At 67.4% G+C, this 57,239-nt stretch carries 53 protein-coding genes (2 of these 53 only partly in view); 26 read left to right on the forward strand and 27 right to left on the reverse strand.

Annotated elements, in window-relative coordinates; all coding sequences use genetic code 11:
- Positions 1-61 carry the 3' end of a TIM barrel protein gene (locus ABD301_RS15390; protein ID WP_163567755.1) on the forward strand. The gene continues 806 nt to the left of window position 1, outside the view, so 61 of the gene's 867 nt are visible here — the last part of the coding sequence; its start codon lies off the left edge, out of view; it ends in the stop codon at positions 59-61.
- A gap of 365 nt (positions 62-426) precedes the next feature.
- Positions 427-1,731, forward strand: a complete 1,305-nt coding sequence (locus tag ABD301_RS15395) for a hypothetical protein (protein ID WP_344310901.1) — start codon at positions 427-429, stop codon at positions 1,729-1,731.
- A gap of 2 nt (positions 1,732-1,733) precedes the next feature.
- Here ABD301_RS15395 and ABD301_RS15400 read toward each other — a convergent pair whose 3' ends face one another.
- The gene (locus ABD301_RS15400) at positions 1,734-2,756 is read right to left on the reverse strand and encodes a questin oxidase family protein (RefSeq protein ID WP_344310903.1); all 1,023 of its coding nucleotides are present in this window, start codon (positions 2,754-2,756) and stop codon (positions 1,734-1,736) included.
- Between the two features lie 57 nt (positions 2,757-2,813).
- On the opposite strand from ABD301_RS15400, the gene ABD301_RS15405 reads away from it, so the two are divergent.
- The 4 genes from ABD301_RS15405 to ABD301_RS15420 all read left to right on the forward strand — a co-directional run bounded on the left by ABD301_RS15405 (position 2,814) and on the right by ABD301_RS15420 (position 6,004).
- Positions 2,814-3,116 carry an ArsR/SmtB family transcription factor gene (locus tag ABD301_RS15405; protein ID WP_163567751.1) on the forward strand — a complete coding sequence of 101 codons (303 nt, stop codon included), beginning with the start codon at positions 2,814-2,816 and terminating at the stop codon, positions 3,114-3,116.
- An 80-nt stretch (positions 3,117-3,196) separates the two neighbouring features.
- The gene (locus ABD301_RS15410; protein WP_344310906.1) at positions 3,197-4,207 is read left to right on the forward strand and encodes a substrate-binding domain-containing protein; all 1,011 of its coding nucleotides are present in this window, start codon (positions 3,197-3,199) and stop codon (positions 4,205-4,207) included.
- 10 nt (positions 4,208-4,217) lie between these two features.
- Complete coding sequence (locus ABD301_RS15415) at positions 4,218-5,198, forward strand: ABC transporter permease (protein ID WP_163567750.1); 981 nt, start codon at positions 4,218-4,220, stop codon at positions 5,196-5,198.
- Positions 5,195-6,004, forward strand: a complete 810-nt coding sequence (locus ABD301_RS15420) for an ATP-binding cassette domain-containing protein (RefSeq protein ID WP_344310909.1) — start codon at positions 5,195-5,197, stop codon at positions 6,002-6,004. Before ABD301_RS15415 ends, ABD301_RS15420 begins: the two co-directional genes overlap by 4 nt.
- Positions 6,005-6,015: 11 nt before the next feature.
- Here ABD301_RS15420 and ABD301_RS15425 read toward each other — a convergent pair whose 3' ends face one another.
- Positions 6,016-6,465: a pyridoxamine 5'-phosphate oxidase family protein gene (locus tag ABD301_RS15425; protein WP_163567749.1), complete on the reverse strand. Its 450-nt coding sequence runs from the start codon at positions 6,463-6,465 to the stop codon at positions 6,016-6,018.
- Positions 6,466-6,575: 110 nt separating this feature from the next.
- Between ABD301_RS15425 and ABD301_RS15430 the strand changes: the two genes are divergently transcribed.
- Positions 6,576-7,505, forward strand: a complete 930-nt coding sequence (locus tag ABD301_RS15430; protein ID WP_344310911.1) for an AraC family transcriptional regulator — start codon at positions 6,576-6,578, stop codon at positions 7,503-7,505.
- A gap of 98 nt (positions 7,506-7,603) precedes the next feature.
- On the opposite strand, the gene ABD301_RS15435 is transcribed toward ABD301_RS15430, so the two are convergent.
- From ABD301_RS15435 to ABD301_RS15445, 3 genes are all read right to left on the reverse strand, one after another.
- A complete protein-coding gene (locus ABD301_RS15435; RefSeq protein WP_344310913.1) occupies positions 7,604-8,074 on the reverse strand; it encodes a DUF6319 family protein in 471 nt (156 codons plus the stop codon).
- A gap of 166 nt (positions 8,075-8,240) precedes the next feature.
- Positions 8,241-8,777 (reverse strand): orotate phosphoribosyltransferase, encoded by a 537-nt coding sequence (locus tag ABD301_RS15440; RefSeq protein WP_163567747.1) that lies wholly within the window; start codon positions 8,775-8,777, stop codon positions 8,241-8,243.
- 30 nt (positions 8,778-8,807) lie between these two features.
- A complete protein-coding gene (locus ABD301_RS15445) occupies positions 8,808-9,725 on the reverse strand; it encodes a hypothetical protein (RefSeq protein WP_344310915.1) in 918 nt (305 codons plus the stop codon).
- A 233-nt stretch (positions 9,726-9,958) separates the two neighbouring features.
- On the opposite strand from ABD301_RS15445, the gene ABD301_RS15450 reads away from it, so the two are divergent.
- The gene (locus ABD301_RS15450; RefSeq protein WP_344310917.1) at positions 9,959-11,125 is read left to right on the forward strand and encodes an acyl-CoA dehydrogenase family protein; all 1,167 of its coding nucleotides are present in this window, start codon (positions 9,959-9,961) and stop codon (positions 11,123-11,125) included.
- Between the two features lie 23 nt (positions 11,126-11,148).
- Positions 11,149-12,354 carry an acyl-CoA dehydrogenase family protein gene (locus ABD301_RS15455; RefSeq protein ID WP_344310919.1) on the forward strand — a complete coding sequence of 402 codons (1,206 nt, stop codon included), beginning with the start codon at positions 11,149-11,151 and terminating at the stop codon, positions 12,352-12,354.
- A 265-nt stretch (positions 12,355-12,619) separates the two neighbouring features.
- Here ABD301_RS15455 and ABD301_RS15460 read toward each other — a convergent pair whose 3' ends face one another.
- Positions 12,620-13,510 (reverse strand): LLM class F420-dependent oxidoreductase, encoded by an 891-nt coding sequence (locus ABD301_RS15460; protein WP_163567743.1) that lies wholly within the window; start codon positions 13,508-13,510, stop codon positions 12,620-12,622.
- A gap of 73 nt (positions 13,511-13,583) precedes the next feature.
- On the reverse strand, positions 13,584-14,363 hold the full coding sequence (locus tag ABD301_RS15465) for an SDR family NAD(P)-dependent oxidoreductase (protein WP_163567742.1): 780 nt from the start codon (positions 14,361-14,363) through the stop codon (positions 13,584-13,586).
- Positions 14,364-14,454: 91 nt separating this feature from the next.
- On the opposite strand from ABD301_RS15465, the gene ABD301_RS15470 reads away from it, so the two are divergent.
- From ABD301_RS15470 to ABD301_RS15485, 4 genes are all read left to right on the forward strand, one after another.
- Positions 14,455-14,955, forward strand: a complete 501-nt coding sequence (locus ABD301_RS15470) for a DoxX family protein (RefSeq protein ID WP_344310922.1) — start codon at positions 14,455-14,457, stop codon at positions 14,953-14,955.
- A 116-nt stretch (positions 14,956-15,071) separates the two neighbouring features.
- Positions 15,072-15,488 carry a DoxX family protein gene (locus ABD301_RS15475; protein ID WP_344310924.1) on the forward strand — a complete coding sequence of 139 codons (417 nt, stop codon included), beginning with the start codon at positions 15,072-15,074 and terminating at the stop codon, positions 15,486-15,488.
- A gap of 94 nt (positions 15,489-15,582) precedes the next feature.
- Positions 15,583-17,193, forward strand: coding sequence for a sensor histidine kinase (locus tag ABD301_RS15480; RefSeq protein WP_344310926.1), 1,611 nt, complete (start codon positions 15,583-15,585; stop codon positions 17,191-17,193).
- The gene (locus ABD301_RS15485) at positions 17,190-17,855 is read left to right on the forward strand and encodes a response regulator (RefSeq protein ID WP_344310928.1); all 666 of its coding nucleotides are present in this window, start codon (positions 17,190-17,192) and stop codon (positions 17,853-17,855) included. Before ABD301_RS15480 ends, ABD301_RS15485 begins: the two co-directional genes overlap by 4 nt.
- On the opposite strand, the gene ABD301_RS15490 is transcribed toward ABD301_RS15485, so the two are convergent.
- On the reverse strand, positions 17,758-19,194 hold the full coding sequence (locus tag ABD301_RS15490) for a nitrilase-related carbon-nitrogen hydrolase (protein ID WP_344310930.1): 1,437 nt from the start codon (positions 19,192-19,194) through the stop codon (positions 17,758-17,760). The genes ABD301_RS15485 and ABD301_RS15490 overlap by 98 nt on opposite strands.
- A gap of 132 nt (positions 19,195-19,326) precedes the next feature.
- On the opposite strand from ABD301_RS15490, the gene ABD301_RS15495 reads away from it, so the two are divergent.
- Entirely contained in the window at positions 19,327-20,202 is an 876-nt protein-coding gene (locus tag ABD301_RS15495) for a choline/ethanolamine kinase family protein (RefSeq protein WP_344310932.1), read from the forward strand.
- Between the two features lie 212 nt (positions 20,203-20,414).
- On the opposite strand, the gene ABD301_RS15500 is transcribed toward ABD301_RS15495, so the two are convergent.
- From ABD301_RS15500 to clpB, 3 genes are all read right to left on the reverse strand, one after another.
- Entirely contained in the window at positions 20,415-20,900 is a 486-nt protein-coding gene (locus tag ABD301_RS15500) for a DUF456 domain-containing protein (RefSeq protein WP_344310934.1), read from the reverse strand.
- A gap of 10 nt (positions 20,901-20,910) precedes the next feature.
- Positions 20,911-21,672 carry a GntR family transcriptional regulator gene (locus ABD301_RS15505; protein WP_344310936.1) on the reverse strand — a complete coding sequence of 254 codons (762 nt, stop codon included), beginning with the start codon at positions 21,670-21,672 and terminating at the stop codon, positions 20,911-20,913.
- Positions 21,673-21,781: 109 nt separating this feature from the next.
- The gene (gene clpB, locus ABD301_RS15510; protein ID WP_344310938.1) at positions 21,782-24,403 is read right to left on the reverse strand and encodes an ATP-dependent chaperone ClpB; all 2,622 of its coding nucleotides are present in this window, start codon (positions 24,401-24,403) and stop codon (positions 21,782-21,784) included.
- Positions 24,404-24,574: 171 nt separating this feature from the next.
- On the opposite strand from clpB, the gene ABD301_RS15515 reads away from it, so the two are divergent.
- From ABD301_RS15515 to ABD301_RS15535, 5 genes are all read left to right on the forward strand, one after another.
- On the forward strand, positions 24,575-26,152 hold the full coding sequence (locus ABD301_RS15515; RefSeq protein ID WP_344310940.1) for a histidine kinase: 1,578 nt from the start codon (positions 24,575-24,577) through the stop codon (positions 26,150-26,152).
- Positions 26,153-26,176: 24 nt separating this feature from the next.
- Positions 26,177-26,845, forward strand: a complete 669-nt coding sequence (locus ABD301_RS15520; protein ID WP_163572285.1) for a response regulator — start codon at positions 26,177-26,179, stop codon at positions 26,843-26,845.
- 545 nt (positions 26,846-27,390) lie between these two features.
- Positions 27,391-28,161: an ABC transporter ATP-binding protein gene (locus ABD301_RS15525; RefSeq protein WP_344310942.1), complete on the forward strand. Its 771-nt coding sequence runs from the start codon at positions 27,391-27,393 to the stop codon at positions 28,159-28,161.
- A 5-nt stretch (positions 28,162-28,166) separates the two neighbouring features.
- Positions 28,167-30,611: an ABC transporter permease gene (locus ABD301_RS15530; RefSeq protein ID WP_344310944.1), complete on the forward strand. Its 2,445-nt coding sequence runs from the start codon at positions 28,167-28,169 to the stop codon at positions 30,609-30,611.
- A 12-nt stretch (positions 30,612-30,623) separates the two neighbouring features.
- The gene (locus ABD301_RS15535; RefSeq protein WP_344310946.1) at positions 30,624-32,594 is read left to right on the forward strand and encodes an ABC transporter permease; all 1,971 of its coding nucleotides are present in this window, start codon (positions 30,624-30,626) and stop codon (positions 32,592-32,594) included.
- A 600-nt stretch (positions 32,595-33,194) separates the two neighbouring features.
- On the opposite strand, the gene ABD301_RS15540 is transcribed toward ABD301_RS15535, so the two are convergent.
- Entirely contained in the window at positions 33,195-35,075 is a 1,881-nt protein-coding gene (locus ABD301_RS15540; protein ID WP_344310948.1) for a propionyl-CoA synthetase, read from the reverse strand.
- A gap of 76 nt (positions 35,076-35,151) precedes the next feature.
- Complete coding sequence (locus ABD301_RS15545) at positions 35,152-35,676, reverse strand: TetR family transcriptional regulator (protein ID WP_163572287.1); 525 nt, start codon at positions 35,674-35,676, stop codon at positions 35,152-35,154.
- Between the two features lie 105 nt (positions 35,677-35,781).
- On the opposite strand from ABD301_RS15545, the gene ABD301_RS15550 reads away from it, so the two are divergent.
- On the forward strand, positions 35,782-36,912 hold the full coding sequence (locus tag ABD301_RS15550; protein ID WP_344310950.1) for an FAD-dependent oxidoreductase: 1,131 nt from the start codon (positions 35,782-35,784) through the stop codon (positions 36,910-36,912).
- On the opposite strand, the gene ABD301_RS15555 is transcribed toward ABD301_RS15550, so the two are convergent.
- The gene (locus tag ABD301_RS15555) at positions 36,889-37,773 is read right to left on the reverse strand and encodes a cytochrome c oxidase assembly protein (protein ID WP_344310952.1); all 885 of its coding nucleotides are present in this window, start codon (positions 37,771-37,773) and stop codon (positions 36,889-36,891) included. The genes ABD301_RS15550 and ABD301_RS15555 overlap by 24 nt on opposite strands.
- A 275-nt stretch (positions 37,774-38,048) precedes the next feature.
- On the opposite strand from ABD301_RS15555, the gene ABD301_RS15560 reads away from it, so the two are divergent.
- Positions 38,049-39,122 carry an NAD-dependent epimerase/dehydratase family protein gene (locus ABD301_RS15560; protein WP_344310954.1) on the forward strand — a complete coding sequence of 358 codons (1,074 nt, stop codon included), beginning with the start codon at positions 38,049-38,051 and terminating at the stop codon, positions 39,120-39,122.
- 202 nt (positions 39,123-39,324) lie between these two features.
- On the opposite strand, the gene ABD301_RS15565 is transcribed toward ABD301_RS15560, so the two are convergent.
- Genes ABD301_RS15565 through ABD301_RS15575 form a run of 3 tightly spaced genes read right to left on the reverse strand, consistent with a single transcriptional unit; the run spans position 39,325 to position 42,468 of the window.
- On the reverse strand, positions 39,325-40,350 hold the full coding sequence (locus ABD301_RS15565; protein ID WP_163572290.1) for a sensor histidine kinase: 1,026 nt from the start codon (positions 40,348-40,350) through the stop codon (positions 39,325-39,327).
- A complete protein-coding gene (locus ABD301_RS15570) occupies positions 40,347-41,048 on the reverse strand; it encodes a response regulator transcription factor (protein ID WP_344310957.1) in 702 nt (233 codons plus the stop codon). The genes ABD301_RS15565 and ABD301_RS15570 overlap by 4 nt, the downstream gene beginning before the upstream one ends.
- A gap of 4 nt (positions 41,049-41,052) precedes the next feature.
- Positions 41,053-42,468 (reverse strand): hypothetical protein, encoded by a 1,416-nt coding sequence (locus ABD301_RS15575; RefSeq protein WP_344310959.1) that lies wholly within the window; start codon positions 42,466-42,468, stop codon positions 41,053-41,055.
- 104 nt (positions 42,469-42,572) lie between these two features.
- On the opposite strand from ABD301_RS15575, the gene ABD301_RS15580 reads away from it, so the two are divergent.
- Genes ABD301_RS15580 through ABD301_RS15590 form a run of 3 tightly spaced genes read left to right on the forward strand, consistent with a single transcriptional unit; the run spans position 42,573 to position 44,562 of the window.
- On the forward strand, positions 42,573-43,226 hold the full coding sequence (locus ABD301_RS15580; RefSeq protein WP_344310961.1) for a glycosyltransferase family 2 protein: 654 nt from the start codon (positions 42,573-42,575) through the stop codon (positions 43,224-43,226).
- Positions 43,223-43,882 (forward strand): TIGR04282 family arsenosugar biosynthesis glycosyltransferase, encoded by a 660-nt coding sequence (locus ABD301_RS15585; RefSeq protein ID WP_163572292.1) that lies wholly within the window; start codon positions 43,223-43,225, stop codon positions 43,880-43,882. Before ABD301_RS15580 ends, ABD301_RS15585 begins: the two co-directional genes overlap by 4 nt.
- Positions 43,879-44,562, forward strand: a complete 684-nt coding sequence (locus ABD301_RS15590) for a class I SAM-dependent DNA methyltransferase (RefSeq protein ID WP_344310964.1) — start codon at positions 43,879-43,881, stop codon at positions 44,560-44,562. The genes ABD301_RS15585 and ABD301_RS15590 overlap by 4 nt, the downstream gene beginning before the upstream one ends.
- 78 nt (positions 44,563-44,640) lie before the next feature.
- On the opposite strand, the gene ABD301_RS15595 is transcribed toward ABD301_RS15590, so the two are convergent.
- The 10 genes from ABD301_RS15595 to ABD301_RS15640 form a co-directional block, all read right to left on the reverse strand.
- Entirely contained in the window at positions 44,641-45,261 is a 621-nt protein-coding gene (locus ABD301_RS15595) for a hypothetical protein (protein ID WP_163572293.1), read from the reverse strand.
- Between the two features lie 17 nt (positions 45,262-45,278).
- A complete protein-coding gene (locus ABD301_RS15600) occupies positions 45,279-47,333 on the reverse strand; it encodes a hypothetical protein (protein WP_344310966.1) in 2,055 nt (684 codons plus the stop codon).
- Positions 47,330-48,157, reverse strand: a complete 828-nt coding sequence (locus tag ABD301_RS15605) for a hypothetical protein (protein ID WP_344310968.1) — start codon at positions 48,155-48,157, stop codon at positions 47,330-47,332. The genes ABD301_RS15600 and ABD301_RS15605 overlap by 4 nt, the downstream gene beginning before the upstream one ends.
- Positions 48,158-48,266: 109 nt before the next feature.
- A complete protein-coding gene (locus ABD301_RS15610; RefSeq protein WP_344310970.1) occupies positions 48,267-49,037 on the reverse strand; it encodes a Crp/Fnr family transcriptional regulator in 771 nt (256 codons plus the stop codon).
- A gap of 52 nt (positions 49,038-49,089) precedes the next feature.
- Complete coding sequence (locus tag ABD301_RS15615; protein ID WP_279582354.1) at positions 49,090-49,827, reverse strand: DedA family protein; 738 nt, start codon at positions 49,825-49,827, stop codon at positions 49,090-49,092.
- Positions 49,828-50,002: 175 nt separating this feature from the next.
- A complete protein-coding gene (locus ABD301_RS15620; protein WP_163572298.1) occupies positions 50,003-51,760 on the reverse strand; it encodes a serine hydrolase domain-containing protein in 1,758 nt (585 codons plus the stop codon).
- A 31-nt stretch (positions 51,761-51,791) separates the two neighbouring features.
- Positions 51,792-53,102, reverse strand: a complete 1,311-nt coding sequence (locus tag ABD301_RS15625; protein WP_344310975.1) for an exo-beta-N-acetylmuramidase NamZ family protein — start codon at positions 53,100-53,102, stop codon at positions 51,792-51,794.
- Positions 53,103-53,402: 300 nt separating this feature from the next.
- Positions 53,403-54,074, reverse strand: a complete 672-nt coding sequence (locus ABD301_RS15630; protein WP_279582357.1) for a hypothetical protein — start codon at positions 54,072-54,074, stop codon at positions 53,403-53,405.
- Positions 54,074-54,763: a hypothetical protein gene (locus ABD301_RS15635; protein WP_344310977.1), complete on the reverse strand. Its 690-nt coding sequence runs from the start codon at positions 54,761-54,763 to the stop codon at positions 54,074-54,076. Before ABD301_RS15635 ends, ABD301_RS15630 begins: the two co-directional genes overlap by 1 nt.
- Entirely contained in the window at positions 54,760-55,341 is a 582-nt protein-coding gene (locus ABD301_RS15640; protein ID WP_163572302.1) for a hypothetical protein, read from the reverse strand. The genes ABD301_RS15635 and ABD301_RS15640 overlap by 4 nt, the downstream gene beginning before the upstream one ends.
- Positions 55,342-55,467: 126 nt before the next feature.
- On the opposite strand from ABD301_RS15640, the gene ABD301_RS15645 reads away from it, so the two are divergent.
- Complete coding sequence (locus ABD301_RS15645; protein ID WP_344310979.1) at positions 55,468-56,874, forward strand: FAD-dependent oxidoreductase; 1,407 nt, start codon at positions 55,468-55,470, stop codon at positions 56,872-56,874.
- 290 nt (positions 56,875-57,164) lie between these two features.
- On the forward strand, positions 57,165-57,239 hold the start of the coding sequence (locus tag ABD301_RS15650) for a hypothetical protein (protein ID WP_344310981.1). 549 nt of this gene lie beyond the right edge of the window; only the first 75 of its 624 coding nucleotides appear in the window; its start codon is at positions 57,165-57,167; the stop codon falls past the right edge of the window.

The raw sequence follows: 57,239 nt of genomic DNA on the forward strand, positions 1-57,239 counted from the left end.
CGGTGACGGGCCCAAGGCCGATGTGGCGGCCAGCGCCGCCTATTTGCGCTCCCTGCTCTGAGATTTTCCGGGACGGGTCCCGGCGCTGCGCTCCTATTCTGCCGGAATGACGTCCTCTGGTTGACCGGCCGGCAGTCACCGCCGGATATGTCAATGACAGCGCTAAAACACTGCCGACCGGCGGCACTCTCACGGCGGCCGCGATCGGTGGGCGGTCACGCCCTGGGCCCGATGCCCGGCACCTGTTCCGTCACGATGGAATGCGACATTCATCCGAATTTCATGGCCGCCATCACACCGCCGAACGGTGTACGCGCAACGGTCGCCACGGACATCGACTGCAGCGTGCACGATCCTGACTATCCGTGCTGACCTGTTCTTCCCATTCGGCCTCCGACGGAATTAGTTGTCCCTATCATGACCACCATGAACGACTCTGGGTGGAAACGCCCTGACGGGGAAGAGTCGACCGGCGAAGAGCCTGTCGCAGTAGTGCCAGAAAAGGCGGACGCTGCGGCGCCGCCGGATCAGGTTTCGCCGGCTGCCAGTCCCCCGGCCGACACCCCCGCGCCGGATGTGCCGTTGGCGCCAAACCCGCCTGACATCCCTTTGCCGGTGAGTGGTCCGGCCGTCGTGCCGGCGCCGATGCCGTCGTTCGCAAAGTCGGGGAGCCGCCCGCCGTACGTGCTGCTGGCGCTCACCCTGACGGCGTGGGTGGTGGTGTTGGTGCTGGCCATCGGCGCATTCCCGGCCATCTCGTTCTACCGAGCCACTCACGACGGCACGGTTCCGTTGGTGACCAGCTTCCTGGACGCGTTGCGTCGCAAGGATGTGGCCGGCGCATTGCGGATCGCCCGGCCGACCACCCAACCGGATCTGAAACGGGAACAGTTTCTGGACAAGGGCTTCCTGCGTACGGACTGGAAAGTGACCTCGGCGGTCGAGGCTGGCGATCCTTTTCCGCAGAACCAGACGGTGGAGCGGCTGGTACGAATCAAGATCACCGCCGCCGACGGCACTTCCTCCACCGGCAGCATTTATCTGGTCGCGGATCCGCATCCGCCAGTCGGACAGCCGGGTTGGCGCATTCCAGTCCCGTACGCACAGGTCACTCTGGACTCGCCGCAGGCGTTCGAATATCTCACTCTCAATGGGAAAAGGGCGACCTCGGTGCCCGGGCCGACGCTTTTCCAGGTTTTCCCGGGCAGTTATGTGCCGCAGTCGCTGGAGCCTTCGATGGTGACCTCCGCTGATCCGCCATTGATTGTGGCCACCGCAGGATATTCCGGTGCCGGAGTGGCCACCCTGCCGATGGAAGCCACCCTCACGCCGGCAGCCAGCCACCTCTACGAGCAGCAGATCCGCACTCAGCTCAATATCTGCGTACGCTCGAGCGCGCTGGCTCCGCAGCCGAACTGCCCGTTCCGACTGAATGATCCGACCACCTTCCGCGATGGCACGCTGATCGGCCACTTCAGTGCCCTGCGGTGGAAAATCAACTCTTTCCCGGCCCTGGGCGATCCGGTGCACGCGCCGGACGGCTCCTTCATCGTTGACACGACGACGCCGGGTGAGGCACAGGTAGACGGTCAAGGAGTCGGGGTCAATAACGGCGACCAATATGGGATTACCGTGCCGTGCGAGATCACGGCGCGCTATCTCGTGATGCCAGCCCCGCCGAATGCGTTGACCGTCACACTGGAACAGGAAAATCCGGCGCCTGCTTGCTGACGTCAGCCGGCCGCATACATTCCACGGCTGGCCGCGTGCAAGTAGACCGGGTCGGGCGACTTCTGGTGTTCTCGCAGGCATGCCTCGGCGAGTTTGATGGCATGCGCGTCACCGCTCGCGACCGCGGCGGCCACCGAGACAGCGGGCTGCTGGCCGGCTCCGGTGGGCGGCTCGTCCTGCGGTTTTCCCTGACCAAAGGCGGTGAAGAGGGTCGCGCCGACGTGCCAGAGCGCGTCGTGGCTGGGCCGCCAGAGAGCTGCCGGCAAAAACGGCAGGATGGATCGTACCGCCGTCGGGGCGGTCACCGCGTGCACCAGGCCAATCGGGCTGTTCCGTCCATAGTGGACGTACACGTCGGCGAAAGTCCTTGTCAGGGTGCCAAAAGCGGCATCGATCGCGGCCGGGGGGCGAAGCTCGCCGACCGCTTCTTGGAATGCCGGCGAGGTCACCACCGGCGCGACCTGCCCGGTGATCAGCTCGGCGTCGGCCACTTCGACAGCGGGCATCGCCGCCAGCGCCTGCGCCGGCGACCGCGAACCGGACCCGAGTTTTCCGCCGGGCAGCTCGAAATACCGAGCCGCCCAGTAGGCCAGGCCGGTCGCCAGTTCGGTCCGTCGGTATGGACTGGCCGCGTCGTCGGCGAGGCCGCGGATCGCTTGTGACGTACGGATAACGCCGTGTGTCGCGCCGGCGATCATGCCAGGCAGCAGTCGGGGCCACCACTGCGCCACCACGTCCCGCCACGGCGCGGAGGTGAGTTGGTCGACGAAATACGCCTGCCAGTCGCCGACCCGGCGGTAGTCGCCCAGCGCGTCCCGCCAACCCTCCTCGGTGATCCGGGCGGCCGGTCGCGGTCGCTCGTCGAGTTGGGGCAGATAGCCGTCGACCCAGTGCTCCACGTCATCGTCGCAGCCGAGCCGTACCAACGCCTCCACCACCATCGGGCCGTGGTTGCTCAGCCCGCCGCGGAACTCCGGGCCAGTTGCGGACAGCCGGTCGAGCGCTTCGTCCAGCACAACGTTCATAGCGCCTCTCCTATATTGAGAATCAGCTATATAGGGATATGGCGTTAAGCTAGCACCGTGCTCGACGAAGTGGAAGTCCTCAAGGCGCTGGCGCACCCGGTCCGGCTCGGCATCGTCCGCCGGCTGGCGCGCGAGCCGGACACCTGTGCCTGCGATTTCACCGACTATTTCGACGTCGCCCAGCCGACCATTTCGGCGCACCTGAAGGTGCTCCGGTCTGCTGGAGTGGTCACCACCCGCCGAGAGGGCACTACTATCTGTTACTCACTCGTACCCACCGCGGTCGAGTTGGTGGCGGGGATCTTCGAGGCGGTGCTGGCGGACGTACGAGCCGACAAACCGGTGCCAAACCACACCTGAGCGGCCCCAGTTGCCGGGAGTGATCCGGGCAACTAGCGTGCCCGGAGCCTGCCCGTGTCGTACGGACTCCGGAGGTCTGAATGGGACTGCGCGTCAGTCGTACGCTGGCGGTCACCGTCGTCGCGGTCTTGGCTCTGTCCGGGTGCACCACACAGCGCTACTGGGGTGGCACCAGCACCGCGGGGCACGGCGGGCCGGCCAAGATCGGGTTGGTGACCAAGACCGAGACCAACCCGTACTTTGTCGTGCTGCGCCAGGCCGCGAAGGCCGAGGCAGCCAGTAAAGGTGCTTCCTTTGTTGCCTTGGCTGGAAAGTTTGATGGCGACAACGACGGTCAGGTGACCGCGATCGAAAACCTCATCCAGCAGGGCGTCACCACCATCCTGATCACGCCGAACACCGCGAGCGGGGTGCTCGGCGCGATCGCACAGGCCCGGGCGCGCGGCATTCTGGTCATCGCGCTGGACACCGCCACCGAGCCGGCCAGCGCGGTGGATGCCACCTATGCCACCGACAACCAGGCCGCTGGCCGCCAGCAGGGTGCCTATCTCAAGGCTGCCCTGAAAGGCGCGCAACCGCACGTGCTGATGATCGACGGCACGGCCGGCGCCACCGTGGACACCCAGCGCCATAACGGATTCCTGCAGGGCATCGGCCTGACCAACAGCTCGCCGGCGATCCTGGGGCACCAGTCCGCCAATGGTGACCAGAACAAAGCCCAGCAGGCGATGGAAAACCTGCTGCAGCGCAACCCCAACGTCAACGTCGTCTATTCGATGAACGAGCCGAGCGGCCGCGGTGCGTACGCCGCGATCAAGTCGCGTGGACTGGCGTCGAATATCACCATGGGCTCGATTGACGGCGGTTGTGAAGGCGTTCGAGATGTGGCCGCCGGCCAGTTCGCCGTCACGGTCATGCAGTTCCCGCGCAAGATGGCGATCGAGGGCGTCGACGCGGGCGTCGCGTACGCCGCTACCGGTGCCAAGCCGAGCGGTTTCCACAACACCGGTTCAGCGGTCATCACGGACCGTCCATTGGCCGGTATCGAGAGCCAGAACACCACTTGGGGCCTGAAAAACTGCTGGGGATAAGGAGCGTGCAATGACGGCTGCGCTTTCCAGGCGTACCAGCCTCGGTGAGCTCTTGCGCCGAGCGCCGGCGATCGGGCCGGCCCTCGCGCTGGTCGTCGCGGTCATCGTCTTTTCGTTGACCACCAAGACCTTCTTCGACCTGGACAACATGTCCCTGGTGTTGGAGCAGTCGCTGGTGGTGGGCACTTTGGCGCTCGGCCAGACACTGATCATCCTGACCGCTGGCATCGACCTCGCGAACGGCTCGATCGCCGTGCTGGCCACGCTTTTGATGGCGAGTTGGGTAGCCGCGGGAATGCCCGCGGTCCTGGCGCTGCTGGTCGGCCTGGCCGTCGCGACCGCGCTCGGCGGGGTCACCGGCGGGCTGGTCACCAGCATCCGGCTGCCACCTTTCATCGTGACACTGGGAATGTTCAGCATCATCACCGCGCTCAGCCTGATTTATGCCGGCGGCCAGAGCATCCAGGTCCACAGTGGACTGTTGAGCTATCTGGGCACCCGGCGGTATTTGTTCGGCGGCATCGAAGTCACGTACGGGATGACGCTCGGGCTGATCATGGTCCTTTTCCTCTGGTACGTGTTGACTCGTACGGCATGGGGAAAACACGTCTACGCGATCGGCAGCGACCCGGAGGCGTCCCGGCTGTCCGGCATTCACGTTCGGCGAACCCTGCTCAGCGTCTACCTGATCGCCGGCCTGGTGTACGGGATCGCCGCCTGGCAGGCGCTCGGCCGGGTGCCCAACGCCGACCCGAATGCGTACCAGAACGCCAATCTTGAGTCGATCACCGCGGTCGTCCTCGGCGGTACGAGTCTTTTTGGTGGCCGGGGCGGAATCTGGGGCACCCTGCTGGGCGCATTGGTGGTGTCGGTGTTGCGGTCGGGGCTGACGCAGGCCGGCATCGACGACCTCTACCAGGACGTTGCCACCGGCGTACTCGTGATCGCCGCGGTGGCGTTGGACCGGCTGGCCAGGAGGCAGCAGCGATGACCGAACCCGTGCTCACCGGCCGGGGCCTGGTCAAGCGCTATGGCCATGTGGTCGCGATGGACAACACCGACTTCGACCTGAACCCGCGCGAGGTGCTCGCCGTCGTCGGCGACAACGGCGCCGGCAAGTCCACGCTGATCAAAACCCTTGCCGGCGCGGTGATCCCGGACGCGGGCGACATTCGACTGGACGGCAAGGTGGTCCGATTCCACGGCCCGTTGGACGCACGCCAGCACGGCATCGAGACCGTCTATCAAGACCTCGCCCTCGCGCCCTCGCAGGATATCGCGACGAATCTCTTTCTTGGCAGGGAAAAACGCCGCCCAGGTGTGCTGGGCAGCATTTTTCGAATGCTGGACGCAAAATCCATGCGTACCGAAGCGTCGAAGATCATGGCCGAGCTCGGCATCGGCATCACTTCGGCGCAGCAGACCGTGGAAACTCTCTCCGGTGGCCAGCGGCAGGGGGTCGCGGTGGCCCGCGCGGCCGCTTTCGGCACCCGGGTGGTGATCATGGACGAGCCGACCGCCGCGCTCGGGGTAGCCGAGTCCGCGAAAGTGCTGGAACTGATCGGAAAGATCCGCGACCGCGGCCTCGCGGTCGTACTGATCAGCCATAACATGCCGCATGTTTTCGAGATCGCGGACCGTATACATGTGCACCGCCTTGGCCGGCGGGTGGCGCTCGTGTCACCCAAGACACACGGGATGACACAGGTCGTGGGGCTGCTGACGGGCGCGTTGGAAATCGACGCCGACGGCAACGTGGTCGAGGTCAGCGAGGCGGTCACCACCGGCCTGTCGTGACCGGTGGTCACTCACGGGGTGGTGTGGAGCTCCCCGAGTTTCTCCTCGGCCATGCTCGACCAGAACTTCGGCCGCATCCGGATCAGCAGCGTGGGCCTGGCCAGGTTGCTCGTGACGAACTCCCGCGCCTCCTCCGGCCACAGGTAGCGGGCCGCCATCGCGGTCGCCACCTCGGTCGGCACCGGCTCTTCCCACCCGGTCACCGGACCCTCGGCGGTGACATAGCGGTACGGCCGATTGGTCCGCTGCACCGAGAGACTGAACCGGCCGGCGGCCTTGATCAGGCCGACCTTGACCATGCTCGGCTCAGTCCAGACCAGCACCTCACCGCCGGGTGTGTAGTCGTACCAGATCGGGATGGTCAGTGGGGCGCGTCCGGGGCGCTCGACTCCGAGAACTCCGACATACGGCTCGGCGAGAAACTGCTCGCGTTCGGTCACGGTCAGTGATGTGATGGACATGGACGGCTCGCTTTCCAACGACGGGTAACTGATTCCAGTCAACCGAGCCGATGCGAGACGAGCTATGTCTGGAAGTCTCCTTTTGATGTCTGCGCGTCTAGCATGTCAGCGTGGATGCCCTCACAGACCTGCTTAGCTCGGCGCGCGCGGAGGGCGCGTTGTTCGGCCAGACCTACCTCGCCCCGCCCTGGTCGCTGCGGTTCGCGGTCGAGGCGCCGCTGACGCTGGTGACGATGGCGCGCGGTACGGGTTGGCTGGTGCCGCCGAACGGCGAGCCGGTACGACTGGCGGCCGGCGACATCGCGATCGTGAACAGCACCGAACCATTCACCGTCGCCGACCCGCCTGGCACGCCGACGCAGGTGGTGGTCCACCCGGACGACCGCTGTACCAACCCGGACGGAACCGGCATGGACGAGCTGCTGCACCTGGGTCCGCGTACCTGCGGCCTCACCGCGGACGGCCCGTCCGTACTGGTCACTGGCACGTACCAGGTCTCGGGTGCGGTCAGCCGGCGACTGCTGGATGGACTTCCGTCGGCACTGGTCGTACCTGCCGTGGACATCCGCTGCCGAGTCGCGGAGGTGGCGCTGTTCGAGATCGGCGTCGAGGAGCCCGGCCAGCAGGTCATTCTGGACCGGCTGCTGGACGTGATGCTGGTGTCGGCGCTGCGTGCCTGGTTCACTCGCCCCGGAGCCAACGATCCTGGCTGGTATCGGGCGCTCGCCGATCCGGTCGTCGGACCGGCTTTGGGCCTGTTGCACGAAGATCCGGCATATCCGTGGACGGTCGGACTGCTGGCGGAGAAGGTCGGTAGCTCCCGGGCGGCCTTCGCGCGGCGGTTTCGTACGACCGTCGGCGAGGGACCGATGAGCTACCTCACCAGTTGGCGGATCTGTCTCGCGGCGGATCGGCTGCGGGACACCACCGACACGGTGGATGCGGTCGCCCGGCGAGTGGGTTACGCGAACGCGTTCGCGCTGAGTGTCGCCTTCAAACGCGAATGCGGCGTCAATCCGACGGCCTTTCGGCGCGGATGAACGAGATTCCGGGTGGATACGGCGCATCCACCCGGAATTCGGTCGAGCTTATCTTGGGTCGAGTTTCTTGACCCGGGGTCTGGAACGGCGGCCTTGGCCTAGGCCTGGGAGTCGCCGTCCAGGTTGGCGAGGGCCTCCTGGGCGGCGGCGAGCTCGGCCTGGAGCTGTTCCACCCGGGTGCGGTGCTGTTCGCGGGCGGTTTCCAGGATGCCGTCGATCGCCTCGGCGATGTCTGGGTGCAGGTCCTTGGCGGCCGCCACCACGGCGGCGGCGGAGACGGACAGCTGGGGCACCACCCGGGTGGTGCCGTGGACGACCTCGGCCTGCCAGTCGGCGCCGTCCTGGGACCCGGTCACGGTCAGGGTCAGGGCGACCTGCCGGGTCTTGCGTGCCGCGGTCTTGCGGGGGCGGCCGCGGGTCGGTTTCTCGGCGGCGTCGTCCTCGGCCGCCTCGGCGGGCATGTCCGCATCTCCAGCAGCGGTGACCTGCGCCGGGGCCGAAGTCTCAGCGGCCGCGGCGGCGGCCACCGGCGTGTCCTCGGAACGCTCGGTCGGGCTCTGCTCGGCCATGTTTTCCCTTCCATGACGGGTGATGTGACTCGTGTCGCCGTCCGCAACACACTCGGCGACGGGGCTGGAGTCGTCGACGTCCGATCGACTCCAGCGCGGCACAGAATACGCTGTCATTAGTACGAGTGTTCGATAAGGGTGGGTCCGGCGTGTCGCGACCGAGCGATCAGGCGAGTCCGAGGTCCTCGCGCGAGAAGGCGTACCGATAGTCCAGGCCAGCGGCTCGTACGGCGGCGCCGGCACCGCGGTCGACCACGACGGCCACGCCGCAGACGGTCGCCTCGGCTTCCTTCAGCGCCGCCACGGCGGCCAGCACGCTGGAGCCGGTGGTGGAGGTGTCCTCGACCGCCAGCACCTGCCGGCCGGCCACGTCCGGGCCCTCGATCCGGCGCTGCAGGCCGTGCGCCTTGCCTTCCTTGCGGACCACGTAGGCGTCCAGCTTCCGGCCGGCCGCCGAAGCCGCGTGCAGCATGGCGGTCGCCACCGGGTCGGCGCCGAGGGTGAGCCCGCCGACCGCGTCGTACGCCCAACCGCCGGTCACCTCGAGCATCACCCGGCCGATCAGCGGCGCGGCCGCGTGATGCAGGGTCACCCGGCGCAGGTCAACGTAGTAGTCGGCCACCGCCCCGGACGACAGGGTGACCCGGCCGTGCACCACGGCGAGGTCGCGGATCAGGGCCAGCAGCTCATCGCGATCAGACACCCTGGCAGCCTATCGGCCGGGGAGAGGGTGTTATTTCGCTGGTTTGTTGCGGAGCCAGCGACCGGTTGCTGGTAGGAGCAGCAGCACGGCGGCCGCCGCGGTCAGCAGGATGAGGATGCCGCTGAGGGCGCTGTTGAGGGTGTTGTACGCGGCCGAGCCCTGCAGTCCGCCGGTGGCCAGGAAGGCGATCTGCGCGACCAGCCACAGCCAGGCGAGGATCTCCGCGATCAGCCGGGCCTTGCGCTTGCGGCGCATCACGAACAGCGCCACGATCGCGACGACCAGCGCGTACACACTGGAGACGCCGCCGAGCACGTAGATCAGGATCTGCACGAGCTGCCCTACTCCGGAGGGCTCGAAGCCGGCGAACGTCGGCGACTTCACCGTCTCCGCGACGATGCTGTCCTGGTTGAGCAGCATCAGGCCGAAGCTCAGCAACGCGACGGCCAGCCCGGCGAGCAGGCAGATGACGGCGGTGTTCACCGTGCCCGGCCGGACGTTCGAAGGCGCGGCGGGCGGCACCGAAGCGGGCATCGCCGGCATGCCGGCGGCCGGCGATGCCGGCGCCCACGGAGCCGCCGGGACGGCAGCGGGCTGGCCGGCAGCCGGCGCGGCACCGGGCTGGCCAGGCACGTCGAAGCCGAGGTCGCCGGTGTACTGCGCGGAATACTCGGCTGGGTCGTAGTCCTCGCCATAGCCGTCGTACGGCACTCCGCCGGAGCCCTGCTCCGGATACTGCTGTGCGTAACCGGCTTGGTACGGCACATCTCCGGTGGTCTGCCCGGTGTAAGACGGCTGGCCCTGCTGGTACGGCGTCTCGCCGGTGGATTCCACCGGCGCCGGTTGGTACGGCGGTGGGGGCGGCGGGGTCCCCGGATCCACCGCGCCGTCGCCGGTCGGCGGAATTTGACGCGTCGGGCCGGCGCCCTGGTCCTTGTTGTACGACACCGAAGATTCCCTTTCACAGCGCGGCGTGTCGAGCAAGCCGGTCCGGGTCGACGCAGTGGGATGAAAGTTGCGTTTCGTTGGCCATCCGGATGATGAACGGTCGTGGCGGGACCCATCCCGGCTGGTGCGGATACTAGCCTAAGCAGCGGCTGCGTACCCTGGCGCCAAAGTTGCCCGGGCTGGCCGGGACGTTGCCCGAAAGCGCACCTGACGGCCAGATAGGGAGGAAGCGAGTGGATCTGTCCGACACCGCCGACGAGGCGGCCTTCCGGGACGATCTGCGCGGCTGGCTGGCCGCGAACCTGCCGGCCGACTGGGGGCAACGCGCGCCGCAGGCCGGACGCTGGGACGAGGACTTCTCCCGGACGTGGAGCAACAAGCTCTTCGGCGCTGGTTATGCCGGCCTGACTTGGCCGGAAGCCTTCGGCGGTGGTGGGAAGCCGCCGGCCTACCAGGCGATTTACCTGGAGGAGACGGCGCGGGTCGGGGCGCCGGACCACATTGGCGTGATCGGCCTCGGGATGGCCGGCCCGACGATCATCGCGCACGGCACCGACAAGCAGAAATCCCAGCACCTTAAGGCGATCCTGTCCGCCGAGCAGATCTTCTGCCAGGGCTTCTCGGAGCCCTCCAGCGGCTCGGACCTGGCCAGCCTGAAGACCCGCGCGGTCCGCGACGGCGACCATTTCGTGGTCAACGGTCAGAAGGTCTGGTCGTCGTACGCGCACATCGCCGACTACTGCATCCTGCTGACCCGGACCGACCCGGACGGGGAAAACCACCGGGCGTTGACGTACTTCCTGCTCGACATGCGCACCGAAGGTGTGACCGTACGACCGTTGCGGCAGCTCACCGGCGACCCGGAGTTCAACGAGATCTTCCTGGAAGACGTGCGGATTCCGGCGGAGTGCGTGGTCGGCCAGGTCGGCGCCGGCTGGCGGGTGGCCATGACGACCCTGCTGCACGAGCGCGGCACGCTCGGGTTCGCGCTGACGGCCCGGCTGGACGTGTCGCTGCAGAACCTGATGGCCACCGCGCGGCGGACCGGTGCGGACGCCGACCCGCTCACTCGGGACCGGATCGCCAGCCTGTGGATCGAGATGCAGGGGCTGCGCTACACGGCTTATCGCTCGCTGGCGGCGCTGGCCCGTACGGGAGTGCCCGGCCCGGAGGCGTCGATTACCAAGCTCCGCTGGTCGGAGACCAACCAGCGACTGACCAAGCTGGCGCTGGAGTTGCTCGGCCCGGACGCCCAGATCGACGGCGAGGACGGTTTTTGGTCCGGCTACTGGCAGTATCAGCAGCTGCGCAGCCGGGGGAACACCATCGAGGCCGGCACGTCGGAGGTGCTGCGTAGCATCGTCGCCGAACGCGTGCTCGGGCTGCCCCGGTCACGCTGAGCCAGGCCAAAGGAGCGTCCACAGTGGATTTCGCCTTCTCCGACGAACAGGAGACGTTGCGTACCACCGCGCACGACTGGCTGGCCAAGCGCTGGCCGGTCGAGCGGGTGATCGCCTGGACCGGTGAGAAGGCTGCCGCCGAACCAGCGCAAAAGCCGACGGAACCAGCGGAAAAGCCGGTTGAGAAGGCAGTGCAGAAGCCGGTTGAGAAGGCCGCGCGGAAACCGGCGGAGAAGGTGGTGGAGAAGCCGGCTGCGAAGGTTGAGGAGAAAGCGCCCAAGGCGGCCGCTCCTGACACGCCGGACAAAGCCTGGGATGAGCTGAGCCAACTGGGCTGGCTGGACGACGAGCTGACCGTTTTGGATCTCGCGGTGATCGCTGAGGAGGCCGGCTATGGCCTGTTGCCGGTGCCGTGGCTGATGCACGTGTCGATGGCCGCTCCGGTGCTCGGCGGCCGCGGCGGCAAGACCTCGACGATGGCCTGGGCCGATCATGGCGCGTTGACGCTGGCCGCCGCGGCGACCGCGGTGGACTGCCGCGCCGAGGAGGCCGGCGACGGTTGGCGGCTGTCCGGCGTCAAGACCCGGGTGCCGGCCGCGTCGACCGCGCATTACGTCGTGGTGGTCGCCCAGGCCGAGGCTGGCGTCGGACTTTTCGTCACCCGCCCGGATCCGCGCCGGCTCCGCCAGCTCTCCACAGTGGACACCACCAGGCCATATTCGGAGCTGACCCTGGACGGCACCCCAGCGGAGGTGGTCGTTGCGCCCGGCCGGGCCCGCCCGGTTCTGACGGCCGTACGCCAACAGACCGCGGCGTTGCTGGCCTGCGAAGGCGTCGGCGTGATGCAGCGCGCCCTGGACACGGCCGTCGCGTACGCGAAGCAGCGGGAGCAGTTCGGCAAGCCGATCGGCTCGTACCAGGGCGTGTCGTACCAGCTGGCCGATGTCTACACGGACCTGCAACTGGCGCGGTCGCTCGCCTACCGGGCCGCTTGGGCCGTACACACCGGCGCCGAAGAAACCGAGGAGGCCGTTGCGGCCGCCTCGGCATGCGTTTCCGAGGTCGCCCCCAGTGGCTGCGAGCGGGCCATCCAAGCCCTTGGCGGCATCGGCTTCACCTGGGAGAACGCCCTACAACGCTGGTACAAGCGAGCCCAGTGGATCGCGTCCTGGGAAGGCTCGGCAACCAACTGGCGGGAAGAACTGGCCTCCTGGCTCCTGGACGCCTGACATTTCCGGCCGCCGAAACCCCGGTGCGGCTCAAAACTGTCGTACCGATGCTGTTTACTAGCCCCCTCCCTTAAACGGGCGGGGGGTGGGTTTGAGGACCGACGTCCAACTTAAAATTCAGCCCTTGCCTCTCGACCCACCCCCCGCCCCTCTGAAAGGGAGGGGGCTAGAAAACCAGGTGGGTACGACAATTTCGCGCCGCACCTAGGGGTTTGGCTCGGTGAGCTTTGAGGTTTTTCGCGGCCACCTTGCGGGTGCGACGGCGTTACTTGACCGCGTCGATGACGTGCGCCATCTTCTCGGCCAGGTGTTGGTGGACGGAAATGTACGAAAAGCCGTAGCGGTCCCGCCGCTCATGCAGTTGGTCGACGATTTGCTGGACTGTCCCGACCAGCACCATCGGCGTCCGCAGGATCTCCTCGGCGGGCATCCCCTCGAGCGTGTCGGCGGCCAGTCTGGCGACGGCCGCGTCTCGGTCGTCGGTGATTTCCACGGCTTGTACGAGCACGTTCAGCTCGATCTGGTCGAACCGGTCGCCGGCCCGCTCCCGGATGAAACCGATCCGCTCGTCCGTCTCGGCCGCGGTGGCCAGCCGGAACGTGCCCGGCGGCTGCCCTTTCTGCTGCCACAGGCCGCCGTAGCCGAAGATGTCCGCGTGCTCGGCGGCCACCTCCAGCATGCCGTCGCCGGTGCCGGCCAGCAGCAGCGGCGGTCGGGGCCGTTGCACGACGGCCGGCCGGTGGTCGAGGTCGGTGAGCAGCCGGTCCAGCTCGATGATGGTGTCCCGCAGCCGGTCCGTACGCTTGCCGACCGGCTCCCACTCGATCCCGGCCTGGTCAAACTCGGACTTCATGTGGCCGGCGCCAAGGCCCAGCTCCAGCCGACCTCCGGACAGCCGGTCGACGCTGGCCACCTCGCGGGCCAGCAGGGCCGGGTTCCAGAAGCCGATGTTGAGCACCAACGTCCCCACCCGGAGCCGCTCGGTCGCGTCGGCGGCGGCCATCATCACCGGGAACGGCGAGGGGGCCTGTAGGTGGTCGGGTAGGTGCAGCGTGTCGAACCCGCTCCGCTCGGCCCACCGACAGCGCTCGACGAACCGCTCCCGGTCGTCGATTTCCCGGGTGTTGAGGCCGAACCGGAAAGCGCGCTGCGTCATCCGCCCAGCCTAAGAGGCGTCGGGAAACTGTGGCGGCCGATAGCCGAGCCCAAACGCACTCTAAGGTGGCCAGTCACTTCCGGACCCGGGTGGAGCGGATCATCGCCGCGTTGATGACCGGCCGCGGCAAATGCCGCAGCAGCCCGGCGATCGCCTTGTAACGTACGGTCGGAACGCTGACCGTACGACCGCGGCGCAGGTCGTCCAACGCGGTCGCGACCAGCGCGTCGGCGTCCAGCCACATCGCGCCACGCCGGTCGCCCACGTCCAGGCCGGCTCGTTCGTGGAACTCCGTTCGCACCAGACCTGGACACAATGCCATCACTCGTACGCCGGAATTTCGCACCGACAACTGGACCGATTCGCTGAACGCCGTGACCCAGGATTTCGTTGCACCATAAGTAGATCCAGGCGCGGTCGTACCAAATCCAGCCACCGAAGAAACATTAATGACTGATCCGTTGCCGCGCGCCACCATCGGTGGCAACGCTGCATGAGTGAGCCGGAGCACCGCCCGTACGTTCAGGTCCAATTGGCGCAACTCGTCGTCGAGGCTGTTCTTCAGGAACGCCCGGGCCAGCCCGATGCCGGCATTGTTGACCAGCAGCCCGATCGGATTGTCCACATCGGACAGTCGCTGCTCGACCGCGGCGCAGCCGGTGTCCTGGGTGAGGTCGGCCGGCAAGACCGACGCCGTGCTGCCGTACGCACCGCGCAGGTCTGTGGCCAGCTTTTCCAGCCGCATCCGGTCGCGGGCCACCAGCACCAGGTCGTGCCCGCGCGCCGCCAATGCGCGGGCGAAGGCCGCGCCGATGCCGGCCGTTGCGCCGGTGACCAGAGCCGTTTGCGTCATGCCAACGACGGTAGCCGGCCGGTACGTTTGGGTGATCGCAGCCTGGGGAACTCTGCCCAGAAGCGCGAATTCCGGCCTGGGAGAGAAAATCATGAGCATTGTCCGCAGAGTCGCCCGACCACTGCTTGCCGCCGTTTTCATCAAGGAAGGCGTCGTCGCGTTGCGGGACAAGGACGCGGCCGCGGAGCTCGCGGAGGGTTTCGGTGCCCGCATCGCGCGGCCGCTCGGCTTGGAGGAGACGCGTACGGACGTGGTCGTACGGGCTAACGCGGGCGTTCAGATTGGTGCCGGTGTGCTGCTGGCCACCGGCCGCTTCCCGCGGTTGGCGGCGGTCGCGCTGGCCGGCTCGCTGGTCGCCACCACTATCGCCCGTGACTCCTTCTGGTCGGCTCAGTCGCAGGACCGGCCAGCCAAGCAGGCCCGTTTCGTCACGGACCTCGGACTGCTCGGCGGCGTACTCCTGGCCGCCGTCGACACCGTCGGCCGCCCGTCCGTCGGCTGGCAGGCCCGCCGGGCCGCCAAGCAGGCGAAGAAGGTCGCCGCTCATGCCCGGGACGCGGTGGCTGACCGGGTCAGCGACCTCTCCAGTTAGAAAACCGCAGGTCACGGCCAGTCATTCGACTATAAGCACATTGACAATTTTTCTTGTCTTGACAAATTTGACTTTCCTTGCGAGAGTCTGCTCATCCAGCTGAAAGGACCACTGAGATGAGCAGCACCGCAGTACGGACCACCGGCACCCACCGCCGCGGGCTCAACGTCACCCTGTGGGTGCTCCAGGGGGTGATCGCCCTGTTCTTCCTGGTCGCGGCCGCCGGGCCGAAACTGCTCGGCAACCAGTACGCGATCGACATGTTCACCCAGATGGGCGCCGGCCAGTGGTTCCGGTACGCGATTGGACTGCTGGAGTTGGCTGGCGCGATCGGGCTGCTGATTCCGCGGCTGTCCGGCCTCGCCTCGCTCGGCCTGGTCGGGCTGATGATCGGCGCGGTCGCCACCCAGGTCTTCGTCCTACGCGCCCCGGCGATGGTCGTCACGCCAGCGCTACTGGGCGTCATCGCCGCGCTGATCGCCTGGGGCCGCTGGTCGCAGACCAAGCGGCTCGCGGCCATGGTCAAGCGGTAGAGCGCAACACCCCAAAGCCCCGCTCGCCCACCGCGAACGGGGCTTGACTTTCGGCAGTGTCGGGCCGCCCTGCCGCGCGGGTACGTTCAGCGGCATGGACGGCGTAAGGGAGCTCTATGCCGGCCGCTCGGGCCGGCGCCGGCTGCTGGTCGACGGCTTGCTGCTGGCCGTCGTCACCGCCGCCGCCATCATCGAGGACCGGTCAGCGCTGCTTTGGTGGGTGATTGCGGCGAGCACCGTGGTGACGGCGGCGATCCTGGTCGTCGGCCGGATGCACCCGCTGGTCGCGATGTCCGCGTCGGCGGCGTTCAGCCTCGCGTACGCGCTGTGGCAGGCCGTTCACCACGGTCCGTTCCTCCAGTCGTATTTGCTGATCACTGTTGTGACGAGCTGCCTGGCCGGGCGCCGGTTGGCCGCGACGGGCCCGGCGCTGCGGTCCTTCGCGGCGATCACGGTCGCCGCCGTGGCGCTCACTGTCGTCGTGGGCGTCGCGACCGGCGCGCCCACGATGGTCACCACTGGTGGCCTGCCGGGCTGGGTGTCGGCGCTGACGATCGTGGCTTTCTTGCTGGTAGTGCCCTGGCTGGCCGGTCGATATCGGCGGCTGCAAACGGAATTGGCGACGGCTGGTTGGGAGCGGGCCCGGCAGTTGGAGCTCCAGCAGTGGATGATCGCCGACCGGGAGCGACTCGCTGAGCGCACCCGGATCGCCGATGACGTTCACGACTCGCTCGGTCACGAGCTCAGCCTGATCGCGCTCCGGGCCGCCGCATTAGAAGTGGCGGACTTACCCGAACATCATCGCGCCGCGGCCACGCAGCTGCGTACAGCGGCGGCTAGCGCGACCGAACAGCTGCGCACCGTCATCGGCATGCTCCGCGAAAACGCCGACCACGCACCTCTCCAACCGGTTCGCGAAAGCATTGCCGAGCCGGTGGAACGAGCGCGTTCGGCCGGCATGGACATCCAGCTGGAGCTGGTCGGCCAAGCCCCGGGAATCGCGCCGTTGACCGGCATCGCCATCGGCCGCGTCGTGCAGGAAGCGTTGACCAACGCGGCGAAGCACGCGCCAGGAACAACCGTGGTCGTTCGAGTTGAGCACACGTCCGCCGAAACTTTGGTCACTGTCCATAACAACCTGTCGACGGGCGAGCCGGCGGTTGGCAACGGACGTGGGCTGATCGGGTTGGCGGAGCGGGTACGACTAGCCGGCGGGATGCTGCGGGCCGGGCCACTGGGGCCCGTTTTCGAAGTGTCGGCGCGATTGCCGTACGAGCCGGGGAAAGTCTCCGCTTTGGCCCATGAGCCGCCGCCACCAACCGAGGTCACTCGCCTGCAGATGCGCCAGCAGCTGGTCAGGACCGTCGGCACCTCGGTCGCGATCACCGCGGCCGCGGTGATCCTCGTGCTCGGCGGCTATTTGGTGATTTCCTACGATAGTGTGCTTCCGTCCGAGCGCTATGCCCAGCTCGCGGTCGGGCAGAGCCAGCGTACGGCGACGGATTCGTTGCCCTGGATGCAAATGGTCGACTGGCCGGTCAAGGGTCCACCGTTCGACCACCCTGGCTGGGACTGTCGTTATTACCGTACGAGTTTCGAGCTCGCGGCCGTACACACCGCCTATCGTCTGTGTTTCGACCGAGACCGGCTGGTGGGCAAGGGCGTTGTTTCCCGTACGACTGGAAAAGAGAGCACCGCCAAGTGATCCGACTGCTGCTTGCCGACGACGAACCGATGATTCGGGCCGGCATAAGGGCGATTCTCTCCGCTGACGCCGATATCGAGATCGTCGCGGAGGCGGCCGACGGCCGCGCCGCCGTCCAGTTGACCCAGCGACACCGCCCGGATGTCGCGCTGCTCGACATCCGGATGCCCCAGCTGGACGGGTTGGCCGCGACGATGGAGATCCGCCGTACGACACCCAACACTGGGGTGATCGTTCTGACGACTTTTGGCGAGGACAGCTATATCGCCGACGCACTCGGCAATGGAGCCAGCGGCTTCCTGCTCAAGTCCGGAGACCCGCGCGAGTTGTTGGCCGGCATCCATGCCGTCGCGGCTGGCGCAGCCTATCTTTCCCCAGAGGTGGCCAAAAAAATCATTGCTGAGCTGAATTCCTCCGGCGCTGCGGCGAGAAAGACCCGGATCGCGACGGCCCAGCAGCGGGTGGAGCAGCTCACCAACCGCGAGCGCGAGGTTCTTTCGCTGGTGGGCTCCGGTCTGTCCAACGCCGAGATCGCCGGCCGGATACATGTGGTCGAAGGCACGGTCAAGACGTATGTGAGTGCGATTTTGTCGCGTCTGGCGGTAAAGAATCGAGTTCAGGCGGCGATTGTCGCCTACCAGGCCGGGCTGACCGACGACTGATCAGAACCAGGACGAGCAGAGCGACGAGACACAGCCAGGCGAAAAGGTCGCCGAACAACCGGTAGATCGTTGCCGCACTCCTGGTCGGAACATCGGCCACCAGAGTTTGCGAAGCGTTGGTGGAATAGTCGCTGTAGGCGATGGTCCGCCCCTGGAAGTCGGTCACCGTGGCGACGCCGTTGCTCGCCTCTCGTACGATCGACGTGCCATCCTCAATCGCGCGGATGGTGGCCAGCTGTGCGTGCAAATCTGCGAATCCACTCCAGTCATTCGCCGGCACGAGCAGAATGTCGGCATTCGCTTTTCCCGCGAGGGCAGGGAAATCCAGGTCATAGCAGATAAGAGTCCCGATTCGACCGTACGGTGTCATGAGTGTTGGCGCTGGCTCGCCGCCGTCCACCATACCTTCGCTGGCCTCCTGTGGGGTCGGATGCGCCTTCTCGTAGTCCCAGCCGACCTGCCCAGTTGGAGTCAGCAGGATCGCCTTGTTGCGCAGCAAAGGAGCCCTGTCCGACACGACATTGAGATGCATGTCCACGTAGATGCCCGAAGTCCGCGCCACCTGTCGTACCCGATCGATCAACGCCGTCTCGGTCGCTTTGGTCGCGTAGCCGGATTCTTCTGACCAAACGACTATTTTCGCGCCGGCTCGTGCTTCTGTCTTCGTACGCGCGATCATCTCCGCGTTCACCGTCTCGAAAGCCGCTTGCGAATGCGTGGACCAGACTGCTTGCAGGGTCTTGCGTTCTGGGCTGATTCCGGCCACCCGAACGGTCGGGGAATTCGGTGCTGTCCAGGACATTCTGGCCGCGCCAAGGCCAAGCACGGTGACCAGGACCGACGAGTAGACGAGTACCGGTCTGAGGAGTTTCCGTTCCCAGCCAACGTTCGCGATCGAGGCCAGCCAAGCGATGAGGAAACTCACGCCGTACGAGCCGGTCACCGTCGCCAGCTGTAGAAGCGGGAGACTGCCGTACTGGGTCGCGGCGAGCGAGCCGTAGTTGCCGAAATCGGTGATGGCCTGGAAGCCGTACTCGGCGGCGACCCGCCCCAGCGGGAACAGCAGGCTGCCCAACAGCCAGCCGAACCTGTGCGCCAGCAGGCGGTCGAGCACATACGGCAGGCTTGCCAACACTGCCAGGAAAAGAAATGCGAACAGCACTGGCAACGAGAAAAGCAGGCCGGTCGTACAACACCACACAAGCGTCCCGACAACGTTCACGCCCAGCACCCAGAGTAGGCCGGTCAGCGGCTTGGACGAGCGGGTGAAGCGGAGCAGGAAAATCGAGAACAGCCATCCCGCAACGGGAAGGTCGGCACCGGTATGCAGGGCCAGCACGGACCCGGCGGCGCCCAGAACGAGCCATCTTTTTCGGTCACCAGCCGACGCTAAGTGTCGGCGGACCGCGTACGGAGCCCCCGAAAGGCACCCGTTGGCTCTGACTTTCGACAGGTCGCGGACACTGTGCTGGTGGATCTTCAGCCAGTGGGCAGCACCTTGGAGCCGCTGACCGGTGGCACGACCAATCGCAGTTGGCAGGTCCTTGTCGACGGTCGGCCGGTGTCCGTGCTGCGCGAACCGGCCAGCGACGACGCCCTGCTCGGCATCGATCGTACGACCGAGCGCCGCGCCGCCCAGCAGGCTCATGATCTCGGGGTCGCACCTCCCGTCCTTGCGGCCTCAAATTCTGGTGCCATGCGGATCGGCTGGGTGAACAACGCCGTCGCGATGTCGGCGGACGCGCTGCTCAATGACGATTTTCGGCTTCGTCTCTGCGAAACACTGCGCCTCCTGCATTCCGGACCGGCGCTGGGTCGGGTCCTTGATCATTCTGCTGTCCAGACGCATTTATTGGCTGGCGTACGCGACCGTGGGCTCGCCTTGCCCGCCGGCTACGAGGATCTTCCCGGCCGAGTGGACCACCTCGCCGCGGTTTTGCGGCGCCAGCCGATGCCCGCGGTGCCATGCCATAACGACCTGTCGGCGGGCAACGTCCTCGACGACGGCGAGCGGCTCTGGCTGATCGACTTCGAATACGCTGCCGACGCCGAACCGGCCGCCGAGTTGGGCAACGCGATCGGCATGTCCGGCCTGCCGTTCACCGCCGTAGAACAGCTGGTCACCGCGTACCGCGGCGAGCCCGACCAGCTGCTGACCGACCGCGCGATGCTCTTCCACACGCTGAGCATCACCACGTGGATCCCGTGGATGATCCTCCAGGACGCGGCGCACCCGGGAAATCCCGAGATCGCCGACTGGATCGAGCTGGACATCCGCGCCGTCCGCGCCGCCTTCGCCGGCCCGGACCTACGAGCCGCACTCAGCCGAGTCGAAAACTCCGCCTGAAAACCACCCGTAGCGGCGCGAAATTGTCGTAGGTGTCTGTTTTTCTTTCCCCCTCCCTTTGAACGGGCGGGGGGTGGGTTGAGAGGTAGTCCTTAATTTTTAGTTGAACATTGGTCCTCGAACCCGCCCCCCCACCCGTCACTGGGTGGGGGCGATTTTTCGGGCTCGGTACGACAGTTTCGCGCCGCACCCTATGTAGAGCGCTGCAGGATCTAGGCGAAGAGGGCGCCGGCGGTGAAGGTGAGGGCGATCGCGAAGGCGGCCATCAGCTCGATCAGCATCGACAGGCCGGTTGCCTTCAGGGCGGCGACAGTTGATGGCCAGGCTCCGGAGAAGCTCTTCGCGCGCTGGGCCTCGGCCAGGAAGACGCCGAGGATGAAGCCGACGAACAAGCCGACCACGGGGATCACGAACATGCCGACGATTCCCAGCACTACCCCGACGAGGATGGTGGTGGTTGGCACGCCGGACTCTTTCAGCTGCTTGCCCGGCCAGGTGAACTTGACCACCGTCCCCAGCACCGCCCACACCGTGGCGATGCCCAGGACCAGCCACTTTCCCCAGCCGGCGTCGGCGAAGATCGCCCACCCGAGGACGCTCAGCCAGCACAGCACCAGGCCGGGCAGGACGGGGACGATGATGCCGACGATTCCCACCACGATGGCGATCGAACCCAGGACGACCAGCAAAACCTGCATGGCTCCGAGATTAGTTGCGCCCCACCCGCGCCAGCACCTCGTAGCGGTCGCCGCGGAAAAGGGACCGGCTGGATTCCAGCACGGCGCCGGTGGTGTCGCGGGTGACGCCGTCGATCAGCAGGCAGGGTTGGCTGGGCTCGACGGCCAGCGCACGAGCCTGCTCAGCGTCCGGGAGCACCGAAGCGATGTGGGCGTCGCTGGTGGCGGGGCGTACGGACCAGCGCTCCTCGAGGGTGGCGAACAGCGAACGGTCGGCCCAGTCCAGCGCCTGGATGCCGGGGAAGCGGTGCACCGACACGTCGGTGTGCTCCACCGCCATCGGCACTCGGTCGGCGGTCCGCAGGCGTACCAGGTGCAGCACCGGCGAGGCCGGTGCCACTTGCAGGCGGGTCGCCAGCCGCGAGCTGGCCGGTTCGACCGACACCGCCAGCGGCACCGAGCCGGGCACCATGCCACGGGCCCGCATGTCCTGACTGAACGATGTCAACAGGTCCAGATGGGCGGGTTTGGGCTCCGCGACCAGAGTGCCGTGGCCGTGTCGGCGAAAGAGCAGGCCGTCGGCGACCATCCGCTCGATCTCCTGGCGCACGGTCGTACGGGATACGGCGAAATACTCCGCCAACACCCGCTCGGACGGCATCAGGCCGCCCGGCCCCAGCCCGCCGGCGAGGTCCTCCAGGATCTCCCGGAGCTGGTGACCCTTGGGTCGGCCGGCGGCGAGCTCCTTGGTACGGAGCGCGTCGACGTCGATCTGATGGCGGCTACGTGGCACCCAACCAGTATCCGAGACCGAGCATCGTTTGCGCACGCCGGCTTCCGAACTCAAGTGGACCAGTTAGACCCGTTACCGGCGGGAAATTCCGGTAACGGGTCGGTGCTAGCTAGGGGAGTTGCTTGCGCAGGGACGTGCTGTCGGCGCGTGAGACGGACAGGCCGGATCGATCCGGGGTGACCTCGACCAGGATCGTGTCGCCGTCGGCGATCGCGCCGGACAGCAGCGCGCGGGCCAGCTGGTCGCCGATCGCCGACTGGATCAGGCGGCGCAACGGCCGGGCGCCGTAAACCGGGTCGAAGCCGTTGATCGCCAGCCACTCCCGAGCCGCCGGCGACACGTCCAGCGCCAGCCGGCGATCCGCCAGCCGGGCGCCCAGCCGGGTCACCTGGATGTCCACAATGGACGCCAGCTCTTCGGTGTCCAGTGCGTGGAAGACGACCACATCATCCAGCCGGTTCAGGAACTCCGGCTTGAAGTGCTGTCGTACGACCGACATCACCGCGGTCTCGCGGCCCTTGTCGTCCAGCGTCGGGTCGGTGATCGCCTGCGAACCCAGGTTCGAGGTGAGCACCAGGATCGCGTTCCGGAAGTCGACCGTACGCCCCTGACCGTCGGTCAGCCGACCGTCGTCCAGCACCTGCAGCAGCACGTCGAACACATCCGGATGGGCCTTTTCGACCTCGTCCAGCAGCACGACTGTGTACGGCCGGCGGCGGACCGCCTCGGTGAGCTGGCCGCCCTCTTCGTAGCCGACATACCCGGGCGGCGCGCCGACCAGCCGGGCAACCGAGTGTTTCTCGGAATACTCGCTCATGTCGATCCGCACCATCGCCCGCTCGTCGTCGAACAGGAATGCGGCGAGCGCCTTCGCGAGCTCGGTCTTGCCGACGCCGGTGGGGCCGAGGAAAAGGAAGGAACCGGTGGGGCGGTCCGGGTCGGAGACCCCGGAACGGGCCCTGCGTACGGCATCGGACACCGCCAGCACGGCTTCGGGTTGGCCGACGACCCGGCGGGTCAGCGACTCCTCCATCCGCAGCAGCTTGGCGGTCTCGCCTTCCAGCATCCGGCCGGCCGGGATCCCGGTCCACGCGGACACCACTTCGGCCACGTCGTCCGGGCCGACCTCGTCCTTGACCATCGGCTCGGTTTCCAGCTCCTGCTCGGATTCCGAGGCCGCGGCGATGTCCTTCTCCAGCTGCGGGATCCGACCGTAGAGCAGCTCGGACGCGACCGCGAGCTCGCCGTTGCGCTGGGCGCGCTCGGCCTGGCCGCGTACGTCGTCAAGCTCCTTCTTCAGCTGACCGACGCGGTTCAGGCCGGACTTCTCCTGCTCCCAACGCGCCGTCAGTGCGGCCAGCTCTTCCTGTTTTTCGGCTATGTCGCGGCGAATCCGCTGCAGCCGGTCGCGAGAGGCCGCATCGTCCTCTTTGGACAGTGCGAATTCCTCCATTTTCAACCGGTCCACCACCCGGCGCAGCTGGTCGATCTCCACCGGGGAGGAGTCGATTTCCATCCGCAGCCGGGAAGCGGCCTCGTCGATGAGGTCGATCGCCTTGTCCGGCAGGAAACGTGAGGTGATGTAGCGGTCGGACAGCGCGGCGGCGGCGACCAGAGCGGCATCGGCGATGCGTACGCCGTGATGCGCTTCGTATCGCTCCTTGAGGCCACGCAAAATGCCAACGGTGTCGTCGATTGACGGCTCACCCACCAGGACCTGCTGGAACCGGCGCTCCAGCGCGGGGTCCTTCTCGATCCGCTCGCGATACTCGTCGAGCGTGGTCGCGCCCACCATCCGCAGCTCGCCGCGGGCCAGCATGGGCTTGAGCATGTTGCCGGCGTCCATCGCCGAATCGCCGGTCGCGCCAGCGCCCACCACGGTGTGCAGCTCGTCGATGAAGGTGACGACCTGGCCTTCGGAGCCCTTGATCTCCTCCAGGACAGCCTTCAACCGCTCCTCGAACTCACCGCGGTATTTCGCGCCGGCCAGCATCGCGGCGAGGTCAAGGCTGACCAGCCGCTTGCCGCGCAACGACTCCGGCACGTCGCCGGCCACGATCCGCTGCGCGAGGCCCTCGACGACGGCGGTCTTGCCGACGCCCGGCTCGCCGATCAGGACGGGATTGTTCTTCGTACGCCTGGACAGCACCTGGATGACCCGGCGGATCTCGGTGTCCCGGCCGATCACCGGGTCGAGCTTGCCGTCCCGAGCGGCCGAGGTCAGGTCCACGCCGTACTTCTCCAGCGCCTGATACGACTCCTCGCCGTCCGGGGTGGTGACCTTGTGGTCGCCGCCGCGGACCGTCGGGAAGGCTGCCACCAGCGTGTCTTCGGCGGCGCCGGCGCTGCGCAGCAGCTGCGCGGTGGAACCGCCGGTCCGGGCGAGGCCGGCCAACAGGTGGTCGGTGGCCAGGTATTCGTCGCCGGCCGACCGCATGATCTGCTCACCGGCGGTGATCACGTTGGCCAGCTCCCGGGACAACTGCGGCTCGGCGACGCTCGCACCCTGTGCGGACGGCAGCCGGTCGATCGCGGTGGCCGCGGCGGCTCGTACGCCCGCCGGGTCAGCGCCGACCGCACGCAGCAACGCGGGCGCGGTGGACGATTTCACGTCCAGCAGCGCCAGCAGCAGGTGCGCGGGCTCGACGGTGGCGTGACCGCGGGTGCCGGCGACGGAGATCGCCTGCGAGAGCACCTCGCGGCTGGTGGTGGTCAGGATCTCGGCGTTCATGGGCTCCTCAGCAGCATCTCAACCAGCCAATACAGTAAACACAACGTAACTAAGTTGAGTCTATTCCACTCAACTACTTCAGAATAGTTGATCTGTCTACGACTGTCGGTGGTCCGGTAATCACCCGGCAGGTCGACGCCGGCCGGTTACCCCGCACCTAGAGTCGTTGATATGAGCACGCCAGACCCGGACCAGCCGACAACACCCACCAGGGTGCTGCCGTCGGTCGAGCCTGGCCAGCCCACCGGGGCCGACCAGCCCACAGAGACTGCCCCGCTGGTTGCCCGACCGGCCGGTCGGGCGCGTGGGTCGGCGTCGGTCCCGTCGTTCGCGCGGCAGGAGACGGTCCCGCAGATCGTGGCACCGCCGCGGCCGCCGTCGATCCTGCGGCCACCGCCGTACGCGCCGCCGCCGGTGCCAATCGGACCCGGTGCGACCCGCGGCACCATGTACGGGACGCCGACGGCCGACGGCCGGCCGCGGCGCCGGCTGCTGGAGCGGCTGGATTCGTGGCTGCGCGGCAACCCGTGGCTGTCGGACAGCATCCTCGCGATCGGCATGCTGCTTTTCGTCGCGCCGGTCTCACTGGTCATCGCGGTCTCAAACGATGGCATGGGCGTCGAGTCGACGCCGGCGGTGCTGATCCCGATCCTGATCCTGATCGTGCTGGTGACCCACGGCGTTGTCGTCGTACGCCGGGTCATGCCGATCACCGCGCTGATCGTGGTGACGGTCGCGCTGGCGATAAAAGTCCTGATCACCCCGGTCCCGTTCCCGTCCGACCTGATCTTCCTGCTGGTCACGTACTCGGTCTGCGCGTACGGGAGACGTCCGGCCGGCGCCATCGCCTTCGTGCTGGGCATTGCCGGCGGGCTGGCCGAGACGGCGCGGTTCAGCGTCCTCATCGGCTACCGGATGGACCAGGACCCGACGCTGATCCTGCTGCTGGTCTTCATCTTCATGTTCATCGTGGCGGCGGTGTTCGCATCCTGGGGGCTCGGGCAGTTCCGCCGTGTCCGGTACGCGTATTTCACGACTCTCGAAGACCGTGCCGAGCGCGCTGAGGCGGAGCGCGAGGAGCGCGCGGCCCGGGCCGTCGTCGAGGAGCGGAACCGGATCGCCCGGGAGATGCACGACGTGGTGGCGCACTCCCTCGCGGTCATCGTCTCGCAGGCGCAGGGCGGGCAGTATGCCGCGAAGACCAAGCCGGAGCGGGCGCAGGAGGTGCTCGGCACCATCGCCGAGACCGGCCGCCAGGCGCTCGCCGACATGCGTGGCCTGTTGGGCGTCCTGCGCAGCAACGAGCCGCTCAACGCCGACTCCGCCGTTGAGGTGAACCGCGGCCCGCAACCGCGGCTGGCCGAGCTGGGCGACCTGCTGACCCGCGTACGAGCCAGTGGGCTGCACGTACGCCAGGACGAAGAAGGACATCGCAAGCAGCTCGGACCGACCGCGGAGCTGGCGGTCTACCGGCTGGTCCAGGAGTCGTTGACCAACACGATCAAGCACGCTGGGCCGGACGCGCACGCCACGGTCGTGCTGCACTGGTCGTCGGAGGCGCTGGAAGTCACCGTCGCCGACGACGGCCGCGGCCCGACCGTGCGCGACCCGGACGACCCGACCAGCGGCGGGCACGGCCTGGTCGGCATGCGCGAGCGGCTTGCCGTGGTCGGCGGGTCCGTACACACCGGGCCCCGGCCGGGTGGCGGGTTCCAGGTCCGGGCGCGGCTGCCGTACCGTCCGGCCTAGCAAACGACTGATCGGATCCTCAGCATGACAATTCGCGTGTTCCTCGTCGACGACCAGGCGCTGGTCCGCGCCGGTTTCGCGATGGTGCTGGACGCTCAGGAGGACATGCGGGTCGTCGGCGAGGCCGGCGACGGGTCCGAGGCGCTGACCAAGCTCGCCGTCACGGCCGCCGATGTCGTGATGATGGACGTACGCATGCCGCGGATGGACGGCGTCGAGGCGACCCGCCGGCTGCTCGCCCAGCGGTCCGCTGAGGAAGGCCCGCGGGTGATCGTGCTGACCACCTTCGACCTCGACGAATACGCCTTTTCCGCGTTGCGGGCCGGAGCCAGCGGCTTCCTGCTCAAGGACGCGCCGCCGGAGCACGTCCTTTCGGCTATCCGTACGGTCTTTCGCGGCGACGCGGTGATCGCGCCCTCGACCACCCGACGGCTGCTCGACCACGTGGCGACCACATTGCCCGATCCGCAGCCCGGCCCGGACCCGCTGGCCGCCCTCACCGAGCGCGAGCGTGAGGTCCTGCTGGAGGTCGCTCGTGGCGCCTCCAACGCGGAGATCGCGGCGAAGCTGTTCCTGTCCGAGGCGACTGTCAAGACCCACGTGGGCCGCATTCTGGCCAAGCTGAAACTGCGCGATCGGGTGCAGGCCGTGGTGCTCGCGTACGAACGAGGCCTGGTCCGCCCCTCCGGCTGAGCTTTCCCCGCTTGGTACGAGCGTCGCTGGCTTTCGCGGTCACGCTTGCGGCAAATCTGGATCCACGAAATGCCCACTGCGGCGCGAAACTGTCGTACCCCCTTGGTTAATCTGGCCCCCACCCAGATCGGGTGGGGGGTGGGTTTGAGGCCGCGCGCGAGCAAGAATTTTGCGGTTCCGCCGTTTTTGTGACTGAAGTGGCTTTTGAGAAATCTCTGCCGAAATATGACGATAAGTGTCCGTCCACTGTGGACTCGCGGCCGCTCATACACCGAGCCCTACTGAAGATCCACGCTGGCAGCGCCAGTCGCACGCGATGAGGCATCGCGGCCGTCGTTGTTAAAGGGCTTGTGACCTTTCACGCGGCAGGAACGTGCTGGTCGCAGCAGATGGCGCGGCGCGTACGACTTGGGGATGAATGGGCGCACGGTGGACATGCGCCGTGAGGGGCGGGTGGGCGCGACCGCGTGCGGACGCGAAGTGTCGGGGCCAGCGGGCAGAGTTGTGGACGGTTCACGACACATCTCAAGCAGGAGGCATCACCCATGGGAGCACCGCAGGCGGTCGCCCTACCCCAGCAGCAGGCCGCGCAACAGCCGGCGGCCGCCACCCGCGAGCTCGTCAAGGTCTACGGCAGCGGTGAAGCCGCCGTCAGAGCGCTGGACGGCGTCAGCGTGCAGTTCGGGCGCGCGCAGTTCACCGCCATCATGGGCGCCTCTGGTTCTGGCAAGTCGACGCTGATGCACTGCATGGCAGGGCTGGACAGCGCCACCTCAGGGCAGGTCTGGGTGGGTACGACCGAGCTGACCCGGCTGCGGGACGCGCAGCTGACGCGGGTGCGGCGGGACCAGATCGGGTTCGTCTTCCAGGCGTACAACCTGCTCCCGCAGCTGACCGCCGAGGAGAACATCCTGCTGCCGCTGCAGCTGGCCGGGCGCCGCCCGGACGCCACCCTCTTCAACCACCTCATCGAGGTGCTGGGCCTGCGCAGCCGGCTGAAGCACCGGCCGAGCCAGCTCTCCGGCGGTCAGCAGCAGCGGGTCGCGGTGGCCCGCGCGCTGGTCAGCCAGCCAGCGGTGGTCTTCGCGGACGAGCCGACCGGCAACCTGGACTCACGGTCCGGCGCCGAGGTGCTGTCCTTCCTGCGCCGGTCGGTGCGCGAGCTCCAGCAGACCGTCGTGATGGTCACCCACGACCCGGTCGCCGCGTCGTACGCGGACCGCGTGGTGCTGCTCGCGGACGGCCGGCTGGCCGGCGAGATCCACCAGCCCACCCAGGACTCGGTCGTCGACGCGCTTCGTGGCCTGGGGGCCTGACAAACATGTCCGTTCTGCGCACCCAGCTGCGTGGCCTGGCCAGCCGGCCCACCCGGCTGCTGCTGACCTCGCTCGCCGTGATCGTCGCGACCGCTTTCGCGTATGCGACCTTCCTTGTCCAAAGCGTTGTCGAACAGTCCCTCCAGGATTCGTTCAGCACCACCACCTCGGCCACCAGCGTGGTGGTCAAGTCCTCGACCAACCTGCCGGACTCCGCCGCTGGCAAGGTCCGGGCGCTCCAGGGCGTCAGCCAGGTCGCCGAGCAGGGCGTCACCTTCATCCAGGGCGGCGGCCTCGACTTCTTCGTCCAGTCCGACCCTGGCAGCGGCCCATTGTCGCTGGTGAGCGTGGTGTCTGGGCACTACCCGACGGCTGCCGGGCAGATCGCGGTGTCCGAGGACACCGCCAAGAAGGCCCACCTGAAGATCGGTGACACCCTCCCGGTGCAACCGAGTGAGCAGGGCAAGAAGTCGATCCAGGTGACCGTCACCGCGATCGTCAGCCCGCATGGCCGGGGTGCTGACGTGTTCGTGCCTGCCAGCGGCCTGACCGCGTTGGGGGCGCATTTCAATCGGCTCAACATCAGCGCCACCGCCGGTACGGACACGGCCGCCCTGGTCAGCAGCGTGAAGAGCGCGGTCGGTGGCACCGGCATCACGGTCGACGACGCCGCCACCATTCGGCAGAGCGACGCGACCGACGTGAGCAAGGCGGTCGGCGAGCTGTTCCTGGTGCTCGGCCTGTTCGTGCTGGTCGCGGTGCTGGCCGCCGGCCTGGTCGCGGCCGCCACCTTCCGGATCGTGTTCGCCCAGCGGATGCGCCAGCTGGCCCTGCTTCGGGCGATCGGCGCGAAGCGCGACAAGATCATCGGCGCTCTCGTCATCGAGGGCGCGATCACCGGCCTGGTCGCCGGAGTCCTGGGTGTGGTGCTCTCGGCCGGCATCGCGTACGGCGCGATAGCGATCATCAACTCGACCGGCTCGGTCGTGCCGTTCCCCGGCCTGAATGTGCTGGCTCTGCTCGGCTGCGTGGCCGGCGCCGTGCTGGTGACGGTCGGTTCGGTGCTCGCCCCGGCGATCTCCGCCTCCCGAGTGCCGCCGCTGGCCGCGCTGCGGACGGCCGCGGTTGCCGACGGCGCCAAGAAGGTGGGCTGGCTCCGGATGTCCTTCGGCATCCTGCTCGTGCTGGCCGCCGCACTGGCGGGCGTTGCCGCGACGGTCATCCACTCCTCGACTGGCGCGCTCATCGTGGTCGTCTCCGGCGCCTTCGCGTTCGGCGCGCTGCTCACCCTCGGGCCGTATGTGGTGCCCTCGCTGGCCCGGCTGCTCGGCTGGCCGGCCGGCGCGCTGGCTCGCACGACCGGCCGGCTGGCCATCCGCAACGCGGCCCGCTCGCCCCGTCGAATCGCCGCCACCACGTCGGTGGTCGCGCTCGGCGTGACGCTGGTGACCGGCCTGCTGGTGGGCACGGCGTCCATGCAGGCTTATGCGGATGCGCGGCTGAGCGCCGAATTCCCGACCGCGGTGGTCGCGTACCCGACCAGCGGCGCGACACCCGCGCAGCTGCAGGCGTTGGCGAAGAACCCGGCCATCGCCCGAGCGGTGCCCAAGACCGCGGCGGATGTCACCATCAGCGCGCAAGGCGCGCGAGAGACCCTGCCGGCGACCGGCTTGGACGCGAGTGCGGTCCCGAGCCTGGCCAAGGTCGCGGTCGCCGGCGGCCGGCCGAGCGACGTGGGGGTCGGTGACATCGGCCTGCACAGCGATGTGGCGGCCAAGCTGGGCGTGCATATTGGTGACTCGGTCGCGGTCTCGGCCGGCAACCGGTCGGTCACCCTGAAGGTCACCGCGACCTGGCAGACCGCCTTCGGGCCGGCGTTGCTGATGCCGTCCGATCTCCGCAAGATCGCGCCGAACGCCACGGTGAGCACCGTGCTGGTTGACCCGGCGGCCGGCCACACCGTGCCGGAGATTCGCAAGATCGTCAGCGCCGCTTTGCCGAACTCCCAGGTGCAGGACGCGGCGTCGGCGCGGGAGAGCTTCCAGGGCCCGCTGGCCACCGTGACGCTGATCGCGCTCGGCCTGCTGGCGCTGACCGTGCTGATCGCGGTCACTGGAGTGGCGACCACCATGACCCTGGCCATCGTGGAGCGTACGACCGAGTCCGGCCTGCTCCGGGCGCTCGGCCTGTCCCGCCAGGGGTTGCGCGGTTCGCTGATGCTGGAGTCGGGGGTGTTCGGGCTGGTCGGGGCCGCGATAGGGCTGGTGCTGGGATCGTTCTACGCCTGGCGGCTGCTGGACTCGCTGTCGCTTGGGGTGAGCCTGGTGCTGCCGGTCGGCGAGCTGGTGCTGGTGGCGGTGGTGCTGGTCGCGCTGACCCTGCTGGCCGGCTGGCTGCCGTCCCGGCGGGCCGCCCGGATCTCCCCGGTCGACGCGCTCGCCACTTCCTGAGGAGTCACCCGGATGTTTCCGCTGCTGCGGGTCTTCCTGTCGGACCTGCGCCGGCACCCCGTCGGGACGTTGCTGCCCGGCGTGGCGCTGGCGGTCGGGCTGGCGTGTGTCGTCTCGTCTGTGCTGGTCGGTGGTGCATATGACACCGCCATCCAGCGGAACAAGCCGCACACGCCGGCCGGTTCGGCGGTGGTCATCCGGGCGCCTGGTACGGACCTGCCGGCCAGCCTGGTCACCGAGGTTCAGCAGCTGACTGGGGTAGCCACCGCGCAGCCCCGGCAGGTCACTTCCGGTCAGGTGCTCGGCGCGGACGGACGGCCGCTGAACACGCCGGCGAGCATTCGGGTGGAGCCGAGCGACCCGCGGCTGTCGACCACGACCATCCTGCAGGGCCGGCTGCCGCGCGGTGACCAGGAAGTCGCGATCGACGAGGTGGACGCTCAGCGTAAACATCCGCTCGGCAGTTCGGTGCTGATCGCCGACTACCGGACCGGCAAGCCGGTCAAGGCACTGATCGTCGGCGTCTCGGCGCAGGATCTCGGTCGCCCGGGTGGGATCGCGATGGTGGCCGCACCGGCGTTCGCCACCGCGCATCTGGACTCGACCACGATCTACGGCATGGACGTGGTGCTCACCGCTGGCACCCCGGTCGACGCGATGCTGCCTCGGATCGAGGCGACCGTCGGCGGCAACTATCAGGTAGAGACGGCCGCGCAGGCCCGGGCGAGCGAGCAGCCCAGCCCGATCGGCATCAGCAGCACGCTGTTCGTGATGTTCAGCCTGCTGGCGATGGCGACCGCGGTGTTGGTGGCCGGCGCGGCTTTCCGGGCGGTGACGGCGTCCCGGGTTCGGCGTACGGCGTTGCTCCGCGCGCTGGGCGCGTCCCGGCCGCCGCTGGTCGTGGTGACCGTGCTCGAAGCCGTCGTGATCGGGGTGGTGGCGGCCGGGCTGGCGGTCGGGTCGGGATGGTTCATCTCGGTCGGCATGCTTTCGGTGCTGAACAGCGTCGGCGTGTCCGCGCTGCTCGGGAGCACCGGCGTGACGCCAGCCGTGCCCGGGTTGGTGCTGGCCACGGTGGCTGTGGCGTTGGGGGTCGCGGCGGCCGTGACCGCCGCGCTGCGGCCGGCCATTCAGGCCTCCGGGGTGCCGCCGGTGGCGGCGCTCTCCGCGGTGCCGGACGCCCCGGTCGAGCGTGGCGCCGGCGTCGCCCGGCTGGTCCTGGGGGCCGGCATCGTGCTGCTCGCCGGCCTGCTGGCGATGCTCGGCATCGCCGCCCGGAGCTTCTTCCCGCTGCTGGCGTCGGCTGTCTTCACCATGATCGGGCTATTCGGTGTGCTCGGCCCGCTGGTGGTGCCGCTGCTCGTACGGGTGCCCGGCTGGATCGCCGGCCTGGTCGCCCGGTTCCTCGGGCCGGCTGGTGCGGTCATCCGAGTCGCGGCCCGGGAGCCGTCCCGTACGCCGCGCCGGGCGGCCGCCGTCGCGATGCCGCTGGCCGGCGCTTTCTCGCTGCTCGCCTTCGGGGTGGTCGGCAGCGCCTCGCTGCGGGACGCGGTCGTTCGGCACAGCGACGCGGCCAACACCGCGGCCTTCGACACCGCCACCCTGCTCGGCTGGGGGCTGCTCGGCCTGTCCGTGCTGGCCGCCGTCAGCGGGGTGGTCGCGACCACCGCGGTCTCGATCACCGAGCGGCGCCGCGAACTCGCGCTGTCCCGCGCGCTGGGCGTTACCCGTACGGGCGTCGGCCTGCAGGTGGTCGCCGAGGCGATGCTGCTGTCAGTGGTCACCGCCGTCACCGGCAGCCTGATCGGCTACCTGTACGGCGTGGCCATCGTGTCGATGCTGAACCTGCCGACCGCGGTGGGCCCGCCGCTGCCGCTGCTGGCCTCCCTCGCGGCCGTCACCGTCCTGGCCGTGCTGGCCGCCGCCGGCCCAGCGATCCGCGGCGCGTTGCTCACCCCCACCAACGCTCTCGCCGACAACTAAGTGGTCTGGGCCGTTAGTCGGCTCCGCCACTTGAGTGCGGCACGCCCTGTACGTCACGCTCTGTTACCATTTACTTGCCCTATACCTGCCAGAGGTATGTCCGATTGTGACATTGTTGGCCGTTGGGGCGGTCGAATGGGCAACAACGTCACAATCGGACATAGCCGTCCGGCTATATATCCAAAATTTGGTGACCGGGCGCGAGAATCAGTCACCTCAGCCACTCCAGCCCTGTGTTGATCTTGGTTAGTTGGTCCGCCCAAAACGGACACTCACTCGATATGTCCGCTTCAGGTAGACCAGCTAACCAAGATCAACAACGGAAACAGTGGACGGTGACCGTCGGGCGGCAATCTCCACACGTACAGTCGCGACGATCGCAGTCAGAAACGCCCACTCTTGCGGAAAACCACGCACATCACACCAGTCACTCCAGCCCCAAAACAGGCCCCCCGAAATCGAGCGTTCACGACAGCACCGACAAAACGGCGCCACCCACCCAACGCATCAGCCAGACCGACCCCGTTCTTCCTTGAGGCCCCGCCCGGAGGGCAGACCTTGGCCTCCACCCCCGACGAACTAGCAGCCTGGACCACTAAGTCAGCGGCGAGAGCGCAGGACCGGGCGGAGCGCCTCGACCACAGCCGGGTCCTCGATCGTGGAGGGCATCGGCTCGTCCTTGCCATCGGCGATCCCGCGCATGGTTCGGCGCAGGATCTTGCCGGAGCGGGTTTTGGGCAGTGCGGCCACCACATTCACCTGCCGCAGCGCGGCGACCGCGCCGATCTCGTCGCGTACCCGCTGCACCAACTCCGCGCAGACGGTGTCCGGATCGGTGTTCACCCCGCTTTTGAGCACCACGAGACCACGCGGGACCTGGCCTTTCAGGTCGTCCGCGACACCGATCACGGCACATTCGGCGACCGCCGGGTGGCCGGCGAGGACAGCCTCCATCGCGCCGGTGGACAGCCGGTGCCCAGCCACGTTGATGACATCGTCCATCCGGCCCATGACGTAGACATAGCCGTCCTGGTCGACGAAACCGCCGTCGCCGGTCAGGTAGTAGCCCGGATATCGGGACAGGTATTCGGAAACATAGCGGTCGTCGGCGTTCCAGAGCGTTGTCAGCGTGCCCGGCGGCAGCGGCAGTCGGATCGCCACCGCGCCTTCCACACCGGCTGGTACGCGGCGGCCGGACTCGTCCAGGATCTGTACGTCATAACCCGGCACGGGCACACTCGGCGAGCCCGGCTTGATTGGCACCCGATCGAGGCCACGCGGGTTCGCGCAGATCGGCCAGCCGGTTTCGGTCTGCCACCAGTGATCCACCACCGGCACGCCGAGAACTCTGCTGGCCCAGTCGTAGGTGGCCGGGTCGAGCCGCTCGCCGGCCAGGAACAACGTACGGAATCGGCTGAGGTCCAGTCGGGCCAGCGCCCGGCCGAGCGGGTCTTCCTTCTTGATCGCCCGGAATGCGGTCGGTGCGGTGAAAAGCGCTTTCACGCCATGCTCGGAAATGACCCGCCAGAATGCGCCCGCATCCGGGGTGCCGACCGGTTTTCCCTCGTACAGAACGGTAGTCGCGCCAATCAGCAAAGGCGCGTAGACGATGTACGAATGCCCGACGACCCAGCCGACATCGGATGCGGTCCACCACACGTCACCAGTGTGGACGTCGTAGATATTGGTCATGCTCCAGGCAAGCGCGACCGCGTGGCCACCGTTGTCCCTTACCACTCCCTTGGGTTTCCCGGTGGTGCCGGACGTGTAGAGAATATAGAGCGGATCGGTCGCCGCGACCGGTACGCAGGGTCGCGGGCTGGCGGTGGCCATCACTTCGGCCCAGTCCAGATCTCCCTTGCGCATCAACGCGACCGCCTGCTCGCGCTGCAGGACAATGGTGACGTCCGGTGGATTCCGGGCCAGCGCGAGCGCCCGGTCGACCAGCGGCTTGTATTCGATCACCCGCTTGCCTTCGATGCCGCAACTCGCGGTGACCAGGACTTTTGGCTGTGCGTCGTCGATACGGATGGCGAGCTCGGTGGGCGCGAACCCGCCGAACACGACCGAATGGACCGCGCCCAACCGGGCGCAGGCGAGCATCGCGATGACCGCTTCCGGGATCATCGGCAGGTAGATGACCACCCGGTCGCCGGCTACCACGCCCTGTTCTGCCAGCACTCCGGCGAAAAGCGCGACCTGGTCGCGGAGTTCTTGGTACGTGTACGTCCGCTGGGTGCCGGTGACCGGCGAGTCGTAAATCAGCGCCGGCTGCTGGCCGCGACCGGCGTCGACATGCCGGTCGAGCGCGTTGTGGCAGGTGTTGACACGGCCGTCCGGGAACCAGCGGTAGAACGGCGGCCTGGAGTCGTCCAGCGCCTGGGTCGGCGGCACGTACCAGCTGATCGCCTCGGCCGCTTCCAGCCAGAACCTCGCTGGATCGGTCAGGCTGCGCTGGTACGTCTCCCGATAGGACGGCATGGACGGGTTCCTCCAGGGTCAACCGACGGCATGTCCCCGTTGCCAGCCCACTGTCTCAGAGTCGCCGCCGGATGCGCTATTCGGCCAGGCCGGCGCGGATCCCGGCGAGGATGATTTCCAGCCCCGCGCGAAAACCCCGGTCGCGGTCGCCGCCGCGGGTCTGTTCCTCGATGGTGAACCCGTTGACGTAGCTGAAAATCGTGTCTACCGCGGTCAGCGCGGCTTGGTGGGTCCCGCCGGCCTTGACCAACACGTTGGCCAGCTGGTGAAAGGCTGCTTCGCCGGCCTCAGACGGCACTTGGAAGGTGGACATCAGCCGGGCGCCGTCGCGGTGCGCGAGCATCCCCGCGCGGGTGCCGATGGCGACCGCGCGGTAAACGTCCGCCCAGTCGCCCTCGAGGGCGTCCACCGGAATCCCACCGGAGCCGACGATGTGCCCGACGACCGCGTCCAGGAGGGCCTGCTTGCTGGGGTAATGCCGGTAGAGCGCGCCGGCCTGGACGCCGAGTTTGGCGGCCAGCTTGCGGGTGGTGAACGCGTCCAGCCCAACCTCGTCGAGCAGCTCGACGGCCGCCTCCAGCACCTCGTCCCGCCGCGCCATCCGCGTACCCCCTCCGCCTCGGCTCATCTTGCCAGTTGACAACCCGCGACCCGACTGTGAACATTGTTCACGTGAACAATGTTCACGTGACTGGAAGGATATGACATGAGACGCGTACTGGTGATTGGCGCTGGTCTTGGCGGGCTCGCGGTGGCGCAGGGGTTGCGTAAAGCGGGCATTGACGTGCAGGTGTACGAAAAGGACACCGATATCGAGGCGCGGTGGCAGGGCTACCGGATCGGGCTCCGGGAGTACGGCTGGTCGGCGTTGCGAACCTGCCTGCCGGCGGAGCTGTACGACCTGGCCTGGGCCACCTCCGGCAGCCTGGTCGGGCCCGGCCTGTTGTGGGACGAACAGCTGAACCTGTTGGCCAGCGGCGATCAGATCGGTCCGCCAGAGGACGCCCGGGTGCTCGACCGGCACGTCTTTCGGCACGTGCTCTTCCGGGGCATGCAGGACCGGGTGCACTTCGGGAAGAAACTGGCCAGCGTCGACGAGACCGCCACCGGCGTACGGGTGACCTTCGCCGACGGCACGATGGCCGAAGGGGACGTGCTCATCGGCGCTGACGGCGGCCACTCGGTCGTACGCCAGCTGCTGCTGCCGCACTTCGGGTTCGTGTCCGCGGACCTGTGCGGCGCGATGGGGCGTACGCCGCTGACCGAGCGGTTCCGCCGGCTGGTCTACGGCCGCGGCACGATGGTCAAGGGGCCGCACCTGAACCTGATGCTCGGCCGGATGGAGTTCGCCAACGCGCCCGGTCCGCTCGGGCTGCCGCCGACCTCCAGCTATGTCCGCTGGGTGCTGCTGATGCCGCCGGACCACCCGGCCGCCCAGCCGACCGCCGTGATGCCGGACGTCCGCAAGGTCGTCCTGGAGCTGATCGACGGTTGGCATGAGGACCTGACCGACCTCATCAAACAGAGCGACGCGTTCAACAGCGCCATCGGCAGCCCGGTCCTGCTGGACCAGCCGGTGACCGCGTGGGACGCCGAACGCATCACGATGCTGGGCGATGCGGCTCACCTGACCATCGCCAGTGGTGGCAATGGCGCCAACACCGCGCTCCGCGATGCTGAGCAACTGACCCAGCGACTCACGAACGACGATGATGTGGTCGCGAGTTTGCGGGCGTACCAAACGGAAATGCTGGAATACGGCAACGAGGCCGTCGAGTTCGCCAAGGAAAATCAGAAGAACTTCGTTCCCGAGTCAGCTCCGGCGAAAGCGCTCTGACAGCTCCGGGTTGGTTTCCCACCACAACCTGGTCGGTTCTTCTTCGGCCTGGACTTCCTCGGCTTCATCCAACTGCTGATCGACTTTCGCCGCGTCTTTCGCGTCATCGGAGATCATCCGGCGAAAAAGCGCGGCGAGGAACGGAAGCCCGGCAAGGTCGCCGCCGATCCACAGCACGCCGGCGCCAATGATCTGGTCCATTCGCAGGCTGGGGCCCCACGTACGGCCAAGTGCCGTGTAATACGCGGCGGCCACCACCAGGGGTCCCAGCCACAGCACCAAACCCAGGCCCGCGTCGAAAACTACCTCGACGAAGGTGATGGCGACCGCGATCAGGTGCGGGTATTTGCGCGGCATCGGGTCGATCTGCAAGCGGCCGTAGAAATAGACGAACCCGATCACCACAAGAGCCAGCCGGCTGAGTGCGTCGAGGCCGCCGTTGCGCAGAATCGCCTCGTACCAGCCGGTGAAATACAACAACCATGGCGTGGCCAGCAAAATCACCGAGCCAATTGGTGGGTACGTCAGCAGGTGGGCGACCTTGCCATTCAGGACACGGTCAAGTTTTGCCTTGTTTTCGCAGGCTTCCCGCAAGAGCGTGAGCGGCGCGCCCATCGCCAGGCCGAAAGGCGTGATCATCAGCAACACGATGACCTGCACGGCCCGTACCCAGAAAAGCACGTCGTCGTACGCGCCAACGAAAGTCACCGACACCAGCAGCATGCTGCCCAGGCCCACCCCGAAAAACGCTGCTGACCTGGCCAACGGCCAGCCCGGCACGCGGCGCAGGGCCCACAGGTAACCGGCGCCGAGCGCGATGGCCAGCACCAGGCTGACCGCATCCGGCGTCCAGGTCGTCACCGCGGTTACCATCGTCAGCGGTTGCACATGCACGTCCGTACTCTCCTAACGCCGTTCTGCCAACGTACGCTCGCCGTTTCTGTCGGCATCCCGGAGGACCCTCAGATCCGGGGCGGCATTTTTCCTCCCTACCCACAGTCACCCACGCCCTCGTCATTCTGTCGATGCGGACAATGCCGCAGTTGCGGAGAGTGAATGGGCGGGTTTCTTACGGTCTGATGATGTAAGCCCGCGTACGGGCCTAAGCGAGTCCGTAGGCGGCTAGCGTCCAGACGGTGACTGTGTTGATCACCGGCGGCGCCGGTTTCGTGGGTTCGCACACCGCTGACCGGCTGGCCGCCGACGGCGTACCGATCCGGCTGGTGGACGCCCTGCTGCCGGCCGCGCACGGCGGCGACCCGCCGGCGTGGACCGAGCCGTACGGGCTGATCAGGGACGATCTGACCGACGTGGACACAGTCGCCGGAATGCTCGACGGGGTGGACGCGGTGTGCCACCTGGCCGCCATGGTCGGTCACGGCGTGGACCCCTCGGACGCGCCGGACTACGTCCACAACAACGACTACGCGACGGCCGTCCTGCTGGCCGCGATGGCGCGTACGGGCGTGCGCCGGCTAGTGCTGGCCAGCTCGATGGTCGTCTACGGCGAGGGCCGTTATCGGTGCGCCGAGCATGGCATCGTGGCAGCCGCGCCGCGCCGGCTCGCCGACCTCGCGGAAGGTCGCTATGACCCGCCCTGCCCGCATTGCGGCGGCTGGCTGAGCCCGGAGTTGATCGGCGAGGACGCGCCGGTCGATCCGCGAAGCACGTACGCGGCAACGAAACTCGCCCAGGAGCACCTCGCTTCCGCGTGGGCGCGACAAACTGGCGGCGCCGTGTGGGCCTTGCGCTATCACAATATTTACGGTCCGCGGATGCCACGCGACACGCCTTATGCTGGCGTCGCCTCAATTTTCCGTTCAATGCTGGAACGCGGCGACGCGCCGACCGTGCTCGAGGACGGCCACCAGCGCCGCGACTTCGTACACGTCACCGATGTCGCCGCCGCCAACGTCGCGGCGCTGTCGACGCCCGCTCCCGAGGGCCGGCTGGAGGCGCTGAACATCTGCTCCGGCACACCCCACACCGTCGGCGACTTCGCCACCGCGCTCGCAGCCGCGATGAACGGCCCGGCGCCGGTGATCGCCGGCGGAGCGCGGCCCGGGGACGTACGACACGTCACCGCCGACCCGGCCAAGGCCCGCGAAGTCCTCGGATTCCACGCCCGTACGTCCTTCGCGGCAGGCGTCGCCGCCTTCGCCACCGACGAACTCCGTGAGCCACCTCGTACGATGGCGCTCTCTACATAGGGTGCGGCGCGAAACTGTCGTACCCCTCGGGCAGATTTGCCCCCACCCAGTGACGGGTGGGGGGTGGGTTTGAGGACCAATGTTCAACTAAAAATTAAGGACTACCTCTCGACCCACCCCCCACCCGTTCAAAGGGAGGGGGAAAGAAAAACAGACACCTACGACAATTTCGCGCCGCACCTGCCGTTTCCGGCCGGGAAAATCATGCGGCCTGGGTGGAGCTTTCCAGCGGGAGGCGGACTTCGAAGCGGCAGCCGGGGCCGTGGTTGCTGGCTGTGATCCGGCCGGCATGCGCCTCGACCAGGCCACGGGCCACCGCGAGGCCGAGGCCGCCGCCTGCGTCCGCGCCGCCGGGCGTACGGGCGGGGGTGCCTCGGTAGGCCACATCGAAGACCCGGTCGATCTCGTTTTCCGGGATCCCGCCGCAGGCGTCGTCCACCCGCAGCCAGGCCTCCGCGCCTTCGACGCCGGCGGCGACCACGACCGACCCGTCCGGCGGAGTGTGCCGGATCGCATTGGCGAGCAGGTTGCGAAGGACTCGGCCGAGTTCGGCGTCGCTGCCCTGGACCACTGGCCAGTCGGCGTCTTCGGCGGCGGCCAATCGCACGCCCTTGCGGGCCGCGCCGGCGCCCTCGGCGGCCAACGCCTCGGACACCACTTCGCCGAGCGACACCGCGGACAGGGTGAGCTGTAGGGCGCCCGCGGTGATCCGGGACAACTGGAACAGATCGTCGACCATCGCGGACAGCCGCTCGGTCTCGCGCCGGATGTTGCGGTTGTATTCGGCGATCTCGTCCGGCGAGGAAACGACCCCGTCCTCCAACGCCTCCGTCATCGCCCGGATACCGGCGAGCGGTGTTCGCAGGTCATGGCTGATCCAGGCGACCAGCTCGCGGCGGGATGACTCGAGCGTACGTTCGCGGGCTCTCGCCTCGCGCTCCCAGACGCTGTCCGCGGCGATCTGCCGGCCAAGCAGCAGCCCCGCCGGCACCGAGATGGCGGCCACCAGCAAGCACACCACGATGGTGTTTTTCAGTGCGGTGTCGAACATCAGGCCGTTGACCAGCAGCACGCCGGTCAGGGTGGCGAGCACCGGGACCAGCACCAGCACCGCGAGCGCGGTGGCGATCGACTGGCGGCGCATCCGCTGCAACACCAGGCTGCCGATCAGCACCATCGGCAGCGTGCCGACCAGCGCCAGCGGCGCGACGTGCAGGAAGAGGGTCATGAGGTGGTCCCCTGCGGGTCGTACCGGTAGCCGACGCCCCAAACCGTGGACAGCCGCCGCGGATGCACCGGATCGGTCTCGATTTTCTCCCGCAGCCGGCGTACGTGCACCGTCACGGTCGACTGGTCGCCAAAACTCCAGCCCCACACCTGTTCCAGCAGCTCAGGTCGGCGATGGACCTGTCCGGGATGTTTGAGGAAGAAGGCCAGCAAGTCGAACTCGCGGGTCGTCAGCACCAGCTCGCGGCCGGCGAGGACCGCTCGGCGGGCGTCCAGATCGAGGGTGAGGTCGCCGTCGGCGACCGTGCCAGAGGCCTTGTCCGCGTCGGCTGGCACGGCGGTGCGACGCAGCACCGATCCGATCCGTAGCACCAGCTCGCGCGGGCTGAACGGCTTGGTCACGTAGTCGTCGGCGCCAGTTTCCAGCCCCAGCACGCGGTCTTCTTCTTCGCCCAGCGCGGTCAGCATGATGACCGGGATGCTGCTCTTGGCGCGCAGCTGCCGGCAGACCTCCAGGCCATCCAGCCCCGGCAGCATCAAGTCGAGGACGACCAGGTCAGGTGGGTCGGCCTGGATAGCGGCCAAGGCGGCCTCGCCGTCGCCGCGGACCTCCACCCGGTAGCCGGCATGCGTCAGGTAGCGCTCCATCACGTCCCGTACGGTCAGGTCGTCGTCAACGACCAGTACGCGCGCGCCCATCAAGTCACCATCCTGTCGCGAGCAGATGATTGACCGCCAAGGCCAGGCCGGCCTGGGCGGCGAGCCACCAGCGGGTCTTGCGCACCGGGAGTGCCGCGCAGACCGGGACTATCCAGACCGCGAAGGGCAGCCAGATCCGCTCCACCTCAGCTTTGCTCAGCCCGGACAGGTCCGCCAGCACGACGGCCAGGACAGCAGCGCCGGCGAGCACCACCGCCGCCCCCATCCGGTCGTTACAATCGGATTCCGATTGTAACAACGGCGGGGGTTTTAGCTGCGCAAACGTACTGCCGCGTGACAATCGGACACGACGCAGGCCGGCCACTGTGGCCGGGCCGATGACCAGCGCCAGCGCGGCGAAGTTGGCCCACACCCAGTACCAGTACGGCCGCATCGTCGCGATGCCCTGGTAATAGCGGACATGCACCAGCGCGATGCCCTGCCACCAGAGAAAGCCGGTCGCGCTGAAAGCCACCACCACCGCGACCACGCCCAGCCCGGCGATCAGCAGCGGACGGATCCGCCGGGTGATCAGGGCCACCGCGAGGGGCACCACACCGGCGAGAACGAGGCCGTACGACAGGTAAAGCCCGTAGCCGAGCAGCAGCCCGCCGCCGAGCGAGTACACCTCCCGCCACCGGCCGCGACCGACCGCGCCGACCGCGAAAGCGGCCACGCCCCAGGCCACCACGGCCGCGAAAATCGCGTCCGCCGACACGCCCATCCAGATCGCGCCAGGAAACAGCACTCCGAATGGCAGTGCCGTACGAGCGACCTTTTCGGCGCCGAGAGCGCGCAAAGTCACCGCGACGGCAATGCAGGCTGACGCCCCCGCGAAAATGCACAGCAGGCCGGCGATTCCTCCGCCACCGAGGCCGACCCGTTGCAATAGCACGAAAATCAGCGTCACACCGGGCGGGTGGCCGGCCACGTGCTCGGTCCACTGGTGTGGGCCAGCGACGATGCCGTCGGTGAAATGCGCCAGGAAAGCCCCGATGTCACGGATTTTCGGTACGGCACTGAGATATTCCGGCTGCCGCTCCAGGCGGCCCTGAATGCCGTCGCCCCAACCGTCCACCAGCGCAAGGAAAAAGATCCAACCGGCTGCGGTCGCGTACGCGACCCAGAGCAGCCGTTTCCAGCTGAGGCGGGCCGCCCATTCAGGGCCTTTGACCACCACCAGTGCGGCCAGCGCGAGCGCGGGCACAGTGCCCGGGCCGACATGCGGCGCCCACTGCGCCCACAGCGGTGGCCAGCCGGTGTACGGGCCGCGGCCGTTCGGGCCGACCGAAAAGTCGATCAACAACCAGCCGACGCCAGCGGCCACCGCCACGAGAGCGCCGACCGCGCCGACGGCGAGCAGGTCGCGGCGGGTGCCGCGATCCGGGCGCGCGCCAGCGCGGGTGGCAGTCGTCGTCACCCGGCTGACGCTAGTCAGTGAGCCGGCCACTCTCGGCGTTGTCGGGCAGTGCGTCACAAGACCGTAAGAATCGGGCGCCGGATTCGGCCCTAGCCTCAGGTGACATGAGCCCACCCGTGGATGTCATCCTGCCGTGCCTGGACGAGGCGCTCGCGTTGCCGGGTGTGCTGCACGCGCTGCCCGCCGGATATCGGGCGATCGTCGTCGACAACGGTTCGACCGACGGCAGCCCACAGGTGGCGGCGAATTTTGGTGCCACCGTGGTGCATGAGCCCCGCCGCGGCTATGGCGCGGCTGTCCACAGTGGACTCCTCGCGGCCACCGCGGACGTGGTGTGCGTGATCGACGCGGACGGCTCACTGGATCCGGGCAAACTCCCGGATTTGGTGGCCGAACTGAACAGTGGCACCGATCTCGCGGTCGGCCGCCGAGTGCCGACCAGCCGGCGGGCCTGGCCGTGGCATGCCAGGATCGGGAATTCCCTGGTGGCCTATCTGCTGCGCCGCCGGGGCGTACGAGTGACGGACATCGCCCCGATGCGTGCTGTCCGGCGAAAAGCACTCCTTGAATTGGACGTACGGGATCGCGCTTTCGGTTATCCGCTGGAATTGCTGCTGCGGGCCGGTGCGGCTGGCTGGACGATCGTGGAGCAGCCGGTCGACTACCGGCCGCGAACCGCCGGCACGGTTTCCAAGGTTTCCGGCTCTTTCCGGGGAACTTTGCGGGCCACCCGGGATTTCGGCCGGGTGCTGCGATGATCTGCGTTGTCCTCGCGAAAGCGCCGATTCCCGGCCGGGTCAAAACTCGGCTGTGCCCGCCGGCCACAGCGGTGGAAGCGGCCCGGCTCGCGGCCGCCGCACTGGTGGACACGTTGGCGGTCGTACGATCCTGCGCCTTCTTAAGACCGGTGGTCGCGATGGCTGGATCTCTCGACCAAGCCGAGTACGCCGACGAAATTCGCAGCGTACTGGCCGGAATTCCGGTGATTGGCCAACGTGGCCGTACGCTCGGCGAACGCATCGCGGCCGCACACGCCGACGCCTCGACCCTGTTCGCTGGCCTGCCATCTCTCCAGATCGGCATGGACACCCCGCATCTGACAGTCACCGATCTCGAAAAATCCGCCGGCCTGTTGGAAAACGCGGATGCGATGCTGGGCATGGCGACCGATGGCGGCTGGTGGATTCTGGGCCTGCGGCGGCCCGCGAACGCGCAAGCGATCGCCTCGGTGCCAACATCCCGCTCGGACACTGGCGAGCAGACGCTGAAGACTCTGCGGCGGCACCTAAAAGTTGCCATCGGACCCGTACTGTCCGATGTGGACACCATGGCGGACGCGTACGCATCAGCCGCTCTCGCGCCAGACGGCCGATTCGCGGCGGAGCTGGCGTCCGTCCTGGTGACTGACTCATGACCGTCGTCGGCACCGAATTCACCGCCGGCCTCAAGGGCTTTCGCTGTACGCTCCGGCGCACCGACGGCGTCGTCGTACGCCTCCCGGTTCGCCGCTGGCACGCCCCTGCTCGCGGCGCCGACCGCTGGATGCTGACCCGCTGCGCCGGCCCGACCCTGGACCTGGGCTGCGGCCCGGGCCGGCTCGTCACCGCCCTCGCCGAACGCGGCCTGCCGACGCTCGGCGTCGACATCAGCCCGGAAGCCGTGCACCGCACCCTCAGCCGCGGCGGGATGGCCCTGCACCGGGACGCGCTGACCCGGCTGCCGGGGGAAGGCCGGTGGCGGCATGTGTTGTTGGCGGACGGAAACATCGGCATTGGCGGCGACCCGGTTCGGCTCCTCAGCCGGGTCGCCGACCTGTTGGAACCCGGCGGCACCGCGCTCGCGGAACTGTCCAGCAACGGTGGCCTCTGGCGCGGCGGCGCCCGGCTGGAGTCACCCGACTCGGTTAGTCCGTGGTTCCCGTGGGCTCAAGTGGACCTAAGGTCCATCCCCACCATCGCAGCGGCCGCCGGCTTCACCGTACGGTCAGTCCGCCGCGGCCTCCGCGCCTTCGCCGAACTGCAGTTGCCAAGCGATCGGATCAGCCCGCGAGATCGTTTAGTTCCTTGGTCAGATCCGGCCGACCGAAAGTGGTGAAGATCAATCCCAGCTGATTGAGTAGGTGCTGGCGTTCATCGACTCCTAGCCCGTCGAGGAATTTATCGATCACACCAGTCATGGCCGACAACTGGTCGACCGCGCCAGCCGCGGGGGTCCGGCGATCAGCCCGGCCACTCGATCGAAGCCGTCCTCAACCAGCTCCGGCCATACATTCTTTCCCCGTTCCTGGTTCCGGTAGAACCAATATGCGCGGGCCATCGCCGGATCGCGGAGGATCTTGTCTCGAAGAAATCTGACGTGCAGCAGGTCGAACTCCCATTTTCGGCGTACTTCTGCTGCCTTTTCGCGTTGCAGAGCCAGTTCCTGCGCGATGTGCACAGATTGGTCGTTCGTCCATAGGTCAATCTGTACGTGCGAGATCAGCACCGGTAGGTCGACCCGCCGTCGCACCCCCACCAGGGCGGTGTTCATGCAGTCCTGCGCCGCCTCGCTTTCCAGAGGGGTGAATCTGGCGGCGATCTGACACGCGATTTGGCGCACGTAGTCGCGTACACCAGCGAGATTGACCACCGTTGGCATCTGCGCATCCAGGCTTTGCCATTCGGCGATCGCCCGCGCCGCGAACGAGCCGCCTTCCACCGAGCTGCGCAAAGTCATCGACCATTCCTCGCACGAGAGCGGGGGTCGTCCGACCAACCAGTCGAGCACGCTGGCGAGCCGTTCCTTGGCGGACATTCCAACCTCCGTACGAATCATCGGGTGATCAGCGGATCGGCGTGGTGAAGTGATTCCTGCGCTAGGTCCCGGAGCCTTCGGCGGTCTGGCCGAACCTCGTCGGCACTGACCGGCTGCCAGCGAAAGAGCAGCTTCTCCAGGAAAATCAGTCGTCGAACGTCAGCTGGCTCGATGCGAACAGCTCCGCTCAGCACCGCGACTACTCGCTCAGTTCGCGCCGGACTCTCGGAGCAGTCCTCCAGCCAACCATCGATCAGCGCGGGCAACCGAGGCCGCAGACTCGGTTCGTCACAGGCCCGTGCGACCGCTGCGGAAACGCTTTGTTGATGACTGAAATCGGTGATGAAGTCCAGGAAATGCGCGCCAGACGCTGCTCTGATCGCGGTGAGAGCGGGCAGCGCGACCGCACCCTGTTCTTGCGTCCCAGAAGCGAGCCAGGCGACAATTTCAGTCAGGAGTTCCTGGCGTTGAGCGGGACGAGTCCAAGTCGAGACGACGGCGTCGATGACCGCGTCGGCAACCTGTTCACGACTATCTAGACTTAGCGCTCGCAACCGGCGGAGGGCATAGGTCGGGTAATAGTCCATCAGCTGCCCACCGCACACGCTCGCGACTACGGACAACAACGCGGCGCTGGCGCCTTCCCGCGTCCACTGCCCCATGCGTTCCCGGAGCCGCGGGCCGATCCCTGGGCGCAGCGCCGCACTGGCTATCAGGTCGACGCCGGCCTGCCGCATTCCCGTCGCTTTGGCCCAGTCGATCGCGACTGCGGTAACCAGACCGAGATCAGTGTGCTGCTCGGCCACGTCCAAGAGCAGGTGTGCCGTCGAAACCGCGATCCGTTGCCGTGGATAGCCATTAAGGCGGGGAAGCCGTGCGATCCAATGACAAACGTCCCGCCGAAAGGAGGATGAGCGGTCCCGCAACGCGAAGCTGAGTACCGCGGGGGCGTACGCCGGCTTGTCGAAGGCGACACACCCGTCTGACGAGATGGTCGCCTCGATGGCAGTTGCCAGTATGTGTGCTCCCGGACCGGAAAACCCACTGCTGATGGCGCTCTGGTCTCCCAACGCCTGGGCGAGCGCTTCGGCGGCACGCACCACCTGGGGCGCTGGCTCTGCTTCCAACATCGCAGTGGCGAGAAGGAAGAGGCGCGCTTCGGTGGTGTTGGACTCATCGGCGAACCACTTTTCCAGGTTGTCCCGCCAGTTGTGGTAGGCGGCGAGTACGTCGTTCGTGATCTGTTCGTCAGATTTCTCCGACTGCGATGGGCTTTTACGCGCATCGACGATCAACGCGGCCAATCGAGCGACCGCTCGTGGCGGCTTGTCGGCCCACAGCCTGTGCAGAGAGGTGTTCCCCAGCCACGGCCCGGCCGAGATTCCCGCGGCTGACAGTCGGGATGCAAGGACCTGCCTCGAGTCCGGTCGTGGCAGCGTGAACACCAGTTCGGTCGCACCTGCCTGCAGTTCTCGCCAGTGCTCGGCTGTCAGACATAGAACGAGGAAGGACCCGCAGTCTTTGATCGTACGTACATATGACATGAAAGACAGGGACAACTTCTCTATGACCTTCGGATCCGCGGTGTCCAGGCTGAGAAGGTAGCCGGCTCTTGGCTCGGTCGGAAGGGTGTCCTGCAGAATTCGGTTCGGTACGTCGTAAACCACTTTTCGTTCGATTCCGGGGAGCTCCGCGAGTAAACGCATCGCTGAGGTTTCCGCGCCGTTACCTGGATCCGTGACCAGGATCACAGCGCCCGTTTTGTGTAAGTGCCCTTTGGCCCCCTCCAAGGTGTGGTGCTGACCGTTGGCGTCGATGAAGCCGGGGTCGACGTACGTACGCTTGCATTCCTTGAGAAATTCGTCGCTTAGCTTGGTGTGCGGCATCTCCCGATCGGCAATTGGTGTGCCGATGTACATCGTGTACGTGTTCTGACCGCCGAAAACTTTGCCCGCTGCTTGGCCGGCGTTGGCACTTACGTCGATCCGAGCTGTCTCGTCCGCGTCTAGCGCTCCCCATTCGGTATCGGCGATTCCGGGTTCTTCCATGGGAATGTCCGTCGGCTCGGTCACCGGTCTCCCCTCTCCGTGGGCGGACGGCGATACATGGTCATGCCGCCGTGGACCGTTCCCGCCGCTTGTGCGCCATCGTGGGCCGTGATCGTGACGTGGTCGTTCTTTCCCTCCTGCCTTGGTGCGGGCGTGGAAGATTCTTCGGGCGGGGCCGGAAGAACGCCACCACGCAGCAGGTTCGCCGATGGTGCCGGTATGTGCAGCCAGGCGTGTTGGGTGAAGGATTTTCCAGGAACCACGGCCGAAACATCGACGAAATGGTCTGGATGTAGGCCTGCGTAGCCGCCTTCGACGACATCCTCATAGACCCGATCGGACAGGATCGCCACCACGTGGGTGACGGTGTCGCTGCTGGCCGCGAGCATCATCTTGGCGACTTTCGAATCCAGCAGGCGGTGTGCGTCGTTGCGCGGTTTTCCGTTGCCGTCGAAGAAAGGGTTGTCGCCGTTGCCCGGCAGTGGACCGACATTGAGACTGACTCGAAGCCGAAGCAGTGGATCTTGTCGGCGGGCATTGTCATTGCGTTCGGCCAGGATTTCCTGGAGATACCGCAGATACGGATGCACCAGGCGGGGGAGCAACTCGGTGGGCACACCGATGGCGACGCCGTCGCCGGTGCTGTTGAAGAACCTGGGGGTGGCCCAGGCAGCGGCCAACCCGCTGCGACGGGCAGCCTCGGCCACCACCCGAGCGATCTCCGTGCTGAGCGGCTGGTGGTCGCGACTCCGCGCGGCGGTGAACTTTTCCGCGTCCACCACGAGAATGCCTTGGTACGGCGGAAGATCCGCAGGTCGGCTGTACGGGCTGACAGGATCGACGGGCATGGTCGGCTCCGATGAGAGGGGGAGAAGGCGGATATAAGCCTCGCCCCGCCTGCCTACGGCTTCTGCCCACTATTGGGCAGACAAGACCGTGACGGCGGACTCACCATGGTCATGCCCGGTCGGTGGCGATGCGGTGCAGTCGGGGGAGATCTCGGAGCACCACCAGTCGCCGGCCGGTGCGTACGAGTGCCTCGCCGCGCAGGTGTGTCAGCTCCTTCACGATCATGTTGCGGGAGGCGCCGACCGCCTGGGCGAGGTCGTCCTGAGAAACCTCTATCCATACCTCGTCACCTCGGACGGATCCGCAGCTGTTGGTCAGCCGGATCAAGGTGCGGGCGAGCCGGGCACGAACGGGAAGGACAGCCATCTCCGCGCGCAGTTCGTCCGATTCACGCAGCCTTCCCGTGACGTAGCGCATCAGGTCGGGGGCAAGCCGGCATTCCTCCATCGCCCGATGGAATTCGTCAGCGCCGAACCGATGGGCGGTGACGGGTGCGAGAGCGGTGACCGTCGCGGACCGGTCCCGCCCATCGAGCACGGATGTCTCGCCAATGAGATCTCCACCGACACGGACGGCGAGCAGCGTGGTGCGTCCGTCCGGCTCGATCCGGACGACTTTCACCCGGCCGGTCCTCAGTAGGTAGACATGATTACCGGGTTCGCCTTGCTGAAACAGGACCTGGCGGGAGGCGAAGCGGGCGGGTCGGCCTCGAGACACGAGGTCGGACCGTCGGTGCGACGGGACCCGGTCGAGGAAGGTCACCCGGCGCTGATCGCCATCGAGCATCGACGCACCCCCGAAGTTGGTCAAAACACCAACAGTAGTCACCAAATGACGTTTGGTGATAGAGGTGCGTCCACATTCGGTAGCCATGGACATGCGGTACGGGAGGGGCCAGAACGGCTTGGATTGTTGAGAGTGCCGCCCGGAATCAGGCGGAGCGGTCGGCGTGCCGGGGCTCGTGGGTGCTGGCGGTGGCCGCGGCGCGGCGCTGTTCGCGCTTGTTCTTGACCAGTTCGATGGTGACCGGGATGAGCGACAGCAGCACGACACCGCCGATGACCGGCAGCACGAACTTGTCGATCGGGAAGTTGCCGAAGCGCTCGCCGAGGAAGTGGCCGAGCAGGATGATCGAGTCGGTCCAGAGCACCGCGCCGATCAGGTTGTAGACGAAGAAGCGCCTGGCGGACATTTCCAGCACGCCGGCGACCGGATTGAGGAACGTCCGTACGAGCGGGATGAAACGCGCCAGCACCACGGACTTGCCCGGGCCATACTTGTTGAAAACGCCCTCGGCCTTGTCGACGTACTTCTTCTGGAAGATCACCGAATTCGGTTTCTCGAACATCGCCCGGCCGAACTTGGCGCCGAGGAAATGCCCGACCTGGGCGCCGGCGGTGGCGAAGAGCGGGCAGCCGATCAGCAGCAGTGGCAGGCTCAGCTGGGCCCCAGCGACCTTGACGGCGACGCTGGTGGTGCCCACACCGGCCACGAAGAGCAGCGTGTCACCGGGCAGGAAGAAGCCGATCAGCAGGCCGGTTTCGGCAAACAGCACCGCGTATACGCCGAAAAGTCCGAATGGCTCGATATATGACTTCGGGTCAAGCGGATTGAACGACAGGCTCTGCTTCTGGGCGAGAGTGTCGTGGATGTACTCGCGGAGGCTCACCGTTCCCAGGCTACCGGGTGACCCGTCCTATCTGGCCGGCCGGTCTCAGCGCAGATTCAGGTTAGGAGCAATCTTCGACCATCTCTCGACCTCGCCACAAGAGTTCGCGACGGTTTTGGCCGCGATGAGGCATCGCGGCCAAAACCGCAGACGAAGCCGCGGCCAAAATCGAGGGTCAGTGGTCCGTACGAGTGAAGCCGTCCGCCTGCAGCAGCCACGGCTGCCGCTCGGTGTCCACCAGCGTCCGGTGCCCGTCGCTTTCCCTGACGCCGTCGACGTAAACGCCACGGCCTTCCTCAGACGGGTCCGTCACGTACTGCCAGCGCACCAACGCCGGTCCGGAGAGGGTGCTGAGGTCAGCGGTCGCCTTCATCCAGCGACGGCCGGTGAAGCCGGAGATCTGACCGTTTTGGTACGTGGCCGCGCCGATCGCCGGCGAGGTGGCCGAGAAGGGCAGCGCCGTCCAGGTGGTGCCGTTGTCGGTCGACACCGTCAGGCTGAGGATGTCCGAGTCGGCCTCGGTGTCCACGAACAGGTCGAAGCCGAGCTTGCCGGGCTGGGAGACCGGCAGCGTGAGCCCGGAGGTCCGCTTGTCGCCGTAGCCGGCGAACCACTCGTCCGGCCCGTCCGCCGGGTGTACGGGCAACGCCTCCGCGGTGTAGCGGGCGGCGGCCAGCCGGGACGGGTTGGTGCTGCCCCAGTTGCGGCTCGGGTGCACCCGGTTGGTCAGCAGAATCTCGAAGGTGTGCGACAGCGGGTCGATCACGATCGACGTGCCGGTGTAGCCGGTGTGACCAGCCGTTTCCGGGCTCGACAGCGCATCCATGTACCAGCGGTGGTTGAGCTCGAAGCCCAGCCCGTGCTGCGCCTCCGGGTCGGTCAGCGTCGGGTTGTAGTTGGTGAACATCGTGTGCACCGACTGCGGTGAGAGCATGTGGTAGCCGCGGTACGTGCCACCGTTCAGCAGCGTCTGCGACAGGATCGCCAGGTCGTCGACGGTGGAGAACAGGCCGGCGTGGCCGGCCACGCCGCCCAGCGACCACGCGTTCTCGTCGTGCACACTGCCCCACACCATTCCGCGCGGCGGGTTGGCCTGGAACTCGGTGGCGGCGATGCGCGGCTGCAGAGACGCGGGCGGGTTGTACATCGTGTCGTGCATGCCCAGCGGCCCGGTGATCCGCTCGCGAACCAGCTGGTCCAGTTTCTTACCGGTGACCCGCTCGGCCAGCACACCGAGGTTGATCATGCTGAGGTCGGAGTAGAGGTAGCGGGTGCCCGGCGGCGCGGTCAGTTTCGCGCGTACGGCCGCGTCCAGCCGCGACGCCGGGTCCGGATACGCGCTCCACAGCGGCAGCCCGGACGGCAGGCCGGACGTGTGCGTCAGCAGCATCCGTACGGTCACCGCCTGCTTGCCGCCGTCCGCGAACTCCGGCACGTACTGCGCGACCGGGTTCTCCAGTCCGACCTTGCCGCTCTGGATCAGCTGCACGATCAGGATCGACGTGAACAGCTTGGTCATGCTGGCGAGGTCGTAGATGGTGTTCGTACGGGCCGGAATCTGCTGGTCGGCGGGAAGTTCGTTGGTGGCGTCGGCATATTTCACCGCGTCGCCGACGGCCTCCCTGTCCACGATCGTGCCGTCATGGCCGACGATCCAGGTGGCGCCCGGATACATCGGGAAGCCGTTTGCCTGTTTCTGCAGGAAAGCACTAAGCGACGGGCGCAGTTTGTCCAACTCGGAGGCGGTCATCCCGGCCTGCCGTGGGCTGCCGGTGTGCAGGGTGGTCCACGGCGACGCGAAGCCGGAATACGGCTGGTCGAAACCGCGCGCCGACCCGGGCCAGTCCGGGCTCGCCGAGGCCGGCAGGGCACCGCTGAGGGTGGCCGAGACCAGAGTGGTCACGCCAATAGCCAAAGCCGCGAAGCGCTTCATCGCCGACTCCCTTCTGTGTCGATGTGGTTCATTACCGGTGCCCGTACAGCAAGTAGGGCGCGCGCTGGCGGTTGAAAGCGGCGAGCTCGCTCTGCCAGGAGGCGACGATGTCGGCCACCTCCATGCCGCTGTCGAGCTGGGTACGCAGCCGGTCCGAACCGGACAGCAGGTCCAGCCAGTATTGGCTGCCGGTGTGCACCCAGCTGAAGTTCGGATAGCGGCGAGCCTCCACCAGCATCGCCACCGCGGTTTCAATCGCCCGGTAGCGGTGCGGGTCGGTCACGGTCAGCTCGACCCCAGCGCAGGTTTGGTTGACATGGTCCGAAAAAGTCGGGACGAAATACGCTTCGCGAAAGCGTACGCCGGGCAGGTTGCGGGCATTGAGCCGATCGCCGTACTTGTAGTCCAGGTCAGGTGACCCAATAAACTCGAACGGCCGGGTGGTGCCGCGGCCCTCGGAGATGGGTACGGCCTCGAAATAGCAGGTGCCGACGTAAACCTGGGCGGTCTGCGGAGTCGGCATGTTCGGCGACGGCGGCACCCACGGCACCCCGGTCTGGTCCGGCAGCATGTTCGGCTGCCAGCCGGTGCAGCGGATCACCGTCAGGTTCTTTCCCAGCTTTTTTCCGACTTCGGCCTGCAAGAACTCGCCGTCGTAGAACCTGGCCAGCTCGCCGACCGTCATGCCGTGCCGCTGCACGATCGCCTTCAGGCCGACACCGGACGTGAAACCCGGGCGCATCAGCGGGCCGTCCGCCTGGCCGCCGATCGGATTCGGCCGGTCCAGTACGACGAACTTGCGGCCACTCGCGGCCGCCGCTGCCATCGCGTTGTAGAGAGTCCAGATATATGTGTAAAAACGCGCGCCGGCGTCCTGGATGTCGAAAATCACCGTCTCGACCCCGGACTTGTCGAACAGTGCCTGGAATTTCGCGATGTTCGCGCCGTAGGCGTCGTAGACGGTCAGGCCGGTACGCGCGTCCGTACCAGTGCCCTCCGAACCGCCGGCCTGCGCGCTGCCGCGGAATCCGTGCTCCGGACCGAAAACTCCGGTGATGGTGAGGTTCTTGTTGGTGACCATCGAGTCGACGATGTGGCTGTAGTCGGGCAGCACGCCGGTCGGGTTCGAGATGACCCCGAGTTTCTGGCCGGTGAACATCGACCAGTTCGCGGCCGCGGCCACCTCGGCGCCGGTACGCACCCGGCCTGGCCAGTTCGCCGGGCTGATCGGACCGGCGCTGGCCGCCATCGGGAGCGCACTGCCGCCGGCTACCGCGGCAATACCGCCGAGGCCGCCGGCCAGCACGGCCCGGCGGCCGAATCCGGACGGAGTTGTGGGCATCAGAATTCTCCCAGTGGTAGGGAAAGGCCGGCCGTGACCACCAGCGGACAACGCCCAGACCGGTGGCCGGGCAGCACAGAACTCGCGGTGCGCAAGGAGATGCCTCCGGGGGCGAAGGAGGTGATGAGCGGGAGGAAATAAATTCCTCATCTTTCGAGACGATCGAAAGGTACCTACAGCGTTGCCGCTGGTCAATGCGCTGGCCGCGCAGATTTACCTATAATATCCCGAATTGCGGTCGAAGATCCCCGAAGGGGGATATGTAATGATCAGCAGGTATTTGCCGGTTTATTCGGCTGGTCAGCCCGCGTTCGTACGAATGCTGGCCACCATCGCGGACAGCAGCGGCTTCGCGGCCGGAGGCCCCTCGACGACCACCACGTAGTTGTACGGCGAGTCGTCGTATTTCGTGAATCGGGACAGCGCGGAGAAATACGCCGAGGGCGAATTGGTCTCCAGAGTGGCTGTTTGCCGGTCCACCGGCGTAAACCGGCGAACCTCGCCGTACCAGGCCACCTGCCAGTCCACGCTGTAGAGGTTCTGCCGCTCCACCGGGCAGTCGTCTGGGCAGGCCCGCCAGATCAACCGCAGTCGGGCGGTGACCTTGCCGGGGTCGCTGCTGTTGGCGCACTCGTACCCGAGGCCACCCAGGCCCGCGGTGTCGGTCGCGCAGGACCAGCTGGCCGGCAGGATCACGTCGAAAGGCAGCCTGGGCAGCGCGTCCGGGTTGACGCTCGGCTCGCCGGGCAGCGTGGGCGAGCCGGTCGGCGACGGGTTCTGCGCACTCGGCGTCGCTGTCGCGGATGGGCTCGCCGACGCCGCCGGACCCGCGCTGCTGGGCTGCACCGACGGCCCGTCGGGAAGGGCCGAAGTGCTGCTGGCGGGGTGCGCGATGGCGTACCAGCTGATGCCGATGACCAGCGCGGCGACCACCAACGCTGCGGCGACGATGAGGATGCTTCGGCGGCTCATCATGGCCCTGCCTGGGTACGGATGTCGTTCACGATCTGCTGCGTCAACCGGGTGTCGGTGACGGGTCCGTCCACCGCGACCGCGACCTGCATGCGGCCCTGGGTGCCGTTGGAGATGGTGAACAGGCTGGCCCACAGGTGGTAGCGGCCGGTGGCGGTGACCTGCGCATAGCTGGCAGACGCGCCGACAGCGGTCCAGTCGGTGCCGGTCGGCGGCGCCCACAGACCCGGCCAGTTGGCGGTCAGCTGCTGTCGTACGGCGGTGGGGCAGCCGCCCCTGCAGTCGCGGGCCATCACCCGCAGCTGGATCTTGAAGGAGGCGGCGCCGCCATCCACGCAGTCGGACCGGATGCCATAAGTCGCGTCGGTCGTCAGTGGCACGCAGGCCCAGCCCTTGGGCAGCCGGAATGCGAAGGGCAGCCCGAGATCGCCGCGGACGGCGAGGTCCTGCGTCGGGTCAAACATCGGGCCGACCAGCGGCATCGGCTGCTTGGTGGTGCTGAAGCCGGGCGGGCGGGCGGCCCAGCCGACGAACGGCGGCGACGGGCTCGCGGTGGGTTTGGGCACCGCACGTACGACGTTGGAGGGCCGTTGGAGGGCGGAGCGTACGAGCGTGCCGGCGAAGAACGCGACGGTCAGCACCAGGATCCCGACGACGGCCAGGACCGTCCACCGGCTCGCGTGCCTCACCGGCTGACCACGGCGCGATAGAGCACCAGCTGGGCGAGTGCGACCGCGGCCCGGTCGGCGAGGTCCTGCGAGGCGGCGATCGCCTCGTACCGAACCGTCACGATGTCCTTGCCGGCCCGGGCCACCACGATCGACGTGACCGGATCGGTGCCAGCTTTCTTGCCGTGCGTCAGATAGCCCTCGTCGCCCAGTCCGTCGAGCGAGTGATAGGCCGGCGACACGTCGTCCAGGCGCCGCTCGTACGCCAGCGTGGCCGCCGCGTGCGCCTCGGCGTCCTTGCCGCGGTAGCGGTTCACCACGATGCCCAGCTCCGCGTGCGGGATCTGCCGGCCGGCGTCGGCCGCGGTGCTCACGTGGCAGGTGGAACTCGAATACTGCGCGGTCACCGGCTTGTCGCCGGCGGCCATCAGCCCGGGGGACGGCACCAGATCGTCGATGAGCTCGCGGGTCACCACCCGACAGAGGTTGACCGGCAGCGGGATGTCGGCCGCGATCACGGTGGCGCTGACCGGGTTGAGCAGCCAACCGAGCCCGAACATCGCGGCCACCCCGATGCCGGTCACGATGATGGTGCTCACCGGAACGCCGCTGACTCGGATGACTCCTCCCTCTGTTACCACCCGGAGTCTATGGCGGTCGCACCGGCCAGCCGCACGGTGGCTGTCTTTTGGCTTTTCGACGCGGCGCCGGTGAGGATCGCTGCTATGACCGAACGACTGGTGGTGGTTGGCGGCGACGCCGGTGGGATGGCGGCCGCCTCACAGGCCCGCAAGCTGCGCGGACCGCAGGACCTGGAGATCATCGCGCTCGAACGCGGTGAGTTCACGTCGTACTCAGCCTGCGGGATCCCCTACTGGGTCGGTGACCAGGTCACCAACGGCCCGGACTCGCTGGTCGCGCGCGATCCGCGCACGTTCCGGGAGAAGTACGCGGTGGACGTACGGCTGCACCACCGGGTCACCAGCTTCGACCTGTCCGCGGGTCTGCTGGCGATGAGCGACGACGCGACCGGTGCCGAACTGGCGCTGCGGTTCGACCACCTGGTGATCGGTACCGGCGCCGCACCGGTCCGGCCGCCGTGGTTCACCGAGGCCATTGAGGACGAGGTTTCCGGCGTCCACTTCGCCCAAACGCTGCCCCAAGGTGCGGGCCTGCGGGACGAGGTGGCCGGGCTGCCGGGTGGTCGTGCGGTGGTCTGCGGCGGCGGTTACATCGGCGTCGAGATCGCCGACGCGCTGCACCGGCGCGGGCTTCAGGTGACGGTGGTGTCCCGCTCGCCCGAGCTGATGTCCTCGCTGGACGCGGACATCGCGGTGGAGCTGCGTACGGCCATGGAGAAGGTCGGCATCACCGTCCTGACCGGCACTTCCGCCGCCGGCCTGACCAGCGCGGATGGGCACGTCACGGGGGTGATGCTGGCCGACGGGTCCGAACTGCCCGCCGACCTCGTGGTGCTGGGCCTCGGCGTACGTCCGCGCAGCTCACTCGCCGCCGCGTCCGGGCTGGAGCTCGGCCCGTCCGGTGGCATTCGTACGGACGAGCAGTTGCGGGTCCGGCGGGCCGGGCAGGTGCTGCCGAACGTCTATGCGGCCGGCGACTGCACGGAGGTGTGGCACCGGGTGCTGGAGCGGCCCGTCCACCTTCCGCTGGGCACCCACGCCAACAAGCAGTCCCGCGTCGCGGGCATCACCATCGGCGGCGGCCAGGCCACCTTCGCCGGTGCCATCGGCACGGCCATCACCGGTTTCTGGGCGGACGGCGTCGAGGTCGAGGTCGGTCGTACGGGTCTGAGCTGTCGCGAACTGACCGCCGAGGGCCGCCCGTACGTACAAGCCACGATCCACGGCACCGCCGCGTCTGGCTACATGCCAGCCGCCCCGTCCGTCACCTGCCGGCTGGTCGCCGACCCGACCACCGGTGCGATCCTTGGCGGCCAGCTGATCGGCGGCCACGGCGTCGCCAAGCGCATCGACGTCGTCTCCGTCGCAGTCTGGCACCACCTCACCGCCGCCGACCTCGTCGACGCCGACCTCGGCTACTGCCCACCGCTGTCCCCCACCTGGGACCCCATCCAAATAGCCGCCCGCAAACTCCTCACCCAACTCGGCTAACAGTTGCCAGACTCAGGTCATGCGGGGGTGACCAGCGATGCTCGCGAAATCCTCGAAGAAGCGGGTGGGAGCGAGTGATCTCGTGGTGTCGGTCTTCGTGGACAAACTCCGAAAAGGTAAGGGTAGGAAACGAATCGGACGGAAATGCACGTGCAAATGCACGGGCGAGTTTCCTAGAGTTTCCAACAAAATTTTGCCAACCCTTGTCGCTTAAGCTGGTACGATAACCGCTCCCAACGCGTCGCTGGCAGTTGGAGCGGGAGTCTGGGGGAAAGTTACGGGGAGGGCAAGTGGCCACCATCATTGTCCCGGTCGGGTTCTCGAACGGTCCGAGCTGGAATCCGGATCCGGACGTGCAGCTGGGC

The organism is Fodinicola feengrottensis (assembly GCF_039530045.1).
Lineage (GTDB): Bacteria > Actinomycetota > Actinomycetes > Mycobacteriales > HKI-0501 > Fodinicola > Fodinicola feengrottensis.

Excerpts from the sequence above, each read along its gene's own strand:
- ABD301_RS15395 (WP_344310901.1), top strand. The coding sequence starts at position 427 with ATGAACGACTCTGGGTGGAAACGCCCTGACGGGGAAGAGTCGACCGGC.
- ABD301_RS15400 (WP_344310903.1), bottom strand. The coding sequence starts at position 2,756 with ATGAACGTTGTGCTGGACGAAGCGCTCGACCGGCTGTCCGCAACTGGC.
- ABD301_RS15410 (WP_344310906.1), top strand. The coding sequence starts at position 3,197 with ATGGGACTGCGCGTCAGTCGTACGCTGGCGGTCACCGTCGTCGCGGTC.
- ABD301_RS15415 (WP_163567750.1), top strand. The coding sequence starts at position 4,218 with ATGACGGCTGCGCTTTCCAGGCGTACCAGCCTCGGTGAGCTCTTGCGC.
- ABD301_RS15420 (WP_344310909.1), top strand. The coding sequence starts at position 5,195 with ATGACCGAACCCGTGCTCACCGGCCGGGGCCTGGTCAAGCGCTATGGC.
- ABD301_RS15425 (WP_163567749.1), bottom strand. The coding sequence starts at position 6,465 with ATGTCCATCACATCACTGACCGTGACCGAACGCGAGCAGTTTCTCGCC.
- ABD301_RS15435 (WP_344310913.1), bottom strand. The coding sequence starts at position 8,074 with ATGGCCGAGCAGAGCCCGACCGAGCGTTCCGAGGACACGCCGGTGGCC.
- ABD301_RS15460 (WP_163567743.1), bottom strand. The coding sequence starts at position 13,510 with ATGACGCAGCGCGCTTTCCGGTTCGGCCTCAACACCCGGGAAATCGAC.
- ABD301_RS15465 (WP_163567742.1), bottom strand. The coding sequence starts at position 14,363 with ATGACGCAAACGGCTCTGGTCACCGGCGCAACGGCCGGCATCGGCGCG.
- ABD301_RS15470 (WP_344310922.1), top strand. The coding sequence starts at position 14,455 with ATGAGCATTGTCCGCAGAGTCGCCCGACCACTGCTTGCCGCCGTTTTC.
- ABD301_RS15475 (WP_344310924.1), top strand. The coding sequence starts at position 15,072 with ATGAGCAGCACCGCAGTACGGACCACCGGCACCCACCGCCGCGGGCTC.
- ABD301_RS15480 (WP_344310926.1), top strand. The coding sequence starts at position 15,583 with ATGGACGGCGTAAGGGAGCTCTATGCCGGCCGCTCGGGCCGGCGCCGG.
- ABD301_RS15500 (WP_344310934.1), bottom strand. The coding sequence starts at position 20,900 with ATGCAGGTTTTGCTGGTCGTCCTGGGTTCGATCGCCATCGTGGTGGGA.
- clpB (WP_344310938.1), bottom strand. The coding sequence starts at position 24,403 with ATGAACGCCGAGATCCTGACCACCACCAGCCGCGAGGTGCTCTCGCAG.
- ABD301_RS15515 (WP_344310940.1), top strand. The coding sequence starts at position 24,575 with ATGAGCACGCCAGACCCGGACCAGCCGACAACACCCACCAGGGTGCTG.
- ABD301_RS15520 (WP_163572285.1), top strand. The coding sequence starts at position 26,177 with ATGACAATTCGCGTGTTCCTCGTCGACGACCAGGCGCTGGTCCGCGCC.
- ABD301_RS15525 (WP_344310942.1), top strand. The coding sequence starts at position 27,391 with ATGGGAGCACCGCAGGCGGTCGCCCTACCCCAGCAGCAGGCCGCGCAA.
- ABD301_RS15530 (WP_344310944.1), top strand. The coding sequence starts at position 28,167 with ATGTCCGTTCTGCGCACCCAGCTGCGTGGCCTGGCCAGCCGGCCCACC.
- ABD301_RS15535 (WP_344310946.1), top strand. The coding sequence starts at position 30,624 with ATGTTTCCGCTGCTGCGGGTCTTCCTGTCGGACCTGCGCCGGCACCCC.
- ABD301_RS15540 (WP_344310948.1), bottom strand. The coding sequence starts at position 35,075 with ATGCCGTCCTATCGGGAGACGTACCAGCGCAGCCTGACCGATCCAGCG.
- ABD301_RS15545 (WP_163572287.1), bottom strand. The coding sequence starts at position 35,676 with ATGGCGCGGCGGGACGAGGTGCTGGAGGCGGCCGTCGAGCTGCTCGAC.
- ABD301_RS15550 (WP_344310950.1), top strand. The coding sequence starts at position 35,782 with ATGAGACGCGTACTGGTGATTGGCGCTGGTCTTGGCGGGCTCGCGGTG.
- ABD301_RS15565 (WP_163572290.1), bottom strand. The coding sequence starts at position 40,350 with ATGACCCTCTTCCTGCACGTCGCGCCGCTGGCGCTGGTCGGCACGCTG.
- ABD301_RS15570 (WP_344310957.1), bottom strand. The coding sequence starts at position 41,048 with ATGGGCGCGCGCGTACTGGTCGTTGACGACGACCTGACCGTACGGGAC.
- ABD301_RS15580 (WP_344310961.1), top strand. The coding sequence starts at position 42,573 with ATGAGCCCACCCGTGGATGTCATCCTGCCGTGCCTGGACGAGGCGCTC.
- ABD301_RS15585 (WP_163572292.1), top strand. The coding sequence starts at position 43,223 with ATGATCTGCGTTGTCCTCGCGAAAGCGCCGATTCCCGGCCGGGTCAAA.
- ABD301_RS15590 (WP_344310964.1), top strand. The coding sequence starts at position 43,879 with ATGACCGTCGTCGGCACCGAATTCACCGCCGGCCTCAAGGGCTTTCGC.
- ABD301_RS15595 (WP_163572293.1), bottom strand. The coding sequence starts at position 45,261 with ATGTCCGCCAAGGAACGGCTCGCCAGCGTGCTCGACTGGTTGGTCGGA.
- ABD301_RS15605 (WP_344310968.1), bottom strand. The coding sequence starts at position 48,157 with ATGCCCGTCGATCCTGTCAGCCCGTACAGCCGACCTGCGGATCTTCCG.
- ABD301_RS15610 (WP_344310970.1), bottom strand. The coding sequence starts at position 49,037 with ATGTCCATGGCTACCGAATGTGGACGCACCTCTATCACCAAACGTCAT.
- ABD301_RS15620 (WP_163572298.1), bottom strand. The coding sequence starts at position 51,760 with ATGAAGCGCTTCGCGGCTTTGGCTATTGGCGTGACCACTCTGGTCTCG.
- ABD301_RS15625 (WP_344310975.1), bottom strand. The coding sequence starts at position 53,102 with ATGCCCACAACTCCGTCCGGATTCGGCCGCCGGGCCGTGCTGGCCGGC.
- ABD301_RS15630 (WP_279582357.1), bottom strand. The coding sequence starts at position 54,074 with ATGAGCCGCCGAAGCATCCTCATCGTCGCCGCAGCGTTGGTGGTCGCC.
- ABD301_RS15645 (WP_344310979.1), top strand. The coding sequence starts at position 55,468 with ATGACCGAACGACTGGTGGTGGTTGGCGGCGACGCCGGTGGGATGGCG.